Annotated in this window: 51 protein-coding genes, 1 tRNA gene and 1 pseudogene (1 of these 53 cut by a window edge); 21 read left to right on the top strand and 32 right to left on the bottom strand. The window is 71.6% G+C overall.

The window, feature by feature from the left end; all coding sequences use genetic code 11:
• The 4 genes from mshC to ACIP63_RS37080 all read right to left on the bottom strand — a co-directional run.
• Nucleotides 1–455 carry the beginning of a cysteine--1-D-myo-inosityl 2-amino-2-deoxy-alpha-D-glucopyranoside ligase gene (gene mshC, locus ACIP63_RS37095; protein ID WP_401525147.1) on the bottom strand. 775 nt of this gene lie to the left of the window's left edge, so only the first 455 of its 1230 coding nucleotides appear in the window; the start codon lies at nt 453–455; the stop codon falls past the left edge of the window.
• Nucleotides 456–599: 144 nt separating this feature from the next.
• On the bottom strand, nt 600–1460 hold the full coding sequence (locus ACIP63_RS37090; RefSeq protein WP_401525144.1) for an SCO1664 family protein: 861 nt from the start codon (nt 1458–1460) through the stop codon (nt 600–602).
• Complete coding sequence (locus ACIP63_RS37085) at nt 1424–2014, bottom strand: DUF3090 domain-containing protein (protein WP_104790241.1); 591 nt, start codon at nt 2012–2014, stop codon at nt 1424–1426. Before ACIP63_RS37085 ends, ACIP63_RS37090 begins: the two co-directional genes overlap by 37 nt.
• Nucleotides 2015–2119: 105 nt before the next feature.
• Nucleotides 2120–2830: a histidine phosphatase family protein gene (locus ACIP63_RS37080; protein ID WP_401525140.1), complete on the bottom strand. Its 711-nt coding sequence runs from the start codon at nt 2828–2830 to the stop codon at nt 2120–2122.
• Nucleotides 2831–2882: 52 nt separating this feature from the next.
• On the opposite strand from ACIP63_RS37080, the gene corA reads away from it, so the two are divergent.
• Nucleotides 2883–3869 (top strand): magnesium/cobalt transporter CorA, encoded by a 987-nt coding sequence (gene corA, locus ACIP63_RS37075; RefSeq protein ID WP_401525137.1) that lies wholly within the window; start codon nt 2883–2885, stop codon nt 3867–3869.
• Nucleotides 3870–3875: 6 nt separating this feature from the next.
• On the opposite strand, the gene ACIP63_RS37070 is transcribed toward corA, so the two are convergent.
• Together ACIP63_RS37070 and ACIP63_RS37065 are read right to left on the bottom strand one after the other, a co-directional pair.
• The gene (locus ACIP63_RS37070; protein WP_401525135.1) at nt 3876–4664 is read right to left on the bottom strand and encodes a ferritin-like domain-containing protein; all 789 of its coding nucleotides are present in this window, start codon (nt 4662–4664) and stop codon (nt 3876–3878) included.
• A gap of 240 nt (nt 4665–4904) precedes the next feature.
• The gene (locus ACIP63_RS37065; protein ID WP_401525132.1) at nt 4905–5957 is read right to left on the bottom strand and encodes an LLM class F420-dependent oxidoreductase; all 1053 of its coding nucleotides are present in this window, start codon (nt 5955–5957) and stop codon (nt 4905–4907) included.
• A 143-nt stretch (nt 5958–6100) separates the two neighbouring features.
• On the opposite strand from ACIP63_RS37065, the gene ACIP63_RS37060 reads away from it, so the two are divergent.
• Together ACIP63_RS37060 and ACIP63_RS37055 are read left to right on the top strand one after the other, a co-directional pair.
• Nucleotides 6101–7084, top strand: coding sequence for an aldo/keto reductase (locus tag ACIP63_RS37060; RefSeq protein WP_401525129.1), 984 nt, complete (start codon nt 6101–6103; stop codon nt 7082–7084).
• Nucleotides 7081–9414 (top strand): helix-hairpin-helix domain-containing protein, encoded by a 2334-nt coding sequence (locus ACIP63_RS37055; protein WP_401525126.1) that lies wholly within the window; start codon nt 7081–7083, stop codon nt 9412–9414. Before ACIP63_RS37060 ends, ACIP63_RS37055 begins: the two co-directional genes overlap by 4 nt.
• Before the next feature lie 84 nt (nt 9415–9498).
• Here the strand turns inward: ACIP63_RS37055 and ACIP63_RS37050 are convergent, their stop codons facing one another.
• Complete coding sequence (locus ACIP63_RS37050; protein WP_401525123.1) at nt 9499–10167, bottom strand: hypothetical protein; 669 nt, start codon at nt 10165–10167, stop codon at nt 9499–9501.
• 47 nt (nt 10168–10214) lie between these two features.
• Between ACIP63_RS37050 and ACIP63_RS37045 the strand changes: the two genes are divergently transcribed.
• A complete protein-coding gene (locus ACIP63_RS37045) occupies nt 10215–10403 on the top strand; it encodes a DUF5703 family protein (RefSeq protein ID WP_053930948.1) in 189 nt (62 codons plus the stop codon).
• 51 nt (nt 10404–10454) lie between these two features.
• Here ACIP63_RS37045 and ACIP63_RS37040 read toward each other — a convergent pair whose 3' ends face one another.
• From ACIP63_RS37040 to ACIP63_RS37030, 3 genes are all read right to left on the bottom strand, one after another.
• On the bottom strand, nt 10455–11207 hold the full coding sequence (locus ACIP63_RS37040; protein WP_401525119.1) for a chaplin: 753 nt from the start codon (nt 11205–11207) through the stop codon (nt 10455–10457).
• A gap of 139 nt (nt 11208–11346) precedes the next feature.
• A complete protein-coding gene (gene chpH / locus ACIP63_RS37035) occupies nt 11347–11580 on the bottom strand; it encodes a chaplin ChpH (RefSeq protein ID WP_351283273.1) in 234 nt (77 codons plus the stop codon).
• A gap of 146 nt (nt 11581–11726) precedes the next feature.
• Nucleotides 11727–13061: a M20/M25/M40 family metallo-hydrolase gene (locus ACIP63_RS37030; protein ID WP_401525115.1), complete on the bottom strand. Its 1335-nt coding sequence runs from the start codon at nt 13059–13061 to the stop codon at nt 11727–11729.
• A 184-nt stretch (nt 13062–13245) separates the two neighbouring features.
• Here ACIP63_RS37030 and ACIP63_RS37025 point away from each other — a divergent pair.
• Nucleotides 13246–13333: transfer RNA gene (locus ACIP63_RS37025), tRNA-Leu, on the top strand.
• Nucleotides 13334–13379: 46 nt separating this feature from the next.
• On the opposite strand, the gene ACIP63_RS37020 is transcribed toward ACIP63_RS37025, so the two are convergent.
• The 3 genes from ACIP63_RS37020 to ACIP63_RS37010 all read right to left on the bottom strand — a co-directional run bounded on the left by ACIP63_RS37020 (nt 13380) and on the right by ACIP63_RS37010 (nt 18187).
• On the bottom strand, nt 13380–15932 hold the full coding sequence (locus tag ACIP63_RS37020; protein WP_401525112.1) for an alpha-L-arabinofuranosidase C-terminal domain-containing protein: 2553 nt from the start codon (nt 15930–15932) through the stop codon (nt 13380–13382).
• A 116-nt stretch (nt 15933–16048) separates the two neighbouring features.
• On the bottom strand, nt 16049–17086 hold the full coding sequence (locus ACIP63_RS37015) for a family 43 glycosylhydrolase (protein WP_401525109.1): 1038 nt from the start codon (nt 17084–17086) through the stop codon (nt 16049–16051).
• A gap of 48 nt (nt 17087–17134) precedes the next feature.
• Nucleotides 17135–18187, bottom strand: coding sequence for a rhamnogalacturonan acetylesterase (locus ACIP63_RS37010; RefSeq protein ID WP_401525106.1), 1053 nt, complete (start codon nt 18185–18187; stop codon nt 17135–17137).
• Between the two features lie 300 nt (nt 18188–18487).
• On the opposite strand from ACIP63_RS37010, the pseudogene ACIP63_RS37005 reads away from it, so the two are divergent.
• Nucleotides 18488–19693: pseudogene (locus ACIP63_RS37005) on the top strand (immunoglobulin-like domain-containing protein); the annotation flags it as partial.
• 399 nt (nt 19694–20092) lie between these two features.
• Here the strand turns inward: ACIP63_RS37005 and ACIP63_RS37000 are convergent.
• From ACIP63_RS37000 to ACIP63_RS36980, 5 genes are all read right to left on the bottom strand, one after another.
• The gene (locus tag ACIP63_RS37000) at nt 20093–22552 is read right to left on the bottom strand and encodes a CBM35 domain-containing protein (RefSeq protein WP_401525182.1); all 2460 of its coding nucleotides are present in this window, start codon (nt 22550–22552) and stop codon (nt 20093–20095) included.
• A gap of 112 nt (nt 22553–22664) precedes the next feature.
• Nucleotides 22665–23495 carry a carbohydrate ABC transporter permease gene (locus ACIP63_RS36995; protein WP_401525103.1) on the bottom strand — a complete coding sequence of 277 codons (831 nt, stop codon included), beginning with the start codon at nt 23493–23495 and terminating at the stop codon, nt 22665–22667.
• Entirely contained in the window at nt 23492–24418 is a 927-nt protein-coding gene (locus ACIP63_RS36990; RefSeq protein WP_401525100.1) for a carbohydrate ABC transporter permease, read from the bottom strand. Before ACIP63_RS36990 ends, ACIP63_RS36995 begins: the two co-directional genes overlap by 4 nt.
• Before the next feature lie 34 nt (nt 24419–24452).
• Entirely contained in the window at nt 24453–25772 is a 1320-nt protein-coding gene (locus tag ACIP63_RS36985; protein ID WP_401525098.1) for an ABC transporter substrate-binding protein, read from the bottom strand.
• A gap of 62 nt (nt 25773–25834) precedes the next feature.
• Nucleotides 25835–26878, bottom strand: coding sequence for a LacI family DNA-binding transcriptional regulator (locus ACIP63_RS36980; RefSeq protein WP_401525095.1), 1044 nt, complete (start codon nt 26876–26878; stop codon nt 25835–25837).
• Between the two features lie 103 nt (nt 26879–26981).
• Here ACIP63_RS36980 and ACIP63_RS36975 point away from each other — a divergent pair, with 103 nt between their 5' ends.
• Together ACIP63_RS36975 and ACIP63_RS36970 are read left to right on the top strand one after the other, a co-directional pair.
• Entirely contained in the window at nt 26982–29060 is a 2079-nt protein-coding gene (locus tag ACIP63_RS36975) for an alpha-galactosidase (RefSeq protein ID WP_401525092.1), read from the top strand.
• A 135-nt stretch (nt 29061–29195) separates the two neighbouring features.
• Entirely contained in the window at nt 29196–30134 is a 939-nt protein-coding gene (locus ACIP63_RS36970; protein ID WP_401525090.1) for a pseudouridine synthase, read from the top strand.
• Between the two features lie 12 nt (nt 30135–30146).
• On the opposite strand, the gene ACIP63_RS36965 is transcribed toward ACIP63_RS36970, so the two are convergent.
• The 3 genes from ACIP63_RS36965 to ACIP63_RS36955 all read right to left on the bottom strand — a co-directional run bounded on the left by ACIP63_RS36965 (nt 30147) and on the right by ACIP63_RS36955 (nt 32638).
• Nucleotides 30147–30776 carry an MBL fold metallo-hydrolase gene (locus ACIP63_RS36965; protein WP_401525087.1) on the bottom strand — a complete coding sequence of 210 codons (630 nt, stop codon included), beginning with the start codon at nt 30774–30776 and terminating at the stop codon, nt 30147–30149.
• Nucleotides 30776–31861: an S-(hydroxymethyl)mycothiol dehydrogenase gene (locus ACIP63_RS36960; protein ID WP_401525084.1), complete on the bottom strand. Its 1086-nt coding sequence runs from the start codon at nt 31859–31861 to the stop codon at nt 30776–30778. The genes ACIP63_RS36965 and ACIP63_RS36960 overlap by 1 nt, the downstream gene beginning before the upstream one ends.
• Nucleotides 31862–31936: 75 nt before the next feature.
• Complete coding sequence (locus ACIP63_RS36955; protein WP_401525081.1) at nt 31937–32638, bottom strand: FadR/GntR family transcriptional regulator; 702 nt, start codon at nt 32636–32638, stop codon at nt 31937–31939.
• A gap of 144 nt (nt 32639–32782) precedes the next feature.
• On the opposite strand from ACIP63_RS36955, the gene ACIP63_RS36950 reads away from it, so the two are divergent.
• Both ACIP63_RS36950 and ACIP63_RS36945 read left to right on the top strand, forming a co-directional pair.
• Nucleotides 32783–33292 carry a gluconokinase gene (locus tag ACIP63_RS36950; RefSeq protein WP_401525078.1) on the top strand — a complete coding sequence of 170 codons (510 nt, stop codon included), beginning with the start codon at nt 32783–32785 and terminating at the stop codon, nt 33290–33292.
• A gap of 11 nt (nt 33293–33303) precedes the next feature.
• The gene (locus ACIP63_RS36945; RefSeq protein ID WP_401525075.1) at nt 33304–34701 is read left to right on the top strand and encodes a GntP family permease; all 1398 of its coding nucleotides are present in this window, start codon (nt 33304–33306) and stop codon (nt 34699–34701) included.
• Nucleotides 34702–34707: 6 nt separating this feature from the next.
• On the opposite strand, the gene ACIP63_RS36940 is transcribed toward ACIP63_RS36945, so the two are convergent.
• From ACIP63_RS36940 to ACIP63_RS36925, 4 genes are all read right to left on the bottom strand, one after another.
• Nucleotides 34708–35373: a cytochrome b/b6 domain-containing protein gene (locus tag ACIP63_RS36940; protein WP_401525072.1), complete on the bottom strand. Its 666-nt coding sequence runs from the start codon at nt 35371–35373 to the stop codon at nt 34708–34710.
• Nucleotides 35315–35980 (bottom strand): molybdopterin-dependent oxidoreductase, encoded by a 666-nt coding sequence (locus ACIP63_RS36935; protein WP_401525179.1) that lies wholly within the window; start codon nt 35978–35980, stop codon nt 35315–35317. Before ACIP63_RS36935 ends, ACIP63_RS36940 begins: the two co-directional genes overlap by 59 nt.
• Before the next feature lie 137 nt (nt 35981–36117).
• Nucleotides 36118–37677 (bottom strand): APC family permease, encoded by a 1560-nt coding sequence (locus ACIP63_RS36930; RefSeq protein ID WP_401525069.1) that lies wholly within the window; start codon nt 37675–37677, stop codon nt 36118–36120.
• 49 nt (nt 37678–37726) lie between these two features.
• On the bottom strand, nt 37727–38689 hold the full coding sequence (locus ACIP63_RS36925) for a hypothetical protein (protein WP_401525066.1): 963 nt from the start codon (nt 38687–38689) through the stop codon (nt 37727–37729).
• 240 nt (nt 38690–38929) lie between these two features.
• Here ACIP63_RS36925 and ACIP63_RS36920 point away from each other — a divergent pair, with 240 nt between their 5' ends.
• Complete coding sequence (locus ACIP63_RS36920) at nt 38930–39355, top strand: ASCH domain-containing protein (protein WP_401525063.1); 426 nt, start codon at nt 38930–38932, stop codon at nt 39353–39355.
• A gap of 48 nt (nt 39356–39403) precedes the next feature.
• Here the strand turns inward: ACIP63_RS36920 and ACIP63_RS36915 are convergent, their stop codons facing one another.
• Entirely contained in the window at nt 39404–41059 is a 1656-nt protein-coding gene (locus ACIP63_RS36915; protein ID WP_401525060.1) for an FAD-binding dehydrogenase, read from the bottom strand.
• A gap of 155 nt (nt 41060–41214) precedes the next feature.
• Between ACIP63_RS36915 and ACIP63_RS36910 the strand changes: the two genes are divergently transcribed.
• Genes ACIP63_RS36910 through ACIP63_RS36895 form a run of 4 tightly spaced genes read left to right on the top strand, consistent with a single transcriptional unit; the run spans nt 41215 to nt 43355 of the window.
• Nucleotides 41215–42132, top strand: coding sequence for a DMT family transporter (locus ACIP63_RS36910; protein WP_401525057.1), 918 nt, complete (start codon nt 41215–41217; stop codon nt 42130–42132).
• The gene (locus ACIP63_RS36905) at nt 42119–42652 is read left to right on the top strand and encodes an NUDIX hydrolase (protein WP_401525054.1); all 534 of its coding nucleotides are present in this window, start codon (nt 42119–42121) and stop codon (nt 42650–42652) included. The genes ACIP63_RS36910 and ACIP63_RS36905 overlap by 14 nt, the downstream gene beginning before the upstream one ends.
• A complete protein-coding gene (locus ACIP63_RS36900) occupies nt 42649–43044 on the top strand; it encodes a DUF202 domain-containing protein (RefSeq protein ID WP_362937658.1) in 396 nt (131 codons plus the stop codon). The genes ACIP63_RS36905 and ACIP63_RS36900 overlap by 4 nt, the downstream gene beginning before the upstream one ends.
• Nucleotides 43041–43355, top strand: a complete 315-nt coding sequence (locus ACIP63_RS36895) for a DUF202 domain-containing protein (protein WP_401525050.1) — start codon at nt 43041–43043, stop codon at nt 43353–43355. Before ACIP63_RS36900 ends, ACIP63_RS36895 begins: the two co-directional genes overlap by 4 nt.
• Before the next feature lie 13 nt (nt 43356–43368).
• Here the strand turns inward: ACIP63_RS36895 and ACIP63_RS36890 are convergent, their stop codons facing one another.
• Together ACIP63_RS36890 and ACIP63_RS36885 are read right to left on the bottom strand one after the other, a co-directional pair.
• On the bottom strand, nt 43369–44304 hold the full coding sequence (locus tag ACIP63_RS36890) for an NADP-dependent oxidoreductase (protein WP_401525047.1): 936 nt from the start codon (nt 44302–44304) through the stop codon (nt 43369–43371).
• A 36-nt stretch (nt 44305–44340) separates the two neighbouring features.
• Complete coding sequence (locus ACIP63_RS36885; protein WP_401525044.1) at nt 44341–44979, bottom strand: NADPH-dependent F420 reductase; 639 nt, start codon at nt 44977–44979, stop codon at nt 44341–44343.
• A gap of 103 nt (nt 44980–45082) precedes the next feature.
• Between ACIP63_RS36885 and ACIP63_RS36880 the strand changes: the two genes are divergently transcribed.
• The 3 genes from ACIP63_RS36880 to ACIP63_RS36870 all read left to right on the top strand — a co-directional run bounded on the left by ACIP63_RS36880 (nt 45083) and on the right by ACIP63_RS36870 (nt 47785).
• On the top strand, nt 45083–45424 hold the full coding sequence (locus ACIP63_RS36880) for a winged helix-turn-helix transcriptional regulator (RefSeq protein ID WP_401525041.1): 342 nt from the start codon (nt 45083–45085) through the stop codon (nt 45422–45424).
• 116 nt (nt 45425–45540) lie between these two features.
• Nucleotides 45541–46563 (top strand): phosphotransferase family protein, encoded by a 1023-nt coding sequence (locus ACIP63_RS36875; RefSeq protein ID WP_401525038.1) that lies wholly within the window; start codon nt 45541–45543, stop codon nt 46561–46563.
• 7 nt (nt 46564–46570) lie between these two features.
• The gene (locus ACIP63_RS36870; protein ID WP_401525035.1) at nt 46571–47785 is read left to right on the top strand and encodes an acyl-CoA dehydrogenase family protein; all 1215 of its coding nucleotides are present in this window, start codon (nt 46571–46573) and stop codon (nt 47783–47785) included.
• A gap of 42 nt (nt 47786–47827) precedes the next feature.
• Here ACIP63_RS36870 and ACIP63_RS36865 read toward each other — a convergent pair whose 3' ends face one another.
• Nucleotides 47828–49135 carry a M28 family metallopeptidase gene (locus tag ACIP63_RS36865; protein WP_401525032.1) on the bottom strand — a complete coding sequence of 436 codons (1308 nt, stop codon included), beginning with the start codon at nt 49133–49135 and terminating at the stop codon, nt 47828–47830.
• 377 nt (nt 49136–49512) lie between these two features.
• Between ACIP63_RS36865 and ACIP63_RS36860 the strand changes: the two genes are divergently transcribed.
• Together ACIP63_RS36860 and ACIP63_RS36855 are read left to right on the top strand one after the other, a co-directional pair.
• Nucleotides 49513–50166: a DUF642 domain-containing protein gene (locus ACIP63_RS36860; protein ID WP_401525029.1), complete on the top strand. Its 654-nt coding sequence runs from the start codon at nt 49513–49515 to the stop codon at nt 50164–50166.
• A 48-nt stretch (nt 50167–50214) separates the two neighbouring features.
• Nucleotides 50215–50688, top strand: coding sequence for a hypothetical protein (locus ACIP63_RS36855; protein WP_401525026.1), 474 nt, complete (start codon nt 50215–50217; stop codon nt 50686–50688).
• A gap of 42 nt (nt 50689–50730) precedes the next feature.
• Here ACIP63_RS36855 and ACIP63_RS36850 read toward each other — a convergent pair whose 3' ends face one another.
• Genes ACIP63_RS36850 through ACIP63_RS36840 form a run of 3 tightly spaced genes read right to left on the bottom strand, consistent with a single transcriptional unit; the run spans nt 50731 to nt 53791 of the window.
• Complete coding sequence (locus ACIP63_RS36850; protein WP_393758038.1) at nt 50731–51324, bottom strand: TetR/AcrR family transcriptional regulator; 594 nt, start codon at nt 51322–51324, stop codon at nt 50731–50733.
• A gap of 38 nt (nt 51325–51362) precedes the next feature.
• Complete coding sequence (locus ACIP63_RS36845; RefSeq protein WP_401525022.1) at nt 51363–53030, bottom strand: AMP-binding protein; 1668 nt, start codon at nt 53028–53030, stop codon at nt 51363–51365.
• A complete protein-coding gene (locus ACIP63_RS36840; protein WP_362937632.1) occupies nt 53027–53791 on the bottom strand; it encodes an SDR family oxidoreductase in 765 nt (254 codons plus the stop codon). Before ACIP63_RS36840 ends, ACIP63_RS36845 begins: the two co-directional genes overlap by 4 nt.
• Before the next feature lie 172 nt (nt 53792–53963).
• Here ACIP63_RS36840 and ACIP63_RS36835 point away from each other — a divergent pair, with 172 nt between their 5' ends.
• Nucleotides 53964–55232, top strand: coding sequence for an exo-beta-N-acetylmuramidase NamZ domain-containing protein (locus ACIP63_RS36835; RefSeq protein ID WP_401525019.1), 1269 nt, complete (start codon nt 53964–53966; stop codon nt 55230–55232).
• The last annotated feature ends 113 nt before the right edge of the window (nt 55233–55345 follow it).

The raw sequence follows: 55345 nt of genomic DNA, 5'->3' as shown, positions 1-55345 counted from the left end.
AGTTCGTAGGCGGCGCCCGCGTCGCGGAGGCGTTCAACGAGCGGGACGATGCCGGGTATCGCCTCGACGGCCCCGATGTAGTGCTTCGGGGGGAGCATGCGCAGGGCGGTCATGTCCTCCCGGAAGAGAGCCGTCTCGCGCTCCGCGAGCTCGGTCCAGTCCTCGCCGTCGCGCACGGCCCGCTCCAGCAGCGGATCATCCACGTCGGTCACGTTCTGGACGTAGTGAACCTGCCGCTTGGTGTCGAGCCACACGCGCTGAACGAGGTCGAACGCGTTGTAGGTCGCCGCATGACCCATATGGGTCGCGTCGTACGGCGTGATGCCGCAGACATAGATGCGGGCGACGGGACCGGGGTCAAGGGTGATCCGTCCGCCGGTCGCGGTGTCGTGGATCCGAAGGTCGCGGCCCTTGCCAGGCAGGGCGGGGACCTCAGAAGCGGGCCAGGCATGCATGTCATGAGCGTAACCGGATGATGCTTCCGGATACGAACCGGATGGCAGATCGTGGCCGAAGAGGCGGTCTTGCGGGCCTGGCGGTTCTCGCCCGGGCACCGGGGCCCGCAGCGGTCCGCCGCTCCGGGCCCCGGTGGGGCGGTCTCACACGGGCGGCCACGGGATCGGCGGCCAGTCACCGCTCGGCAGGGGGTGACGGCCGGACTTGCGGAGGCTCTCCACCCGGCCGCGCAGGGCCTCGATCTCCGCCTCGGTGATCAGTTCCCCCAACCGGGTGGCGAGCGCGGCGCCCGATTCCAGGCCGGCGGAGAGCCGGTCGAGCACCTCGGCCGCCTCCGCCGTCAGCGGCTCGCCGGCCCACCCCCAGAGGAGCGTGCGCAGCTTGTCGTCGGCGTTGAGGGTGACACCGTGGTCGATGCCGTACAGCCGCCCGCCGGGAGCGGACAGCAGGTGCCCTCCCTTGCGGTCACCGTTGTTGATCACCGCGTCCAGGACCGCGAGCCTGCGCAGCCGGGGATCGTCGGCGTGCACCAGCAGGGCCGTCTTCCCCTCCCCGACCTCGGCGAAGCCGACCGCCTTCCAGCCGTCCCCGGGTTCCTCGGCCTCGACGAGCGCGAGCAGGGGCGGCAGCCCGTGGGCGGACGCCGCGGCGTCCTCGCCGCCGGCCTCCGCCTCGATCCACAGCTGGCACATCCCCTCGCCGTAGGGGCCCTCCCGCAGCACCGTGGGCGGCACGAGTCCCCAGCCGGTGGCCTCGGAGATCTCGTACGCGGCGACCTCGCGCTGGGCGAGCGTGCCGTCGGGGAAGTCCCACAGCGGCTGCTCACCGGCGACCGGCTTGTAGACGCAGAGGCGTTCCTCGCCCTCGTGCGCGACGGTGCAGTGGAGCACCGCGTTCGACGCGCCCCTGACCCGGCCGAGGACCGTGAGCTCCCCCTCGGCGAGGAGAGTGCGCAGCCCCGCCTCCGTCAGGCCCCGCGACGGTATCCGTTCTGGCGCGGGCATACGTGTCCTTCCGGGTCGAGGGGGAGGCTGCAGAGCGGGCAGGGCGGGCGGCCCGCGTTCACGACGTCCAGCGCGCGCTTGGCGAACGCCCTTGCCTGAGCACCGCTCAGCCGGACGCGCAGCATCGGCGGGCCGTTCTCCTCGTCCTGCAGAAGCCTTTCCTCGGCCTCGGCGAGGTCGTCCTCGGAGTCGGCGTCCAGTTCGACGAGGGCCTGCGCCTCGACGATCATGCGCTGCTCCTCGCCGTCCCAGGCGAGTGCCATCGTGCCGACCCTGAACTCCTCCTCGACGGGGGCGTCGAGCGGAGCGCTGTCGGTGACGTCCATGGGTGCCACGGCGGGCACCGGTGAGTTGCCGCCGGTCCGCCGCACGACCTCGTCGAGGAGTTCGTCGATCCGTTCGGCCAACGCGGCGACCTGCGTCTTCTCCAGGGCCACGCTGGTGACCCGTCCGCGCGAGGATGCCTGCAGGAAAAACGTACGGCGGCCAGGCAGCCCGACCGTACCGGCCACGAAACGGTCCGGAGGGTCGTAGAGGAACACCTGACGGGACACGTCCTGTCTCCCTTGAGAATGTGATGGCGGATGGGGGCGGCCCCGGGGCCCTGCGAGATGTCCCGCAAGGCCTCTACGGCGCGTCCACCCTACTGCGCGGAGCGATCACGGTGCCCCAGCGCCGCCCCCGACGGCCGCGTCCGTTGCCCTCTCCCCCGCCGCGTCGGCCCCGATGGCCTGTTCACGTGGTGCCAGCGACGCGAAGTCGCCGGTGTCGCCGAGGCGGAGGAGGAACGGGCGCAGCGAGGTGTAGCGGATCGCGGTGACGGAACACGGGTCGGCGTGCAGGCGCTGGAAGAGGTCGAGGTGCATGCCGAGCGCGTCGGCGACGAGGGCCTTGATGATGTCGCCGTGCGAGCACATCAGGTACGTGGCGTCCTCACCGTGCTCCGCCTCCACACGGGAGTTCCAGTCCCGTACGGCGTCGACGGCCCGGGCCTGCATGGCCCGCATGGACTCACCGCCGGGGAAGGCGGCGGCCGAGGGGTGCTGCTGGACGACCCTCATCAGCGGTTCGTCGGAGAGCTCGGCGAGCTTGCGCCCCGACCAGTCCCCGTAGTCGCATTCGCTGATCCGGTCCTCGGTGTGCAGCGGGAGGTCCGGGCGGGCGTCGAGCAGCGGCTGGAGCGTCTCGCGGCAGCGCTGCAGCGGGCTGCTGACGGCCGCCACGAGCGTGAGGGCGGCCAGGCGGCCGGGCAGCGCGGCGGCCTGTTCCTCACCGCGTCCGTCGAGGGAGACGCCTGGGGTCCTGCCGGCGAGCACTCCGGAGGTGTTGGCGGTCGAGCGTCCGTGGCGTACAAGGATGAGCGTGGGCATACATGCCAGCGTAGAGGTGCGTGAACCCGTCGCGGCAGGGAACAATGCCCGGGTGATCGTCGACTGTGGAATTTACCGGGACGGGCGCCGGACCGAAGGTCCCGCCGACTTCTCCGATGCCCTCGACGAGGCACGCGCCACCGGGGACGCCTTCGTCTGGATCGGGCTGCACGAGCCGACGGAGAAGGAGTTCGACCTGGTGACCAGCGAGTTCTCGCTGCATCCCCTGGCCGTGGAGGACGCCCTGCGCGCCCATCAGCGGCCCAAGCTGGAGATCTACGACGACTCCCTGTTCGTCGTCATCAAGCCGGTGGTCTACGAGCCGAAGAGCGACACCGTGAGCGCCGGTGAGCTGATGCTGTTCATAGGGGACTCCTTCGTGGTGACGGTGCGCCACGGCGAGGGGGCGCCCCTCGCGGCCGTACGACGCCGGCTGGAGGCCGAGCCCGAGGTCCTGAAGCACGGGCCCACGTCGGTGCTCTACGCGGTCAGCGACGCGGTGGTGGACCACTACATCGAGGTGGCGGCGGAGCTCCAGGTCGACCTGGAGGAGCTGGAGGCCGAGGTCTTCGCCCCCACCGGGACCGGGGACTCCAAGAACACGGCGGCGAGCATCTACACCTTCAAGCGGCAGGTGCTCGAATTCCGCCGGGCGACCAATCCGCTGAGCACGCCGATGGCGCGGCTGTCGAGCGCGGGCGTGCCGTTCGTCGACGCCGGTTCGCAGCCGTTCTTCCGGGACGTGAACGACCATCTGACGCGTGCCGTCGAGCACGTGGAGGGGCTCGACCGGCTGCTCTCGGACATTCTGTCGGCGCATCTGGCGCAGGTGGGTGTCCGGCAGAACGACGACATGCGGAAGATCTCGGCGTGGGCCGCCATGGCCGCCGTACCCACCATGGTGGCCGGGATCTACGGCATGAACTTCGAGCACATGCCCGAACTCGGCTGGGTCTGGACCTACCCGGCCGTGATCGCGCTGATGGGCATCGCGGTCGTCGGGCTGTACCGCCTGTTCACGCGCCGTGGCTGGCTGTAGGACGTCTCAGGCGTACTCGTTCTCTGGCACGGCAGGGCCGCCCAGAGCGTCGCGCAGAGCGGGCTGTTCGAGGCTCACCATGCGCCGCCATCCCACCAGCCGCTCGTAGGCGTGCATCGCGTGGATGCCCGCGACGAGTGCGGCGGACTTGGCGCGGGGCCAGCCCAGCACGGCGCCCATGTGCCTCATCACCGCGATGCTGACGTCGCGGTACACGCGGATCTCGGCCTGGGCGCACTCCCGCAGGACGGACTGGATCGTCCGTCCGTGTCCGGCCCGGGCGAAGCGGAGGAGTTCCTCGTGGCAGTAGGCGAGGTGGTTGTCCTCGTCCCGGGAGATCATCTTCACGGCGCGGCCGAGGACGGGGTGTCCGGCGAAGTGCTTGAGCAGGAGCCGCATCTGCTCGGACGCCCGCTGTTCGGTGACTCTGCTGTGGGCCAGGTACACGATGATGTCCCGCTCGGTGAGCGGCTCCTCACGGCTGAGCCGGTCGTGTGCCAGGCCGATGCCGTGGCGCTCCAGCAGGAGGGTGTAGTCGGTCTCGTACGGAACCGTCACCGGCTGGAGTCCGCGCTGCTTCAGCAGGGCGTTGAAGATCCGGCCGTGCTTGTCCTCGTCGGCGCCGTGCCGGGCGACCTTGGGCGCCAGCTCGCGCAGCCCCGGGGGGACGAGCGCGGCGATGCGTCCGTTCTCCCAGCCACCCTGCGTCTCCCCGCCGGCGGCGATCGAGCAGAACAGCCGGAACGACTCGTCGTTGTCGAGGATCTCCTGGAACAGACTCTTAGCCGAGAGCATCACTGCCACCTTTCGCACCGGTGTCCGCAGAGGCACAGTCAAATTCGGTACGCGTCGGTAGGCAACACGGGGCGGGCCCGGCAGGGCCGAACGGGCGCGCGGCGGCGGCCGGACCTGCCCGGGCGTCCCGGGAGGAGTACGGGGCGTAACCCGGGAGCCCTGCGGGGCGTTGTTCCGTGTGACGGCCGTGGCGGGGAGGACCCCCGAGCCCCCACCACGGCCGTAGTGCTGCGCCGGTGCCTACGCGGCGAGGCCGGAGCGCTCCAGGGCGTCGGTTCCGGCGCGCAGGGCCGCGAGCCGCTCGTCGAGCGTGAAGCCCGCCGGGGCGAGGGTCAGCGTCGTGACGCCGGCTGCCGCGTACGCCTGCATGCGGTCGGCGATCCGGTCCACCGAGCCGAGCAGCGTGGTCTGGTCGATCAGCTGGTGCGGCACGGCGGCCGCCGCGCCGGCCTTGTCGCCGGACAGGTACTTGTCCTGGATCTCGGCGGCTTCCTTCTCGTAGCCCATGCGCTGGGCGAGCTGGTTGTAGAAGTTCTGCTTGCGGCTGCCCATGCCGCCGACGTAGAGCGCGGTGTACGGGCGGAACATGTCGGCGAGGCCGTTGACGTCGTCGCCGACGGCGAGCGGGACGGTGGGACAGACGTCGAAGCCGTCCATCGTCTTCCCGGCCTTCTCCCGCCCGGCCCGCAGGTGCTTCACCGCGGTCTCCTCGAGGTGGTCGGCGGAGGGGAAGATCAGCAGGGCCCCGTCGGCGATCTCGCCGGTCTGCTCCAGGTTCTTCGGGCCGATCGCGGCGATGTAGAGCGGGATGTGCTCGCGCTGCGGGTGGACGGTCAGCTTGATGGGCTTGCCCGGGCCGTCGGGCAGCGGCAGCGTCCAGTGCTCGCCCTCGTAGGACAGGCGTTCCCGGGACATCGCCTTACGCACGATCTCGACGTACTCGCGGGTGCGGGCCAGCGGCTTGTCGAACTTGACGCCGTACCAGCCCTCGGAGACCTGCGGTCCGGAGACGCCGAGGCCGAGACGGAAACGGCCCCCGGAGAGCGAGTCGAGGGTGGCCGCGGTCATGGCCGTCATGGCGGGCTGGCGGGCCGGGATCTGCATGATGGCGGAGCCCACGTCGATCGACTCGGTCCGGGCGGCGACCCAGGCGAGCACCGTCGGCACGTCGGAGCCGTACGCCTCGGCCGCCCAGCAGACGTCGTAGCCGAGCCGGTCGGCCTCCTGGGCGACGGCGAGGTTGTCGCCGTCCATCCCCGCACCCCAGTAACCGAGATTGATGCCGAGCCGCATACCCACGCTCCCTCTACTGATCAGTAACGTTCCTGTGTCCCGGACTCTAGCGCGGGGCGCCGGAATCCGGCAGGCTCGCCCGGGGACCACGGTTGTCCACAGGCCTCCACCCCGTGGTGCCTTGGCCAGTAATCTCAGCGCCCATGGAGCAGAGGCATCTCGGCCGTACCGGCCTTCGCGTGTCCCGGATCGGGCTGGGCACCCTCACATGGGGCCGGGACACCGACGAACACGACGCCGCGGACCAGCTCAAGGCCTTCTGGGACGCGGGCGGCACCCTCGTCGACACCGCCGACGTCTACGGCGGCGGGGAGGCCGAATACCTGCTGGGCCGCCTTCTGGACAATCTGGTGCCACGGCAGGACCTGGTCGTCGCGACCAAGGCGGGCAGCGTGCCCGATCCCTACCGCCGCTTCGACGGATCGCGGGGGCATCTCCTCGCCGCGCTCGACGCGTCCCTGCGGCGGCTCGGGACGGACTACGTCGATCTGTGGCAGATCCACGCCTTCGACCCCGTGACGCCGCTGGACGAGACCCTCCAGGCACTGGACCTGGCGGTGTCCTCGGGGCGCGTCCGGTACGCCGGAGTGTCCAACTTCAGCGGCTGGCAGCTGGCCAAGGCGGCGACCTGGCAGCTCGCCGCGCCCGGGCTGCGCACCCGGCTGGCGTGTACGCAGATGGAGTACTCCCTGCTCCAGCGGGGCGTCGAGCGGGAGGTGCTGCCCGCGGCGCTGGACCTCGGGGTGGGGCTGCTGCCGTCGTCCCCGCTGGGCCGCGGTGTGCTGACCGGCAAGTACCGCACCGGCACGCCGTCCGACTCGCGCGGGGCCTCCGAGCAGCTGGCCCCCTTCGTCGAGCCGTACCTCGACGAGGCGGCGGGCAGGATCGTGGACGCGGTGGCCACGGCCGCCGACGGCCTTGCCACGACGCCCCTCCAGGTCGCGCTCGCCTGGGTGCGCGACCGGCCGGGAGTGGTGGCTCCGGTCGTCGGCGCGCGCAACGCGCGGCAGCTGACCGAGGCGTTGTCAGTGGAGGCGCTTAGTCTTCCTGACGAGATCTGCCAGGCGCTCGACGACGTGTCGGCGCCCGTGCACCGCTATCCCGACCAGGACTGGAGCACGCTGTGACTGCGCATCCCCGGGGAGAATCCCCGGATCCCGCGGCCGAGGACCACGAGGCCGTCGAGGACGCCGTTGCCCAGGCCGCCGACACGCCCGGCACGCCCGACGAGGGCGGCGCGGGAAGCGCGGAGGGGCCGGACGACGGCGCCGGGAGCGCGGAGGGGCCGGACGACGGCGCCGGGAGCGCGGAGGGGCCGGACGACGGCGCCGGGAGCGCGGAGGGGCCGGACGACGGCGCGGAGGGCGCACAGGACCTGGAGCAGGCACCGGGGGCGCCCGCTTCCGCCGCGCCCGCCCTCTCCGAGGCCGAGGCGGAGCTGGCCGCGCAGCGGGAGTTGCGCGAGCGGATCGAGCAGCGCAAGGCCGGGAAGGAAGCGCCGATCGCTGCGGGGACGAAGCTGAGCGGGCCGGCGGCGGATCTGCTCGCCGCGGTGCGCGCGGTGGAGAGCGGCGAGAAGCCGGGCACCGCCTTCTTCGACTCGCCCGCCTCGGCGCCCGCACCCCGCCGGGCGGCCCCCGCCGCCGCGCCCGCACGTCCCTCCCCGGCCCCGGAGCAGCGGGCTCACCGGGCCGCGTCCCCCGAGGCCGCCGCCTCGGTCGCGGAGGTGCTCGCCGAGGGCGGGGCCCCCGGGGCCCTGGCAGGCCCTGCGGCCGCCAGGCTCGGTGAAGGGGCCGCGGGTGTCCTCCGGGATGACCCGTGGCAGCTGCTGTCCGTGCCCGGCGTGCGGCCCGAGCAGGCGGACGGCTTCGCGCGGGCGCTGCTGGGCGCCGGATGCGGGCCCGACGACGAGCGACGCACGGCTGCTCTCGTGGGCTGGCTGCTGGAGCGGGCGGCGCTGCGCGGCCACACGGCGATGGACGCCGACGAGGTGCGGACGGCGCTCGCCGGATTCGCGGTGACCGATCCCGGGGAGGCCGTCCAGCAGGCCGCCGCCGAGGGCGTCGTGCTGGTCTTCCAGGACGACGGGGCCGATGACGGCGCCACGGAGTTGGAGGGCGCCGAGGAGGCCGAGGAGGCCGGGGAGACGCCCGAGGACGGCACGCGGGGGGACGAGGAGCCGGTCACGGTGCTGCTGGGCCTCGACAGGTACGCCCTGGCCGAGGAGAGCCTCGCCGACGGGCTGGCACGCCTCGTCAACACCTGCGAGAAGGGCGCCGACTGGACGGAGGCCGCTGCCGCCGCTCCGTCCCCTTCGGCGGGCGAGCTGATCCGGGCCGCCGCCACCGCGGGCCTGGTCGCCCACAGCGGGGGCGAGACCGCCCGGGCCGAGCCCGCCGCCCTCGTCGCCGCCGCGCACGGCCTCGGGCTGCGGGCCCTGGGCACCACCCACAGCGAGGACGGGCGGAGCAGGCTGGCGGCCGCGGTCGGTGACCCGGGATCCGCCGTCACGCTCTCCGCCCTGCTCTCCGGCGAGGCCGGGCCCGGCAGGGACGCGGACGGCGCGTTCGCCCTCGACGTACTGGTGGTGCTGGACGCCCCGCAGCTGGACGTGGAGACGGCCGCGATGCTGGTGGAGTCCCTCGCCGACGGGACGCGGCTGATCCTGAGCGGCGACCCGGGAGTGCTCGGGTCGGCCGGTGCGGGCCGGGTCTTCGCCGACGTGATCGCGGCTCGGGCCTGTCCGCACGTGGTCTCGCGCACGCCCGACCCCGGACCGATCGGCGAGCTGGTCTCCGGCATCGGGGCCGGGGAGCTCGCCCAGGTCGAGGCGCCCGGCAAGGAAGTGGTGATCGTTCCCGTGCGGGACGCGGGCGAGGCCGTCCACCGCACGGTGCAGCTCGTGGCCGACTCGGTGCCGCGCGCCATCGGCGTACCCTCCTCCGACACCCAGGTGATCACGGTCGGACACGGTGGCTCGGCGGGCACGACGGCGCTGAACGCCGCGCTCAAGCAGCGGCTCAATCCGGGGCCGGGGCGGTTCGGCGGCTTCGACCCCGGCGACCGCGTGGTCCACGTCCCCTCGCCCGGCAGGGCCGTGCCCGGCTCGGTCGTCTCCGCCGACGCCGAGGGCCTGCACCTGGACTGCGCGGGCACACCCGTCGTCGTACCGCAGGACCGGGTGGAGACCTCCGTACGCCACGGCTGGGCGCTCAGCGCCCACCAGGCGGCCGGGATGCGCTGGCCGGCCGCTGTCGTCGTCCTGCCCGGAGACGCCGCGCAGGGGCTCAGCAGGCCCTGGGTGTACACGGCGTTCAGCCGTGGGGAGCGGCACCTGTCCGTGGTGCACGGCGTGGACCAGGCCCTGCCGCGCGCGGTGGCCGAGGTGCCCGCCCAGGAGAGGACGACCCGGCTGCGGCCCCTGCTGGAGGCGCTGCCCACTCCGGACGCCTCGTAGGCCCGTCCCCGGGCCCCGGACGCCTCGCGGGACGTCGGACGCCGGCCCCGGTGCGCTGCGCGCCGGGGCCGGCGGACGGTGGGATCAGGCGCGGTCCGGGACGATGTCGTCCAGGTCCCCGTCCAGCTCGTCCTCCTCGTCGAAGACGGAGCTGACGTCGAAGCGGCAGACCACCATCGCGGGATCCGCCTCGTCGAACGGCGCCCCGAGCCACTCCCCCGGCTCGGGAAGCTCCTCCACAGCGGAGACCCAGAGGGTGGAGTCCCCCTCCTCCAGGCCGAACTCCTTGTGCCGGGACGCGATTTCGTCCGACTCGTACTCGCCGAACACCACTCCCAGCGCGGCATGCACACCGGCCCCGGCGGCCGACACGGCGCCGGTGCCCCCGTCCTGTCCGTCCGGATCGAGGTCGGCGAGCCGCTGGGCCTGGGCGAGCAGCCGCGCGGGCTCCGCCACCGCGTAGTCGCGCCTGATCAGCACGCTGACGGCGTGCGGCTCCTCCGGGCCCGCGTAGGGCGGGAGGGAGTCCTCCGCGGCCGGGATCTCGAAGGGGGTGACCTCGTCGTAGCGGTCGTAGAGCAGTTCGTCGTAGACCTCGGCCGCAGCGGCCAGTGCGTTGAACGCGTCGGAGACGGCGGGGTCGTCGTCCCCGGTACGGCGTTCGACTGCCTGGAGGTGGCGGTCGAGCGCGGTTTTGACGGCATCGGCGGCGGCGCGTACCTCGGCAGCGGTGGGCTGCGCAGCATCAGACATAGGACAGACGCTATCCGTACCGGGGGTCTGCCCGCACAATAGATGCGATGCCGGAATACGAATTCATCGACGTGTACGTGCCGCGCGGGGTGTCCCGCAAGGAGGCGGCCCGCCTGCTGACCGACCATGCCGAGTACGGGCACTGGGAGTTGGACCGGCTGACGCTGCGCCGTGACGGCAGCCGCCGGGTGCGGCTGCGCCGCCGCATCATCCGCCAGCTCCGGCCCACCTGGTAGGACGGAGCGGGCCCCGCGTGGGCGGAACCCGCTCGTCGGACCGCTGTCGCGCTACCGCTGTGCGGCGCCGCGCGAACGCCGGTACAGGACCGTGCCCGCACCTGCCAGGAGCATGCCCGCGCTCGCCGGGATGAGCAGGTCGAGCCCGCCCCCGCCGGTGTGCGCGAGCTGCTCGCCCGTCACCAGCTGGGTCTCGGGGGCCGGAGGGGCGTCCGGCGTGACCGGCTTCTCCGGGGTGTGCGGCGTCTGCGGCACGACGGGAGGCGGGACCGTCTCCGTGTCGTTCTCGCAGTCGTTGCCGAAGACCGGGTTGAGCAGCCCGCCGACGGTGACGCTGTTGCCGCAGAGGTTCAGCGGGATCTCCACCGGTGCCTGCACCTGGTTGCCGGAGAGGATCCCGGGGGACCCCTTCGTCTCCGCCTGGGCCGAGGTGCCGGAGGCACGGTGCCTGCCCGTCCCCGCCCCGCTGCCGCCCGCCTCTTCGTGCCCGGACGCCCGGCTCCCGGAGCCGTGACCGGACGAGGCACCGCCGTCGGAGCTGTGCGCGTGGCCGGACTCAGACGTTCCGTTTCCGCAGTCGTTTCCGCTCGTGGGGTTGAGCAGACCGCCGACGTCCACGGAGTTTCCGCATACGTTGACGGGTACATCGATCGGGACCTGGATCGAGTTCCCCGAGAGCACTCCCGGTGAACCCGACGCGGCGCCGGCCGCTCCCGCGTCGGCGTGCGCGTAACCGCCGCCGAGCGCGAGCACTCCGCCCGCCGCTGCCATGGTGATCAGGCCTTTACGTGTGACCTGTCGCATAGGTTGTCTTCCTGCCTTCTGCCTACCGAAATGCCCCGGGCACAGCCGCGCCGGGGGCCGAATGCCCAGCGGCCCCGGGGTGCATGGCGCGCACCCCGAGGCCGACCGGACTCAAACCCTTACGGGTTGACGCGCATCGTCACGCGTTGACGCAGGTGTTGCCGAAGGCGGGGTTCAGCAGCCCGATCACGTTGATCGTGTTGCCGCACACGTTCACCGGAACGTGGACCGGCACCTGGACGACGTTGCCCGAGAGCACGCCGGGGCTGCCGATGGCGGCACCCTGGGCACCGGCGTCGGCGGAAGCCATGCCCGCACCAGCGAGCACGAGACCACCGGTAGCAGCCGCGATTGCGACGACCTTCTTGATCATTATTCCTCCTGATTGACAAGTGCGGTCCCAGCCGCGGACCGCATCACTTGTAACGAGGAGGGGGTGAGGGGGCTACGAGCGCGGGGCGCCTTTCACCCTTTCCGGTGAGGTGCGTACAGGCAGGCGAATTCGGTCGTCCGACGGGCTCAGGAGTGGTCGATGAACCGGTCGAGCACCCGGGCGCCGAACTTCAGGCCGTCCACCGGCACCCGCTCGTCCACCCCGTGGAACATGCCCGCGAAGTCCAGCTCCGGCGGCAGCTTCAGGGGGGCGAAGCCGAAGCAGCGGATGCCGAGGTCGTCGAAGGACTTCGCGTCGGTGCCGCCGGACAGCATGTAGGGCACGGCACGGGCGATCGGGTCCTCGGCCTTGAGGGCGAGCTGGATCGCGTCCACCAGGGACCCGTCGAAGCTCGTCTCCAGCGCCTTGTCGCCGTGCACGTCCTCACGCCTGACCCGGGGCCCGAGGATCCGGTCGAGGTCGGCCAGGAACTCCTCCTCGTACCCGGGCAGGAAGCGCCCGTCCACGTGCGCGGTGGCCTGGCCGGGGATCACGTTCACCTTGTAGCCGGCGCCGAGCATGGTGGGGGCGGCGGAGTTCTGCAGGGTGGCGCCGACCATCTTGGCGATCCCGCCGAGCTTGGCGAGCGTCGCCTCCATGTCCTCCGGGTCGAGCGGGGTGCCCAGCGCGTCGGACAGCTCGTCGAGGAAGGACCGCACGGTCTTGGTCACCCGGACCGGCCACTTGTGCCGGCCCAGCCGGCCGACGGCCTCGCAGAGCTCGGTGATGGCGTTGTCGTTGTTGGTCATGGAGCCGTGACCGGCGGTGCCGTCCACGGTGAGCCGCATCCAGTGCATGCCCTTCTGCGCCGTCTCCACCAGATAGAGGCGAAGGTTCTCGTTGACGGTGAAGGAGAAGCCGCCGACCTCACCGATCGCCTCGGTGACGCCGTCGAAGAGGTCCCGGTGGTTGTCGACGAGGTGGCGCGCCCCGTACGTGCCGCCCGCCTCCTCGTCGGCCAGGAAGGCCAGCACGATGTCGCGCGGGGGCTTGCGGCCGCTGCGCATGCGGTCGCGGACGACCGCGAGGGTCATCGCGTCCATGTCCTTCATGTCGACCGCGCCGCGTCCCCACACACAGCCGTCCGCGATCTCGCCGGAGAACGGGTCGTGCGTCCAGTCCGCCGCGTTGGCCGGCACGACGTCGGTGTGTCCGTGGATCAGCAGCGCCGGCCTGGAGGGGTCCTCGCCCTCGATCCGGGCCACGGTGGAGGCACGGCCCTTGTGGGACTCGAAGATCTTCGGCTCCAGCCCGACCTCGGCGAGCTTCTCGGCGACGTACTCGGCGGCGGCCCGTTCTCCGGGGCCGGAGTGGTCGCCGTAATTGCTGGTGTCGATCCGGATCAGGTCACGACAGAGGTCCACGACCTCATTCTCGGCGGTCTCGCCGATGCCGGCCCGGGCCGTGTTGGTCTCGCTCACGCTGCTTCCTTCCACTGTCGCGGTGGTGCTCCCCCTCATCCTCGCGCGCCCGGCCCCGCCTGCCCAAGACCGCCCGGCCCCCGTCATGCGCCTTTCACATGGCAGGGGCGTGATCGAGCACCCTCGAATGTTTGCTATGGTTTTCCACGTCGGAACGGGCCAGGGCCCGCGAGACAGACACCTTGTCCGGGTGGCGGAATGGCAGACGCGCTAGCTTGAGGTGCTAGTGCCCTTTATCGGGCGTGGGGGTTCAAGTCCCCCCTCGGACACCAGCGGAAAACCCCCAGGTCATCCTGGGGGTTTTCGCTTTTCCCGGCCCTACTCCCTGATGCGCAGGAAGGTCACGGAATGTGCCGGGAAGGTGTGGCTGAGTACGCGTCCGTCCACCCGCAGGGTCGATTTCCGTGGAGCCACCTGCCGGTCGTCGGCGGTGTTCACCGCGTCCGGGGCGGCCTGGAGCGTGGTGACCCGGGCGGTCCGTGAGGCCGGCTCCGCCCCCAGGTCGATCCGGGTCCTGGCATCCGATGCCTGGGCGTTGACCACCTTGACCACGAGCTCGCCGGTGGCGTCGTCGCGGGTGACCACCTGCCGGAAGGGTTCGGCGGGCTTGTCGTCGGTGAAGGTGCCCCACTGCTCGCCGTCGAGATAGAGGGTGACCTGCCGGCCGCGCACCTGGACGCGGATGTCGTACGCACGCCCCGTCTCGATCGTGGTGGTGTCCTCGGTCATCGTCTGTTTGGCGCCGTCGACCGCCTTCTCCACGGCGGAGCGGGTGTTGCCCCAGCCGCCGAGGTTCCACCAGTAGGTGTTCCCGGTGTCCTTGACCCCGAAGGCGACGAGGAAGCCCTCCTTGCCGGACTTCTTGGTGGCCCTGACCTTCATGTCGTAGTTCTGCCAGCCGGTGTCCCCCGCCGTGACCAGGGTGTCCTCGGCGCTCTCGTCGGACTGGACGTACGCCCCGTCCTGGACGGCCCAGGAGCCACGTCCGGCGGCCTTCGTCCACTGCGCGTCGCCGCCGGAGAAGTCGTCGCCCAGCAGCGGGGTGCCGTCCTCCGCGGTGACCTCGACGTCGTCGTACGCGGCGCTGGTGGCCCAGGTCGACAGGCCGACGGCGCCGGTGATCGGTTCCGTGGTGGCGGGTGTCGAGGAGGCGGTGCTCGGTACGACACGGTCGCCGACGTTGTTCATGAAGAGCTTCTGCACCTCGTAGTTGGCCGACCCCCATGACTTCTCGTTGTCGAACCAGATCATGTCGGGCCGCCACTGGGAGTCGTTCGTGTCGGCGAGCAGCGGGGCGTAGGAGGCGAGTTCCACGACGTCGGCGTTGCGTTCCAGGCCCGTCATGTAGGCAGCCTCGGCCAGGGCGTTGGAGAACCGGTTGTCGAGGGAGGCGTACTCACCGAGGAACACCTTCGGGCCCCGGCGGTCGTAGGCGTCGTAACGCGCGTTGTTCTCGAGGAACCACTGCGGGTTGTTGTAGTAGTGCTCGTCGACCATGGCGACGTCCGCGTCCCGGTTGAGCTGCCAGGCCCGGTCGAAGGTGGCGCCGCTGTCGTCGGGGCCGGAGTTGCTGATCACGGTGATGTCGGGGTACCTGGCCTCGATCGCCTCACGGAACTCGGTGAAGCGGGCGAAGAACTCGTCGGGGAGGTTCTCCTCGTTGCCGACCTCCAGGTGGGTGAGGCCGAACGGCGCGGGGTGGCCCATGGCGGCACGCTTGGCGCCCCAGGTGGAGCGCGCCGGGCCGTTGGCGAACTCGATCAGGTCGAGGGTGTCCTGGATGTGCCGTTCCAGCAGTTCGGGGTCGTCGGTCGCCTTGTTCTGCCCGCATCCGGTGACGAGGGCGGGCACGACGGGCAGGGCCATCGCCCCGATGTCCTCGGCGAACTGGAAGTACTCGTAGTACCCCAGGCCGTACGTCTGGTTGTAGCCCCAGAAGTTGGCGTTGACCGGACGCTGCTCGACCGGGCCGATGGTCTCCTTCCACTGGTAGGAGCGCTTGCGCTCCCAGCCGGGCGCTTCGTAGGCCTCGTGGCTGCCGGTGTTGACGAGGCAGCCTCCGGGGAAGCGCAGGAAGCCCGGGTCCAGCGCGGCGGTCTTCTCAGCGAGGTCCTTGCGCAGGCCGTTCGCCCTGCCCTTGTAGGTGGCGCGGGGGAAGAGCGAGATCATGTCGAGCCGTACGGTTCCGCTGCCGCCGGCCGTGACGGTGAGCCGGCCGTCCGCCGCGGAGGTGCGGGCGGTGAGGGTTCCGGTGTACTTGGTCCAGCGGTCGCCGCGGGCCGTGACGCGCAGGGGCGAGGCGAGGGCGGCGCCGTCCGCCGTGGCCGCCCCGACGGTCAGGGAGGTGCCCTCGGGGCGGTCGGTGCGGGCCCAGACGGAGAAGTCGTAGCGCTCGCCCTTGCGCAGGGTCAGGCCCTGGTTGTAGCCGGAGTTGGCGACTCCGAAGCCGGCCCCGCGGCCTCCCGCGCCGTCCAGGTCGAGACGGAGATAGCGCCGGTTGCGTTCGCCCAGCCGCCCGCTGTCGTCCACGGTCGTGGCGGTTCCCGTGCCGCCCGCGGCCGAGGTCTCGCTCCACGCGGTCATGGGCGAGTACGCGGCGTTGTCGGCGCGGTCGTACTCGAAGGAACGGTTCTGGACGAGTTCGGCGTAGAGACCGCCGTCCGCCGCGTGGTTGATGTCCTCGTAGAAGACTCCGTACATCGACTCGCTGATGGCCGGGCCGGTGCGGTCGGGGTGGAGGGTGAGGGAGTAGTCGGTCGCCTCCGCCCGGGACGGACCGTCGTCGGCGCGGGTGGGTGCTGCCACCAGCGTGCCGAGCAGGAGGGCGATGACCGGGACGGTGAGTCTCGGCCACAGGTGCGGGTGCGGCATGGACGCTCCAGGGATCATTGTTCGAGATATCGGACATTGACCAGAACTTCGAACGCAAGATAGGCAGGGCGCTGCGGTGGGTCAACGCCTCTGCCCGAACTGGCCGGGACGCGCCCTCACGAGCGCACGGGGACCCCGAAGTCCGGAGTGCCGTCCGCACGCCAGCCGAACGGCTGGACGCGGGTGTGACGGTTGGGGTCGTGCAGCGGATCGCCGGTGATCTCCTTGTACGGCCGGGCGTGGTAGACGAGCACGTCCGTGCGGCCGTCCTCGGCGACGGTGAAGGAGTTGTGGCCGGGGCCGTACTGCCCCGATTCCTCGCTGCTGGCGAAGACGGGTTCCGGAGACTTGACCCAGGAACCGGGGTCCATCAGGTCGCTCCGGGCGTCGGCGGTGAGCATGCCCATGCAGTAGTTGGCGTCCGTCGCGCTCGCGGAGTACGTCATGAAGACTCGGCCGTTCCGCTTGATGACCGCCGGCCCCTCGTTGACCTTGAAGCCGGCACATTCCCAGTCGTACTCGGGTGTGCTGAGCCGGATCTGAGGCCCTGTCAGCGTCCAGGGGTCGGCCATCCGTGAGAGGAAGAGCCCCGTGTTGTTGTCCAGTCCTGGCTCGTACTGGGCCCAGGCGAGGTAGCGGTCGCCGCGATGCGTGAAGGTGTGCGCATCGAGGGAGAAGGTGTCCCAGGCCGTGGTGAGCTGCCCCTTCTCGGCCCATGTGCCGCTGAACGGGTCGGGGTTCGCGTTCTCCAGCACCCAGATCCGGATCTTCCATACGTCGTCGGCCGGGGCAGCGGCGAAGTAGATGTACCACGTACCACCGATGCGGTGGAGTTCCGGGGCCCAGATGTGGGCGGCCATGTCCCCGGTGGTGTGCCTGGCCCAGATCACCGCCTCCCTGGCGGCGCTCAGGCCGCGCAGGGTGCGGGAGGAGCGCAGGATGATCCGGTCGTACTCGGGGGCGCTGGCCGTGAAGTAGTAGCGGCCGTCGGTGTGCCGCGTGATGTGCGGGTCGGCGCGCTGCTCGACCAGCGGATTGCGGTACGGGGCCCGCGCCTCCGCGGCGTGGGCGACGCCGGGTACGGCGGTGAGGGCCCCTGCGACCAGGGCTCCCCTCAGCATGGTCCTGCGGCTGGGCACTTCGGCTTCACTCATGGGTATCGCCTTTCGACAGGGGAGTTCGGCGTGGGCGTGGAGCGGGATTCACCGGACCGTGCGCGCCGGGACGAGCTTCTGCGCCCGCAGTTCACCGACGACGAGCGCGGCGTACTCGGTGGCACCGCGCGCCGAGGTGTGGGTGTTGTCGCGCTTCTCGTCGTAGAGGTAGAGCGCCTTGGACCCCTCGGGGCCGAGCTCCTCGACCCGGGACCTGGTGAGGGCGGTGAGGTCGACGAGCGGGGTGCCCTGCTCGGCGGCGAGCGAGCGCACCTCGGCGGGCAGATCGACGCCCAGGCCGTTGACCAGCAGCGCGGTGCCGTTGTCGAGGGTGCCGTCGGCGTTGAACCAGCGGCGGACGATCGGAGTGACGAGCACGGGGCGTCCGCCCTCGGCCCGTACGCCCTCGATCATCGCGGTGAGGTTGGCGCGGTAGGTCTCGCGGTCGGTCTGCTTGTCGTTGTGGGCCAGCTGGATGAGCACGAGGTCGCCGTGGCGGATGCGGGCCCGGAGGGCCGGGAAGAGTGCGGGGTTGTCCCGGAAGGTCTGGGAACTCTCGCCGGAGTCGGCGTAGTTGGCGACGGACAGCCGGTCGGTGAGGTACTGCGGGAGCTGCTGGCCCCAGCCGGAGTAGGGATCACCAGGCTGGTCGCAGACGGTGGAGTCGCCGGCGAGCAGGATCTGGGGCACCCGGGCGCGCTCCACGTGCAGCGAGGCGAGCTGCGGGGCGGCGCCGCCGAAGGTGAGGTCGAGCCCCGGGCTGCCGGTGGCGCCGGTGGGTTCGCCCTCGGGGTCGCGCACGTCCACGGTGAACGTGCGACGGACCGTCTCACCGGGGGCGTTCGGGGTCTCGGCGAGCACGGATCTGCGGGACTCCGCGGTGACCGCCGTGGAGCCGGCCTCCGCACCACCCCCGAGGACGGCCCGGACACGGTAGGTGCCGGGTGCGACGTCGAAGTGGCAGACGACGGGGGCGGCACCGGTGCAGCGGTCCCGCCCGGCCGCGGCGCGGTCCTCGGCTCCGGCGGGAGCAGCCGCCAGGGTGGTCAGGGCCGCGGCGGCGGTGCAGGCGGCCAGCAGTACGGATCCAGCTCGGCGCATGGCGGGTCTCCTGGGTTGAATGGATTCAGCGGGGCCAGACCATACGCGGTCGCGCAAGCGCTTTCTACCGTGCGAACGGCTTTCTCCGCACCCCTTGACGAGGTTCACCAGCAGCCCTAACGTCGGTCCGATTTCACGAACGCAGTCCGATATTTCGAACACGTCGTCGGGAGAGTCATGCGTCCGCACCTCACCGGAAGAGCCTTCGGCTCTCTGCTGCCCCTGCTGTCCCTCGTCGTCGGCCTGCTCGCGTTCCCCGGTGGAACGGCTCAGGCAGGGCCCGCCCCGACGGGCGGCCGGGCCGCCACCGCGCGGGCCGCCGCCTCGCTCGCGGTCCACGGGCTCGGCGACGTACGCGGCAATCTGACGCTGCCCGCCGCCGGCGCCCACGGCACCTCCGTCACCTGGAGGTCCCACAAGCCCCGCGTCATCGACGCGACGGGCCTCGTGCACCGCCCGGAGCCCGGCGCGGGGCCGGAGCGGGTGAAGCTCACCGCGGTCGTCACACGCGGGAGGGCCGCCACGCGCCGCACCTTCACCGCATCGGTGCCCGAACTGCCCCGGAAGCAGGCGTACACCGGTTACGCCATGAGCTACTTCACCGGCGAGGGCACCGCCGACGGCGAGCAGATACGCATGTCGCTCAGCCGGGGAGACGACGCGCTGCACTGGCAGGAACTGAACGGCGGCGAGCCGGTGCTCACCTCGGATCTCGGGACCGGGGGGCTCCGCGACCCGTTCATCATCCGTTCCCCGGAGGGCGACACGTTCTACCAGATCGCCACCGACCTCCGGATGTACGGCGGCAGCGGCGGCAGCTGGGACCAGGTGCAGCGCACCGGCAGCAGGTCGGTCATGGTCTGGGAGTCCAAGGACCTGGTGAACTGGACGGACCGGCGGCTGGTCGAGGTGGCGCCGGAGACCGCGGGCAACACCTGGGCACCGGAGGCCTATTACGACGAGGAGCTCGGCTCGTACGTCGTCTTCTGGGCCTCCAAGATCTACTCGGCGGACGACCCGGAACACACCGGCAGCACGTACAACAAGATGATGTACGCGACGACACGCGACTTCCGCACCTTCAGCGAACCCGCCGTATGGCACGACCCCGGGTACTCGGTGATCGACTCGACGGTGGTCCGGCACGACGGCAGCTACTACAGGTTCACCAAGGACGAGCGGAACCCCTCGTCGGACACCCCGTGCTCCAAGTTCATCACGGTGGAGAAGTCGCAGGACCTCACATCCCCCTCGTACGACTTCGTCGCCGACTGCGTCGGCAAGGGCTCGGTCGACCGCGGCGAGGGCCCGGCGGTCTTCCGGTCCGGCACCGAGGAGAAGTGGTATCTCCTCATCGACGAATTCGGCGGCCGGGGCTACGTGCCCTTCGAGACCGACGACCTCGACTCCGGGAAGTGGACGATGTCGACGGAGTACGAGCTCCCGCCGGGCGCCCGGCACGGGACGGTCCTCCCGGTCACGCAGGAGGAGTACGAGCGGCTCCTCGGCTCCTGACGGCGAGGCGGAGCGCGCCGTCAGCAGCCCGCCCACCCCGCTGGCGGCATCGCTCCCGGTCCCAGAAGGGGGGCGGGGCACGCCGGCCCGGTCCTTGGGCCCGGCTTTCCCTCGCCCGCTGCCGATACGGCCGCCCAGCCGCCGAGAACGAAGACCCCCACGGCGGAGACGGCCGTACCGGCCCGGTACAGCCGGCCCCGGGAGCGCCGCCGTCGCTCCCCGGCCGTCCCCCGCTCGACGCGTGCGAGTATCCGTGCCCGGTCGGGCCGGTGCGCGCGGGCCGCGCTCCGCAGCATCCTGCGCAGATCGTCGTCTCTCATCAGGTCCTCTCGGAGACCGGGCGCCGCCCCGCAGCACACGGTGGCGCGGCACCCGGGAGGGTGCACCGGGTCAGCCGCGGACCGGTGCGAGCTGGATACGGTCCAGGTTCGGGGCCCAGGCCGACGCGTTGCCGAAGGTGACGGTGTTGGCGCCCTTCCTCAGTTCGACCGGGACGCCCAGGGTCCAGAAGTCGTCCCAGCTCCAGGTGTTCTTGAAGGTGACCTTCTGGGTCCGGCCCCCGACGGTGACGTCCGCCGTGCGGGCCATGATGTCGGTGTTGTACGCGTGTCCGTTGTCGCGCCGGTCGTTGTGTCCGTACCGCACGACCAGGACGTAGGCGCCGGCGCGCGGCGCGTCGACGTTGAACACCGCCTTGCTCGCGTCGCTGTTCCCCAGCCACCCGATGTAACTGCCCTCGGAGGCATGCGCAGCGGCCACCAGCCGGGCCCCGCCGGACAGCTCGGCCTCCGTGCCCGCGTAGCTCAGGACGCCGGAATCCGAACCGGAGCCCGTCACGTCCAGGGAGCGCAGCGCGGCCTGCCCCGTCGCGGTGACGCGGTTGTTGCCCGCGACGAGATAGAGCTTCAGCGCCCTGCCCGGGTGTGCGGTGACCGTCTCGCCGTGCAGGGCGAGCCTCACGGGGGCCGAGGCGCGCGGGACCACCGTGTAGTAGCCGTCCCGCGGCGCGTACACGTCGAAGACGGCTTCCGCCCCCCGCCCGAGGACCAGCGCGCCCGTGCCGGTGCCGGCCGAGCTCCGGTAGTCGTACGCCACCCTGCCCGACACGTCGGCCAGGGTGGCCTCGTACGCGGTGGACGGGGTGGTGTGCGCCGTCAGGTCGATGCGGTCGAGCGTCGCCTCCCCGGTGTCGTGGGCGAGGGTGAGCGTGTGGGAGCCGGCGGTGAGCTCGACCGTGAGGTCCTTCTTCGCCCGGTACAGCCAGTTCTCGGTCGACGGGTAGGTCACCACGGCCGGTGTACCGCCGTCCACGGACAGGAGTTGGGTGGACGGGCTGCCGCTCTGGTTGCCGTACAGGACGGAGAGGTCGTAGGTGCCCGTCGCCGGGACCGAGACACGGAACTGGACCTTGCTCTGCGCCGAGTCGAGGGATCCGACGTCCTTCGTGCCCGATGCCGCGTAGCCGTTGGCGTCGGACACCGTGCCCTGGGTGCGGACCTGGCCCCCCGTGATCACGGCGTCCTCGGCCTCGTAGGAGGCGGTGAACGGCACGGTGGCCTCGGCCGGTGTGCCCGAGCCTGCCGGGGTCAGCACCACGCGGTAGGCGGACATCCTGTCCATGCCCGTGACGGGCACGGTGACGCTGCCGTCGCGGGCGACCTTCAGCTCGGTCCGTGACAGGACGCGCGGGGTGGCGTGGCCGCCCTCGTAACCGGACCAGGCGGCTTCGGCCACGGTCGCGGTGACGTGCCGGCCGCAGACGTCCGGGTGGACATGGCGCACGGCCACGTCCGCGTCACCCGACGCTCCGCCGAGCAGGACCTGCGCCTGGCGGCGGGAGCGGTCGAGGGACGCGAGGCCCTGGAGGGTGTCGACGGTGTGCGGCCGGGGCGGCGTGACCTTCACGGTCCTGCCGGAGAGACCCGCGTACCAGCGGAAGAACCACCAGCCGCCGTTGGGGATGTTGGTGTGCACCACGTTGCCGTCGAGGTTGCCCGCGGCGTCCCAGTAGGCCTGGTCGGCGTAGACCTTGTTGCGCTCGAACATCGAGACCCACTGGACCAGCTGGCCGGGGACGGAGAGGTCGCGGCGGTTGGCGTACTCGTTGATGTTGATGGCGAGCGGCTCGATGCCGAGCCGCTTCTCGGTCGCCCGGTAGGTGTCGTAGTGGTCCTGGAAGTCCCGCAGCGAACCGGAGCCGAGCTCGTGCCAGGTCATGACCTCGGGCAGGACGTTCTCCTCCTTGGCGAAGGCGAGGAAGTCCGTCAGCAGCCGGGGGTGGTACGCCGACTCGTTGGGGCCGGCGATCCGGGCGTCCGGGTCGGTGGCGCGGATGCGCTCGTACACCGTCTTCCAGTCCTTGAAGAACCGGTCGCGGTTGACCTCGTACGTCGCCTGGTCCTCGACGCCCAGCTCGTACCAGATCCAGTCGGGTTCGTTGAACGGGACGTAGACGAAGTGCTCGCTGTTCGGGGCGGCTTCGACGTCCTCGGCGATCCCGTCGACCTTGGTGAGGTAGTCGTCGATGCCCAGGTCCTCGTAGGGCCACTTGGCGTAGATGTCCTGCATCATGACGAGGACGTCGCCGCCGCCGTTGCGGAAGAAGGACTTCGAGACCGTGATCGCGTCACCGTTGGGGTGCTGCGCGCCGCTCTCGGCCTTCTGCGAGATGGTGGATATCTTCAGCGGTTCGAGGACGGCGTCACTCGGCACCCCGTCGTCGCTCAGCCCGTAGAGGGCGCCGTTGGCGCCGTGCATGACCGGCCCCTCGGAGGCGGCGAGGTCGACGGAGAGGGTCTGTGCGGCGGGCGCGGCCGCGGCGGGCGCGGCGGCGGGCGGTCCGGTGATCATGGCTGTCGCTCCCAGGAGGGCCGCCGCGGCGGCGGTGGTCACCCGGAGTCTGCTCCTGCCGGGCGTACGGGGTGTGCGGGCTGTGCTCACGTGGACCTCCGGTCGGTGGGCGTCACTTGACGGCTCCGCTGGTGATTCCGGACACGATCTTTCGCTGGGCCACCAGGAACACGGCGACCATGGGCAGGCTCATCAGCACCACGTAGGCGAAGACGAGATGCCAGTTGTCGAGGTAGAGCTGGGCGCTGGCGACCTGGTAGAGGTTGATCGGCAGGGTCGCCACGTCTCCGCCGCCGAGGACGAAGAAGGCGTAGAAGACGTCGCTCCAGGCGTAGAGCATCACCATGATCGTCGCGGTGGCGATGACGGGCCTGAGCAGCGGCAGCACGATCCGCAGGAAGACGCGCAGCGGTTTCGCGCCGTCCACCCGGGCGGCTTCCTCCAGCTCGGCCGGGATGGTGCGGATGAACCCGGTCATGAAGAAGATCGACGTGGACAGGTACATCCCGGTGTAGACGGCGATCATGCCGGGCCGGGTGTTGGCCAGCCCGAACTGCCGCAGTTCCATGACGACGGTGATGACCGCGGGCGGCAGCAGGAGGCCGCTGATGGTCAGTGCGTACGCCGCCGACACGAGCCGGGAGGTGCGCCGGGCGAAGACCCAGGCGGCTCCGGCGCCGAGGATCAGCACGAGGACCACTGACGGGACGACCACCAGCAGTGAGTTGAGCATGCCTCGGAGCATCTCCCCCTGGCCGACCGCGTCCGCGTAGTTGTCGGACGGCTGCCAGTGCCCGGGGGCCCGGAGGTTGGGGTCGGCGGCCTCACCCTGGGGCTTGGCCGAGGTGACCAGGACCAGCCACAGCGGTACGCCGACGGTGAGGGCCGCGAGGGACAGGACGAGGGCGGGGCGGCCCAGTCTCCACAGGAGGGAGGGGTTCACAGCAGCTGCTCCCTTCGGCGCAGTCCGACGATCAGGGGGATCGCGACGGCGACGACGATCAGGAAGAGGACGAGGCTCATCGCGGAGGCCTGTGCGTACAGGCCCTGTCCGAAGACCCGGAACATGTAGATGTTGAAGACCTCCGTGGACGCGGCGGGGCCTCCACCCGTGGTGGCCTGCACGATGTCGAAGGTGTTCATCGAACCGATGAGCGCGGTGGTCGCGTTGAAGGTGACGGCGGGCGCGAGCATCGGCCAGCGCACGGACCGGAAGGTCCGCCAGGGGCCGGCGCCGTCGATCTTCGCGGCCTCCAGCATCTCGCCCGGGATCCCCTTGAGCCCGGCCAGATAGATGAGCATCGACAGGCCCATCCACTTCCAGCCGTGGATGAGGGATACCAGGACGAGGGTCCAGTCGGTGGAGCCGAGCCAGGGGATGTCCGTGCCCAGTGCGGAGTTGACCGCGCCGTCCTGGTCGAGCAGCGCCTGGAACACGTAGCCGACGGCGAGGGCCGAGATGAGCACGGGCAGGAAGAAGACGGCGCGGAAGCACCGGTTGAACCGGGTGTCCGCTTCGAGGAGCAGCGCGAGGCCGAGCCCGAGGCCGTTCTGGAAGAGGGCGGCCAGCGCCGCGTAGAGGAGAGTCGTCCTGATGGCCCGCACCAGGGATCCGTCGGCGGCTATCGTCCGGAAGTTGTCGAGCCCCGCGAAGGAGATGTCCGCGTGGTACGAGGACCAGTCGGTGAACGGGTAGTAGAAGTTGAGCAGGTTCGGCACCAGGAAGAAGGCGGCGAAGACCACGACGGCCGGCAGCGCGAACCACCAGGGGTGGTGGACGGCGGCGCGCGGCACCCGTCCCGCCTTCTTGTGACTGTTACGGGCGGTTCCTGCCGCCTGTGTGCTGCGTACGGCTGTGTCGGCCACGGCTGGGGATTCCTTCGCTCTCGGCGGCGCGGGATCAGAAGCCGGGCGCGCCCTGGGCCTTGGCCACCTGCGCGAACTGGTCCTGGATCGCCTGGGCCACCTGCTGCGGGGTCTTCTTGCCGTAGATCATGTCGGCGAGGTACAGATGCGTGTCCGGCGCGACGATCGCCTTGGCCTGGAAGACGCCGTTCGCCGTGGGCAGTGCCTCTATCTGGGCCTTCGAGGTGTCCGGGAGCCCTTCGGGCGAGGGCACCGAGGGCTGCACGGAGGGAATCTTCATCGCCTTGATGTAGGAGGCGTAGTCCGTGTCGAGCCAGAAGGCCAGGAACTGCCGGGAAGCGTTCTGCCGCTTCTCGTCACCGGTCCTGAAGGCGACGACACCGTTCGTCTGGTCCGGCGAGTACATCCCTTCCCCGGTGGACCGGGAGACCGGGAACCAGCCCAGCTTCCCGTTGATCTCCTCGGTGCTGTACTTCGCCTGCAGCTGGGACTGGAAGGAGGTGACGTTGAGGACCATGCCGGTCTCGCCCTTCCACAGGGCGTCGGCGGAGCCGGTGAAGGTGCCCGTCCGGTAGTTCTTCTGGGCCAGTCCGGCGTCGAGCAGCTTCTCCTTGTACGTGGTGACCGCCTCGACGACGACGGGGTCGGTCCACTTCTCCTTGTTCCGGTTGAGGCCGGACCACCACTGGTTCCCGAGGTCGGTGAGCTGGACCTGCATCTGCCACTGCAGGGGCCACTTGTCGCCGCCGGCCTCGTAGAAGGCGGCCGCGTCCGTCCGGTCCTTGATCCGGTGGCCGAGGGCGAGCAGGTCGGCGTAGCTCTGCGGGAGCTGCTCCTCGGTGATGCCGGCCTTCCTGAAGACGTCCTTGTTGTAGTAGACGCCGAGCATGGCGGGGCTGGTGACGATCGCGGCGTAGCGCTTGCCGTCGAGGACACCGAGGGACTTCTCGGTGTCACCGAGCTTGTCCACCCAGGGTTCGCCGTCGAGGGTCAGCAGATTCTGCTGGGGCTGGACGAACGGCAGTGTGGAGACGGACGGCTGCCAGAACATCAGGTCCGGCTTGTCTCCCGAGGCGAGCTTCGTCGGCACGTTCTGTTCGTAGAGGTCGGGGACGGCCTGGGTGTCGATCTCGGCGCCGGTGGCCTTCTCGAAGGCGTCGACCACCTGGGCGGGGGCGTTGACCGTGTTCTGGGCGGTCCACATGGTCAGCTTCACCCCGTCGAGCTTCGCCGTGGGGTCGACGGCCGTGCCGGAAGCGGCGCCCGTCCCGCCGTTCACACCGGGGTCGCTGCACGCGGTCGCGGTCAGGGCGGTGGCACATATCAGCACCAGGGCCGGGAGGACTCTCTTCATGGGGGCTGTGCTCATCAGGGCTCTGCCTCACTGCGTCGAACGAGTGGGTCGTCGTGGGCGGGTCACTGCTTTCCGGTGGCCGGCGGGGGTCCCGAGCTCTCCCTGACCATCAGCTCCGGCACGGCGACCGGGCGCGGCACGACCGGAGCGGATTCCTCGACCGCCCGGTGCAGGAGTCCGAAGGCGGCACGTCCGAGACCGGTGAAGTCGAGCCGTACGGAGGTGAGTGACGGGGTCAGATAGGCGGAGTGGGGCGCGTCGTCGAATCCGGCGACGCTCACCTCGCCGGGGAGGTCCCGGCCCGCCTCGTGCAGGGCGCGGATGACCCCGGTCGCGAGGTCGTCGTTGCCGCAGAGGATCGCGGTGACCGAGGGGTCGGCGGCCAGCTTCCGGCCCGCCGCATAGCCCCCCGCCGGGCCCCAGTTGCCCTGCAGCGGCCGTGGCTGGGGTGCGCCCGCCTCGCGCAGCGCGGAACGCCAGCCGGCCGTCCGGGGCGCCGTGCGGGTGGTGCTCGACGGAATGGCGACGTAGTGCACCGTCCGGTGGCCGAGCGAGAGCAGATGGGACGTGGCTTCGTGGGCCGCGGCCCGGTCGTCGGTCCATACCCAGGGGCTCTCGGCTGCGGGCGGACGCCCCGGGGTCTCGACCACGCCGACGAACGGGAGCCCGGCGGGCACCGAGCCCAGCGCCAGCACTCCGGCCGGATCGTACGCGATGACGATGAGCCCGCCGCCGGCGTCCGCGGCCTGCTGCACCTGGGCGCGCACGGCTGCCTCGTCCGATGCCTCCAGCACGCCGATGCCCACGGCGTACGCGGCCGAGCGGGCCGCTTCCTCGACACCCTGAAGGATCTTCGCGTAACCGTATTCGGTGGTGTTCGCGGTGAGCACCGTGACGGACCTGGTCCGGCCGCTGGCCAGCGCGTGCGCGGTGGCGCTGCGCCGGAACCCCAGCTCCTCGATGGCCGCGAGCACGCGCTCCCTGGTGGCCTGCCTGACGCTCGGGTGCTCGTTGATCACGCGGGAAACGGTCTGGTACGAGACGTTCGCCGCGGCGGCGACATCCCTGATGCTCGCCGTTCTCCTTGTGTGACCGGTCACTTTCATGCCAGGATTGTGACCGGTCACACAAGGCTCGTCAAGAGACCGTAACGGCAGATTCACCCAGGGGACGCAGACCGCCGTCAGGCGGATCCGGGAGGAGTTCACGTTGACCGGTGAGGCAGCCAACAGCGCCGCGGACGAATTCACTTGGGGCCATTCGGGCCTTTCCGTCCACTTCGCCACCGCGGCCGACGGAACGCTGAGGATCACTCACCTGGCCGGCCCGGGCGACCTCGGGGCTCCGTCGGGCGCACCGCTTCCTCTCGTCGACATCACGGCGCTCGGTCACGGCAGCGGCTGGTCCGGGCCCCGGTTCGTCGACTCGGCGCTCGGCGGGCGGCTGCGCTACCGCTCGCACCGGACCGGCCGCGAGGGCGACCAGCACCGGCTCCACATCGAACTCCACGACCCGGCGAGCGGACTGACCGCCGAGGTCGGCTACTCCACCCCGGACGGGGTCCCCGTCGTACGCTCCCGCGTCCGCCTGCGCAACGACGGCCCCGCTCCCCTGGTCATCCAGTCCGTCTCGAGTCTCCTCCTCGGTGGTCTCCCTTCCCCCGACGTCCTGGACGTCCACCGGGCGCGCAACGACTGGCTGGCCGAGTGCCGCTGGTCGGTCGAGCCGCTGCGCGCGCATCTCGCCGATATCGGACGGGGTGTCCACGAGCACGAGAGCCGCGCCTGCCTGGCGGTGAGCAGCAGGGGGAGCTGGCCCACCGACGGCCACCTGGCCATGGGCGCTCTGCGGGACCGCACGGACGGCAGGACCTGGCTGTGGCAGATCGAGTCGGCCGCCGCGTGGCGCTGGGACACGGGCGAGTGGGGTGACGGCTCCTGGCTCGCGATCGGCGGGCCGACCGACGCGGACCATCAATGGCGCGAACACCTGCTGCCGGGAGGGGAGTTCAGCACCGAACCTGCGGCGCTCGCCCTCGGGGGCGGTTTCGAGGAGGCGCTGGCCGCGCTGACCGCGTACCGCCGGGCGGTCCGTCGGCCGCATCGCGACCTCACCGCCCTGCCCGTCGTGTTCAACGACTACATGAACACGCTGATGGGGGACCCGACCACCGCGAAGCTGCTGCCTCTGATCGACGCCGCCGCAGAGGTCGGAGCCGAGTACTTCTGCATCGACTCCGGCTGGTACGACGACGACGCGGAGGGCTGGTGGGACAGTGTCGGTGCCTGGCTGCCTTCGGCCCGGCGATTCCCGGACGGCGGGATACGCCGCGTCATCGACCACATCCGGGGGCGCGGCATGGTGGCGGGGCTCTGGCTGGAGCCCGAGGTCGTGGGCGTACGGAGCCCGGTCGCCGCGGCCCTGCCCGACGAAGCGTTCGTACGCCGGGACGGCATACGGGTCACCGAGCACGGCCGCCACCAGCTGGATCTGCGTCATCCGGCTGCCCGCGCGCACCTGGACGCGGCCGTGGGCCGCATCGTCGGCGAGTGGGGAGTGGGCTATCTCAAGCTCGACTACAACATCACCGTCTCCCCCGGCGGCCCCCTGCTCGGTCATGCGCGCGCGTGGCTCGGCTGGCTGCGGTCGGTGCTCGACCTGTATCCCGGCCTGGTGATCGAGAACTGCGCCTCGGGCGGGATGCGGATGGACGGCGCCTCGCTCGCCGTGGCCCAGCTCCAGTCCACCAGCGACCAGCAGGACCCGCTGCGCTATCCGCCGATCGCCGCCGCCGCGCCCACCGCCGTCCCTCCGGAGCAGGGCGCGGTCTGGGCCTACCCGCAGCCGGGCTACACGGACGACGAGATCACGTTCACCCTGGGGGGTGCGCTGCTGGGCAGGATTCACCTCTCGGGGCACCTGGACCACATGTCCGAGCGGCAGCTGACGCTCGTGCGCGAGGCGCTGGACACCTACAAGGCGCTGCGCCACGAGCTGCCCCGGGCCGTTCCGTGGTGGCCGCTGGGTCTGCCCGGCTGGACGGACGAGTGGCTGGCGCTGGGGATGCGGGGGCGGGGTGTGACGTATCTGTCGGTGTGGCGCAGGGCCGGCGGGAGGGAACGCCTGCTCCCGGTTTCTCATCTGGCCGGACTGGTCGTGACGGCGGAGATCCTGCACCCCTCGGCTCCGGCGGGCAGGGTGGAATGGCGGCCGGATGGTGCGGAACTGCTGGTGGAGGTGGACGGCGACCGTCCCGCGTGCCTGCTCGTGCGTCTCACCGCGGGCTGAGTCGGGGATGATGGTGCCCTGGGGTGGAAGGCGGACGCCGGCCCCGGGAGAGCCCGCCATCGAGAAGGATCCGGCAGTGACCATCGTGTCGATCAGCAGCCCCCTCCGCGTGCCCGCGCGCCTCCGTAGCGGCCGATGAGGGGACGCGGGAAGCCGCCCGCCGCCCCGCTCCCCCAGCGGGCCGGGATCGACCCGGTGCGGGTGAGACTGCCGGAGGACCCCGCCGGTGCCTGGGAGAGCGTCCGGGACCATCTGATGGACCGGTTCGCGCGGGCGATCGGGGCCCGGCGGGTGGACGCCATGCTCGCCGAGGGGCTGTTCGTCGGGGCCGACGGCGGTGCGGTGGGGGGTGACGAGCCGTACACGGCGGGCCGGTTCCTCTGGTTCCACCGGGATTTCGCACCTGAGGAGCCGGTGCCGTTCCCGGTCGGTGTGGTGTACCGGGACGAGCACCTCGTGATCGCGGACAAGCCGCACTTCCTCGCGACGACCCCGCGCGGCCGGCATGTCACCGAGACCCTGGTCGCACGGCTGCGCAGGGAGCTGGACCTGCCGGAGCTCCAGCCCGCACACCGGCTGGACCGCCTGACGGCGGGCCTGGTGCTCTGTGTCGTACGGGCCGGAGACCGGGGCGCGTACCAGACGCTGTTCCGGGACCGGCTGGTGCGCAAGGAGTACGAGGCGGTGGCTCCGTACGATCCGGAGCTCACGCTCCCGCGCACCGTGCGGAGCCTGATCGTGAAGGAGCGCGGGGTCATCGCCGCGCGCGAGGAGCCGGGGACCGCGAACAGCGAGAGCCGGATCGAACTCGTCGAGCACCGGGGCGCCTTCGGCCGCTACCGGCTGGTGCCGGCGACCGGCCGCACCCATCAGCTGCGGGTCCATATGAACGCGCTGGGGCTGCCGTTGGTGAACGATCCGGTCTATCCGGTGGTGGAGCCCGAGCCGGAGCACACGGACTACGGGCGGCCGTTGCAACTGCTCGCGAGGGTCCTGGAGTTCACCGACCCGGTCACGGGTGAGCCGCACCGCTTCGAGAGCGGGCTGCGGCTCTCCGCGTGGCCGGACCGGTGAGCCCCGCCACGCTCAGTGGCCGCGGTTGATCCAGTCCTCCAGCTGCGGGGCCTCCGCGCCGATGGTCGTGGAGTCCCCGTGCCCCGTGCGGACCTCGGTCTCCGGGGGGAGGGCGAGAAGCCGGTCCCGGATCGAGTCGATGATCGTCGGGAAGTGCGAGAAGGACCGCCCCGTGGCGCCGGGACCGCCCTGGAAGAGGGTGTCGCCGGTGAAGACGGTGCCCAGCTCCGGGGCGTACAGGCAGACCGCTCCCGGGGCGTGGCCCGGGGTGTGCAGGACCGTCAGCCGCACTCCGGCGACCTCCAGCTCCTGGCCGTCGGCCAGTTCGGCGTCGGGGGCCCGGTGGGGGTGGGTCTGATTCCAGAGCGGCAGGTCGTCGGGGTGCAACAGGACCGGCGCGCCGGTCGCGTCGGCGAGGGCGGGGGCCGCGTCGACGTGGTCGTTGTGCGCGTGGGTGCAGATGATCGCGCGCAGCGTACGGCCGCCGAGTGCCGCCTCGATCGCGGCGGCGTCGTGCGCCGCGTCGATGACGACGGCCTCGGTGTCGTCGCCGACGATCCAGACGTTGTTGTCGACGTCCCACTCGCCGCCGTCGAGGGCGAAGGTGCCGGAGGTGACCAGATGGTCGATGCGTGCGGCCATCAGAGGACCACCACCGAGCGCAGGACGTCACCGTCGTGCATCCGGGCGAAGGCCTGCTCGATCTCGCCGAGCTGGATGGTCTCGGTGACGAAGGCGCCCAGGTCCAGGCGTCCCTGCTGGTGCAGGTCGATGAGCATCGGGAAGTCACGTGAGGGCAGGCAGTCGCCGTACCAGGAGGACTTGAGCGAACCGCCGCGGCCGAACACGTCGAGGAGCGGGAGTTCGAGCTGCATCTCGGGCGTGGGCACTCCGACGAGGACGACGGTGCCCGCGAGGTCACGGGCGTAGAAGGCCTGCTTGTACGTCTCCGGGCGGCCGACCGCCTCGATGACGACGTCGGCGCCGTTGCCGCCGGTCAGTGCGCGGATGGCCTCGACGGGGTCGTCGGAGCGGGAGTTGACGGTGTGGGTGGCGCCCATCTTCTTCGCCGTCTCCAGCTTGCGGTCGTCGATGTCGACCGCGATGATCCTGGCCGCTCCCGCGAGGCGGGCACCGGCGATCGCGGCGTCGCCGACGCCGCCGCAGCCGATGACGGCGACGGAGTCGCCGCGGCCGACCTGGCCGGTGTTGATGGCGGCGCCGATGCCCGCCATGACTCCGCAGCCCAGCAGACCGGCGACCGCCGGGGAGACCTCGGGGTCGACCTTGGTGCACTGGCCGGCGGCGACGAGGGTCTTCTCCGCGAAGGCGCCGATGCCGAGAGCCGGGGAGAGCTCGGTGCCGTCCAGGAGGGTCATCTTCTGCTTGGCGTTGTGGGTGTCGAAGCAGTACCAGGGGCGGCCGCGCAGACAGGCACGGCACTGGCCGCACACCGCGCGCCAGTTGAGGACGACGAAGTCACCCGGTTCGACGTCCGTGACGCCGTCACCGACGGACTCCACGACACCCGCGGCCTCGTGGCCGAGCAGGAAGGGGAAGTCGTCGTTGATGCCGCCCTGCTTGTAGTGCAGGTCGGTGTGGCAGACACCGCATGCCTGGATCTTGACCACGGCCTCGCCGGGGCCGGGGTCCGGGACCAGGATCGTCTCGACGCGCACCGGCTCGTTCTTCCCCGGTGCGATGACCCCTTGTACCTGCTGCGCCATGCCGTGGTCTCCCATCCCGACTGCCCCGTCATTCCGAAGATCGAACCCGCTCACCGTACCCGGGCGGGGGGCCGCTCATGGGGCGAGTACGTCCAGTTCGTGGAGCGCGCCGACCGCGATCTCCTTGGTCAGCCGTTCGGCCCCCTCGGCGTCGCCCTCGCGTACGGCTTCGGCGAGCCGGACGTGGAGCGTGACGGCGGCGGGGTCCGGGTCCTCGAACATGACCTGGTGGTGGGTCCGGCCGGCCAGGACCTCGGCGACGACGTCGCCGAGCCGCGCGAACATCTCGTTGCCGGAGGCGTTGAGGACGATGCGGTGGAAGGCCGTGTCGTGCCGGAGGTACCCCTCCAGCTGCTGGCCCCGCGAGGTCGCGACCATGCCGAGGGCGCACTCCGTGAGTGCGGCGCACTGCTCGGCGGTGGCGTTGAGAGCCGCCAGGCCCGCGGCGACGGGTTCGACGGCGGACCGCAGCACGGTGAGGGAGCGCAGCTGCCGGGGCCGGTCGGAGCCGGCGAGCCGCCAGCGGATGACCTGGGGGTCGTAGACGTTCCACTCCTCGGTGGGCCGCACGGTCACCCCGACCCGGCGCCGGGACTCGACCAGGTGCATGGATTCCAGGACGCGGACCACTTCGCGCACGACGGTGCGTGACACGTCGAAGCGCTGGGCGAGCTCGTCGGTGCGCAGGACCTGGCCGGGCGGACAGTCCCCCGCCGCGATCTCCAGGCCCAGGGTGTCCAGCACATGCGTATGGAGCCCCTGGGCAGGTGTGGTCATGCCCACAACCCTACGGGGCGGCCCGGGGGAACAAAAAGTACGACGTTTATGTCACAGCCACTTGAATAAGTCGTATGTAATGGGTTTCAGTAGCGCGACGGACCGATGTCGCGGACCGATGTCGAAGAAGACAGCGAGGCACCAATGAGCACCCCCCACGTCGTCGTGGTGATGGGCGTAGCAGGGACCGGCAAGACCACGATCGGCCCCCTGCTCGCCGACGCACTGGGCGTCCCCTACGCAGAGGGCGACGATTTCCACCCGCCGGCCAACATCGCCAAGATGTCCGCCGGCACGCCGTTGGACGACAACGACCGCTGGCCGTGGCTGGACGCCATCGGGCAGTGGGCGCACGGCCGGGCGGAGCTCGGTGGCGTCGTCAGCAGCTCCGCGCTCAAGCGCTCCTACCGCGACCGGCTGCGGGCCGAGGCTCCCGGTGCCGTCTTCCTGCACCTGACCGGCGACCGGTCCCTCATCGAACACCGCATGGCGGACCGCAAGGGCCACTTCATGCCGACCGCGCTGCTCGACTCCCAGTTCGCCACCCTGCAGCCGTTGCAGGAGGACGAGGCGGGCGTCGCCGTCGACGTGTCCGGCACCCCCGAGGAAATCACCGAACGGGCCGTCGCCGCGCTGCGCCGGCTCGCGAACTAAGGATCACCACCGTGACCAGTCTCAGCGTCGAGATGCTGGCAGCGGATGCCGTCGAACCGATCACTTCGGCCGGTAACGCACAGCTGGGCATCGCCGTCCTGGCGGGCATCGCCGTCATCGTCCTGCTCATCACCAAGTTCAAGATGCACGCGTTCCTCGCGTTGACCATCGGCTCACTCGCGCTCGGATCCTTCGCGGGGGCCAACCCGGCGAAGACCATCGCCAGCTTCACCGCGGGCCTCGGTTCGACCGTCGCGGGTGTCGGCGTCCTGATCGCCCTCGGTGCCATCCTGGGCAAGCTGCTCGCCGATTCCGGCGGCGCCGACCAGATCGTCGACACGATCCTCGCGAAGGCGAGCGGGCGTGCGATGCCGTGGGCGATGGTGCTGATCGCCTCGATCATCGGGCTCCCCCTCTTCTTCGAGGTCGGGATCGTGCTGATGATTCCGGTGGTGCTGCTGGTCGCCAAGCGCGGCAACTACTCGCTGATGCGGATCGGCATCCCCGCGCTCGCCGGTCTCTCCGTGATGCACGGGCTGATCCCGCCGCACCCCGGCCCGCTGGTCGCGATCGACGCGCTGGGCGCCAACCTGGGTGTCACTCTGGCCCTCGGTGTGCTGGTGGCCATCCCCACCGTGATCATCGCGGGCCCGGTCTTCTCCCGCTACGCCGCCCGCTGGGTGGACATCGAGGCGCCGGAGAAGATGATCCCGCAGCGTCCGTCCGAGGACCTGGACCGCCGGCCCAGCTTCGGCGCGACCCTGACGACGATTCTCCTGCCCGTCGTGCTGATGCTGATCAAGGCACTCGTCGACATCGTGGTGGACGACCCGGAGAACCACGTCCAGCGGGTCACCGACGTCATCGGCTCGCCGCTGATCGCGCTGCTCGCCGCCGTGATCGTCGGCATGTTCACCCTGGGCCGTGCGGCCGGGTTCACCAAGGGCCGCCTGTCCAGCACGGTCGAGAAGTCGCTCGCCCCGATCGCGGGCATCCTCCTGATCGTGGGCGCCGGTGGTGGGTTCAAGCAGACCCTGATCGACGCCGGTGTCGGCCAGATGATCCTGGAGTTCTCCGAGAACTGGTCGATCCCCGCCCTGCTCCTCGGCTGGCTGATCGCCGTCGCGATCCGGCTGGCGACGGGCTCCGCGACCGTGGCCACGATCTCCGCGGCCGGTCTGGTCGCCCCCCTCGCCGCGGACCTGTCGACCTCGCACGTCGCGCTGCTCGTCCTCGCGGTCGGCGCGGGCTCGCTCTTCTTCAGCCACGTCAACGACGCGGGTTTCTGGCTGGTGAAGGAGTACTTCGGCATGGACGTCCCGCAGACGATCAAGACCTGGTCGGTGATGGAGACGATCATCTCCGTCGTCTCGCTGGGCTTCATCCTGCTGCTGTCGCTGGTGTTGTAGCCGGTCCTACTCCTCCGGCTCCCGCCACAGCGGGTGCTCGGAACGGGCCCAGAGGCGCTCGACCGATCCGGTGCGCATGCCACGGCGTGCCTCCGGGTCGGCGAGCGCCTTCGCCATGTGTCCGGCGAGGACGATACCGATGGCGAGGGCCAGCCAGTCGTGCACGAAGGTCGCGCCCGTGCGCCACACCAGCGGGGCGAGGCCGGTGAACCACATCAGCAGCCCGGTGCCCAGCATCACGAGCACGGCGCCCGCGATCCACCCGGCGTAGATCTTCTGGCCCGCGTTGAACTTCCCCGCCGGCCGGGAGCCGGGCGTGCGGTCGCGGCGCAGTGCGGCCCGCAGCCACTGCCGGTCGTGCGGCCCGAACCGGTTGAGCCGGGAGAGGTCGGCGCGCAGGGCCCGGGAGACGAGCCCGGCCAGCAGCGGTACGGGGACGAGCAGCCCGGACCACTCGTGCACGGTGACCACGAGGTGCCGGCGGCCGACGAGCTCGGCGAGCTGGGGGACGTACAGACAGGCGGCCGTGGCGACGCACACCAGTGTCAGCCAGGCCGTGGTGCGGTGCACCCAGCGCTCGGCGGTGGTGAAGCGCCGGATCCTCGGGGAGGACTCAGACGGTGGGGGCGTCGTCGCGGCCGTTGGACCGGCCGACCCAGGCGTCGACGTCATAGCCGAGCTCCTCCCAGTATCCGGGGCGTACGGAGTCGGTGACGGTGATCCCGGAGAGCCATTTCGCCGACTTGTAGAAGTACATCGGGGCCACGTAGAGCCGGACCGGACCGCCGTGGGAGTGGGCCAGCGGCTTGTCCTGCATGCGCGTGGCGACCAGGACGTCGGGGCGGCGGGCCTGTTCGAGCGTGAGGCTCTCGCTGTAGGCGCCGTCGAAGCAGGTGAAGCGGATCGCCTTCGCCCCGGGCCGTACCCCTGCCGCGTCCAGCAGCGCCGAGAGCCTGACGCCCTCGAACGGGGTCTCGGGCACCCGCCAGCCGGTGACGCACTGGACGTCGCGCACCATGCGGGTCTGCGGCAGCTCCGCGAGGGTGTCGAGCGTGTACGTCGCCGGGCTGTCGACCATGCCGTCCACGGTGAGGCGGTAGTCGGCGGCGGTCTTCTCGGGCACGGACGTGGCGACCGAGTAGTAGCGGAAGCCTCCGCCGTTGGGCAGCAGGCCGGTGAGGCCGGTGGGGTCCTTGTCGGCGACGGCGCCCAGCCCGCTCTCCAGCGTGCGCTGCAGAACGGGTGCGGCCGCCACCCCGGCGGCGCCGAGGCCGAGCATCGTCAGGACGAGACGGCGGCCGACGGGCGTGCCGCCGTCGTCGGGAGGGGGACTGTTCACCCGCCCATTCGAACACCCGCGGCCGCCTGTCACCAGGGGCCGCGGGTGTGCGTCACTCTTCCGTAAGGAGCGCGGGGTCAGCGCGGGTCCGTGCCGCCCTCCGCCGCCTTCTCCAGCTGGAACGCCTCGTTGCCGAGGCCGATCCTGGCGTGCACCTCGGGCTTGGTGCGGCGCAGCACCGCGCCGTAGACCAGGCCCCCGGCGAGGGCCAGGACGATGACGCCGGGCAGCAGCCAGTTCAGCGCCGAGCCGGGGCCGGAGCCGACCAGGACGTCGAAGTCGCGGACGGTGAAGACGGCGATGGCGAGCAGGGCGAGGCCCGCGAGCCCGGAGGCGACGAGCCGGGGCGCCTGGGCCCGGCCCGCACCGCGCCGTACGAAGAACGCGATGACGGCGAAGGAGGCCGCGGCCATCAGCACGATGACGCCGAGCGCCCCGACGTTGCCCATCCAGGTGAACAGGTGCAGGACGGGCGCGGTGGGGTCGCCCACCGGGTTGTCGTCGGTGAGGGCGAAGGCGAGCACGATCACGACGGAGAGCGCGGACTGGAGCATGGAGCCGGTGGCGGGCGCTCCGCTCGTCTTGCTGGTGCGGCCGAAGCCCGCCGGCAGCAGCCCCTCACGGCCCATGGCGAACGCGTAGCGGGCCACCACGTTGTGGAAGCTGAGCAGCGCGGCGAACATGCCGGTGACGAACAGGACGTGCAGCACGTCGGTGAAGGTGGCGCCGAGCCGCTCCTCGGTGAGGCCGAAGAGCATCCCCGGCCCCTGCTCGACGGAGATGCCGGCGATGGACGAAGGGCCCGCGGCAACGGTCAGCGCCCAGGAGCTGACGGCGAGGAACAGGGCGGCGTAGCCGACGGCGAGGAACATCACGCGGGACACGACGATCTGCGGGCGGCTGGTCTCCTCGGCGTACACCGGGGCCTGCTCGAAGCCGACGAACGCGGCGATGCAGAAGCAGAGCGCGGTGCCCAGGCCGGCGCCGGTGAGCGTCTCGGGGTTGAACGCGTGCAGGGACAGCCCCTCGGGGCCCGGCTCGGCGACGGCGGCGATGTCGAAGATCACGACGAGGGCGCACTCGATGACGAGCAGCACCCCGAGCACCTTGGCGTTGAGGTCGATCTTCAGCCAGCCCAGCACGCCGACGACGGCCACGGCCACCAGGGCGGGGACCCACCACTGGAGGTCGATGCCGAGGTAGGTGGCGAAGAGGCCCGAGACCTCGAAGCCGAGGATGCCGTAGATGCCGACCTGCATGGCGCTGTAGGCGACCAGCGCGACGAGCGAGGCACCCGCGCCGGCCGTCGGGCCGAGGCCGCGGGCGATGTACGCGTAGAAGGCGCCGGCGTTGTGGACGTGCCGGCTCATCTCCGCGTAACCCACGCCGAACAGCATCAGGACGATGCCGAGGATGACGTAGAGCAGGGGCTGTCCGACGATGCCCATCACCCCGAAGACGGTGGGCATCACCCCGGCGACGACCATCAGGGGGGCGCTGGCGGCGAGGACGGACAGGAGCAGCCCGGGGGTGCCGAGCCGGTCGGCGCGCAGCGCGCGTTCCTCGCCCTTGTAGGTGTTGATCCCGCCGGTGCCGGCGTTCCCGGTCCGGCTCGTATCTGTTCTGCCCGTCGACATGGCGGGGGTGGTCCCTTCCTCGATAGCGGACGTGCATGGCGAACGTGCGTCAGGGGGCACCGAGCGCGAGGGTGCGCGCGGCGACGAATTCGGGGTACGGGTCGCGGCCCGCGTACGACCACGGGGCCTCGGTCGCGTGGAGGCCGATGCGGTGGAAGATCGCGGCGGCCTCGGCGGGGCGGCCCTCGCAGAGCTTCGCGTGGGCGAGGAAGTTGAGGTCGGCGGTGTGCCGGGGGTGGTCCTCGCGTTCCCATTCGAGCCACCAGTCGAAGGCGGCCTTCATCACCTGTCCGGCCCGGCGCCCCGACCAGTGGCCCGAGGCCGCCGGGTCGTCGGACACGGCGCCGGCCGCGGCCAGGACGCGGTAGCGCTCGGCGTGGGCGACGACGGGGAGAACGGCGAGCGGCGAGTCGGCGGGGGCCTGTTCGGCGGCCCAGGCGGCGAAGTCGTACACCTCGTGGAGCGGGTCGCTCTCCGGGTGCGCCTCGGCGAGGCCTGCCGTCATGAGGTGATGGGCGTGGTGGTGTTCGGGATGCCGGGCGCGGATCTCCTCGAAGTGCCTGGCGGCCGCCTCGCCGGTGCCGTGGGTGCGCTCCAGCGTCATCAGGCCGAGCCAGGGGGTGGGGTCGGCGGGATCCAGCGCGGCCGCGGCCAGACACGCCTCGCGCGCCCGGGCCGCCTCACCGGTGCCGGCCTTGGGACGCTGGGCACGGGCGACGGTGGCGCAGGCGAGGAGTGTCGTGGCGTCGCGGCTGTCCGGCTCGGCGAGCAGCCAGTCGCGCGCCCATCCGGCGGCGGACGGGACGGCGGCGAGGGCGAGGAGCCGGTGGCCGCGGCGGTCCCAGTCGGTGCCGGTCGCGATGAGCAGCGAGCGGGCACGGGTCCAGCGGCCCTGGGCGAACTGTCCCCTTACGTCGATGAGTTCGCCGTCGTCGAGCGCCAGGTCGAAGGCGTGGTCCGGGCGTCCGCCCTTGCGGCGGGAGCGGCCCAGGGGCGGCGGAGGCGGAGACATCCGCAGGCTTCCTTTTCCACTTCGACATGACGCGAGCACATATCGATGCTGTGTGCGAGCAAACGATCGCGGACAGCAAAGCGGTAGGCAATGCTTCGAGTCAAGGCCGGTCCGCCTCAACTGCACGTATTTCACATGCAGTTGACCGTGCCGGGCGGGTGGACCGAACCATTCACGCAGTTCGCGAGCACGTACGGAAGTGACGGCTGGGACAGAGGTGACGCGTGCCACACTGCCGCCATGGAGAACCGTGAACCGCTCAAGCCCTTCCTTCTCGCATTCCCCGGGCCTCTGCGCGACCAGCTGGTCGCCGCCGTCCTCTCGGGCGAGAAGGTCTCCACCTCCGGACTGCTCGCGGAGTACGAGGCGGAGCGGGAGGAGCTGCCGCCCGTGGGCGAGCGGTCCGCGCTCATCGACTCCGCGGGACGGGAGGTCGCCGTGGTCGAGCTGACGGGGGTGGAGGTGCTGCCACTGGGGTCGGTAGGACTGCGGCACGCGCTGGACGAGGGCGAGGGGTACACCTCGGTCGCCGGGTGGCGGGCGGGGCACGAGGCGTTCTGGCACAGCGAGGAGATGCGGGAGGCGCTCGGGGACCCGGAGTTCACCGTGGACGACGACACGATGATCGTGGCGGAGCGCTTCCGGGTGGTGGAGCTGCTGGAGTGACCGGCCGGCCCCTGGACTCCGGCTGGAGCCCAGGGGCGGGCAGGGGCCTCAGCCGGTCGCCTCCGCCGCCGCACGGCCCGCCGTCCGGCCCGAGAAGATGCAGCCGCCGAGGAAGGTGCCCTCCAGGGAGCGGTAGCCGTGGACCCCGCCGCCGCCGAAGCCCGCCGCCTCCCCCGCCGCGTACACCCCGGGCAGCGGGGTGCCGTCCTCGGTCAGGACGCGGGAGGACAGGTCCGTCTCCAGCCCCCCGAGGGACTTGCGGGTCAGGATGTTCAGCCGTACGGCGATGAGCGGGCCCGCGGCAGGGTCGAGGATGCGGTGCGGCTTCGCCGTGCGGATCAGTTTGTCGCCCAGGTAGGAGCGGGCGCCGTTGATCGCCGTGATCTGGAGGTCCTTGGTGAAGGGGTTGGCGATCTCACGGTCCCGGGCGGTGATCTCGCGGCGCAGGGCGTCCTCGTCGATGAGGGCTTCGCCGGTGAGCGCGTTCATCCCGCGTACGAGCGCGCCGAGGTCCTTCTCGACGACGAAGTCCACGCCCTTGTCCATGAACGCCTTGACGGGCCCGGGGACGTCGGCACGCGCCCTGCCGATCACGTCACGGACGGACTTCCCGGTCAGGTCCGGGTTCTGCTCGGAGCCGGAGAGCGCGAACTCCTTGCCGATGATCTTCTGGTCGAGGACGAACCAGGTGTAGCCGTGGCCGGACCGCATGATGTGTTCGAGGGTGCCCAGGGTGTCGAAGCCCGGGAAGAGCGGCACCGGCAGCCGCTTGCCGCGGGCGTCCAGCCAGAGGGAGGACGGGCCGGGCAGGATCCGGATGCCGTGCTTGTCCCAGATGGGGTTCCAGTTCTCGATGCCCTCGGTGTAGTGCCACATCCGGTCGCGGTTGATGTGGTGGGCGCCCGCCTTCTCGGCGATGCCGAGCATCAGTCCGTCCACATGGGCCGGGACGCCGGAGAGCATCTTCTCCGGCGGGGTGCCCAGCCGTTCGGGCCACTGGGCGCGCACCAGGTCGTGGTTGCCCCCGATGCCGCCGGAGGTGACGATCACGGCCTGGGCCCTGAGCTCGAAGCTGCCCGTGGCCTCGCGGCTGCTCGCGGTGCCCCGCCCGGCGGCGCTCTCCTCCAGGATCTCGCCGGTGACCGTGTCGACGGCTCCGGCCGAGCGCCCGAGGCCGGTCACCCGGTGGCGGAAGCGCAGCTGGACGAGGCCCTTCGCGACGCCCTCGCGGACGCGGCGCTCGAAGGGGGCGACGACGCCGGGACCGGTGCCCCAGGTGATGTGGAAGCGGGGGACGGAGTTGCCGTGGCCGTTCGCGTCGTAGCCGCCGCGTTCGGCCCAGCCGACGACGGGGAAGAACCGCACCCCCTGGGCGTGCAGCCAGGACCTCTTCTCCCCGGCCGCGAAGTCGACGTACGCCTCCGCCCACTTCCGCGGCCAGTGGTCCTCGTCGCGGTCGAAGCCGGCGGTGCCGTACCAGTCCTGGAGGGCCAGGTCGTGGCTGTCCTTGATCCGCATCCTGCGCTGCTCGGGCGAGTCGACGAGGAACAGCCCGCCGAAGGACCAGTGCGCCTGGCCGCCGACGGACTGCTCGGCTTCCTGGTCGAGCAGGATCACCGTGCGGCCCGCGTCGACGAGCTCGGCGGTGGCCGCCAGCCCCGCGAGTCCTGCCCCGATCACGATCACATCAGCGTCGTACGCCATGGGTTCCATCCTTCGGGGCGGTGCGGGGGCAGGGGCGGGCGGGGGCGGGGGAAGTTACTTGTGGGTCAGATCTTCGGTACGGGCCGCTCCCACGTCAACCGTCCGGCGGCGGCCGCCTCACGTCTCCGGAACGTCCGCGGGGCTATCGTCGGACCGTGTCCTTGCTGGTACTCCTGCTCTCCGTGGGCGCCGCGTGCTGTACGGGCTTCGGTTTCGTCCTGCAGCAGGACGCGGCCCGCCGCGCACCGCCGGGCGACTTCCTGTCGCCCCGACTCCTGCTCGACCTGATGAGGGTGCCGAGCTGGCTGGCCGGCATCGGCCTGATGATCTGTGGCATGGCCCTCGGGGCGCTGGCGCTCGGGCAGGGTGAGGTGTCGGTCGTCGAACCGCTGCTCGCCACCAATCTGCTCTTCGCGCTGGCCCTGTCGCGCTACTTCACAGGGCAGCGTCTCGGCCGTCAGGGGTGGGGTGGCCTCTGTCTGCTGGCCGGAGGCGTCACCGCGTTCCTGCTGGGCGGCCAGCCACGCGGCGGCGAGGCGGTGACGGAACCCTTGCGTCACTGGCTGGTGATCGGCCTGGTGGCGGGACTCGCGCTGGCGCTGACCGCCTTCGCCAGACATCCGCGTGCCCCGTGGACCCCCACGTTGCTGGGGGTGGCGGGGGGCCTGCTGAACGGACTGCAGGACGCCCTCACCCGGGTCAGCGGACTGCGGCTCGGCGAGGGCGGGTGGGGTGCGCTGTTCACAGGCTGGCAGCCGTACGCGCTCGTCGTCATGGGCGTGACCAGCCTCATCATCGTCCAGAGCGCGTTCGAGGCGGGGCCGCTGCGGATGTCCCTGCCGGGGCTGACCGCCGCGCAGCCGCTGGCGGGGATCGTCTGCGGGATCGGCTTCCTCGGCGACCAGGTGCGCACGGACACCGGCGCCCTGGCCTGGCAGGCCACGGGGCTGGCCGCGATCGTGGCCGGGATCGTGCTGCTGGGGCTGCACCCGGCGATGCCCGAGGGCAGGGAGAAGCACGGTGCCACGGCCGCCGACCGGTTGATGTTGGATGGACCCCATGACACCGGCTGACGAAATCCTGGACATCGTCGACGAGAACGACGAGGTCGTCGGACAGGCGCCACGCGGCGAGGCCACCGCGCGCGGCCTGCGCCACCGCTGCGTCTTCATCGAGGCACGGGATCCGGCGGGCCGGCTGTTCGTGCACCGCAGGACGGCCACGAAGCTGGTCTTCCCCTCGCACTACGACATGTTCGTCGGCGGGGTCGTGGGCGCGGGTGAGTCGTACGACGAGGCCGCGCTCCGGGAGGCCGGGGAGGAGCTGGGGGTCCCGGGTCTCCCCCGGCCCACCCCGCTCTTCAAGTACCTCTACGGGAGTCCCCGGCACAGCTGGTGGTCGTACGTGTACGAGGTGCGCTGCGAGCTGCCCGTGCGGCCCCAGGCGGAGGAGGTCGCCTGGCACACCTTCCTGACCGACGCGGAGCTGGCGGCGCGGCTCGGCGACTGGACGTGGGTGCCGGACGGGCTGGAGACCTACCACCGGCTGCGGGACTTCCGGGCGGCGGGCGGCCGGGCGGGGACCTCCGCGTGAGCGATTTCGTGCGCGGGCTGCGGCTGTGGTTCGCCCCGGAGCGCATCCGCGAGGAGGGCGACACGCCGGACTACCGCTTCTCGCTCGCCAACGAGCGCACCTTCCTCGCCTGGATCCGGACCGCTCTCGCACTCATCGGCGGCGGTTTCGCGGTCGACCAGTTCCTCCCGGAACTGGCGTGGGGTGTCCGTGCCGGTCTGGCCCTCGGGCTGCTGGCGGCCGGGGTGCTCTGCGCGCTGCGCGCCGTCAACCACTGGGTGCGGTGCGAGCGTGCGATGCGGCGCGGGGAGGACCTGCCGGTGTCGCGCTTCCCCGCGATGCTCAGCCTCGTGGTCGCCGTGGTGGCGGTCGCGATGGTGGTGGTGGTCCTGTTCGGCTGGGAGGGCCGGTGACCGCCACCGGGCGCGATCCCGGCCTCCAGCCCGAGCGGACGCGGCTGGCCTGGCGCCGCACCACCCTGGCGTGCACGGTGGTGGCCCTGCTCGCGTTCCGGCAGGCGCTGCACCACGGGGCGACCGGGGCCGGGGTGCTCGCGGTGGCCCTGAGCCTGCTGGCCTGGCTGGGGTTCCTCGTGGTGGCGCACCGCCGGGTGACGTGCGTGGCGTCCGCCGGGCCGCCCGCCGCGCTGTCACCGCGCCATGCGCTGACGGCGGCCGCGTGCACGGTCGCGCTCGCGGTGTTCGCCGCCGCGACGCTGTTCTGAGGGCCGTGCGGCCTCAGTCCTCCCAGGCCACGGCGACGACGATCTTGCCCCGGGTGCGCCCCTCCTGGTTGAGCCGGTAGGCCTCGGCGGCCTGCTCCAGGGGGAAGACCCGGTCGACGTGGACGGAGACGATGCCCTGCTCGGCGAGTCCGGCGAGATGGGCGAGGTCGGCGGCGTCGGGCCGTACGAAGGCGTAGCGCCCGCCGTAGGAGAAGACCTCGGCGTCGGCGATGGACGCGAGCCGGCCGTCGGGCGCCAGGGTCTCGGCGGAGATCCGGAGGGCTTCCCCGCCGACCGTGTCGAACGCCGCGTCGAAGCCGTCGGGGACCAGGTCGCGGAGACGGGCGGCCAGCCCGTCGCCGTACTCCACGGGTTCGCCGCCCAGCCTCCGTACGTAGTCGTGGTTGTGGGGCCCGGCCGTGCCGACGACCCGGCAGCCCGCGTGCCGGGCGAGCTGGACGGCGAGCGAACCGACCCCTCCGGCGGCCGCGTGGACGAGGACGGTCTCGCCCTCCTGGACCTCGAGGGTGCGGTGCAGCACCTGGTGTGCGGTGAGGCCGCACAACGGCAGGCCGGCCGCCTCCTCGAAGCCGACGCTCAGGGGCTTGCGGGCGAGGGTGCGCACGGGTGCGGCGACGTACTCGGCGAAGGTGCCGCGCGAGAGGAAGTCCTCGCGCACGTAGCCGATGACCTCGTCCCCCACCGCGAACTCGTCCACGGCGGCACCGGGCTGGACCACGACACCGGAGACGTCCCAGCCGGGGATGACGGGGAAAACGGCCTCCAGCCCCGCCTGGAGGTAGCCCTCGCGGGCCTTCCAGTCGACGGGGTTGACGGCCGCGGCCCGCACCTTCACCAGGACCGAGTCGGGCCCGACCTTCGGATCGGGCCGCTCGCCGTACTCCAGTACGTCGGCCGGGCCGTACCTGCTGTAGCTGATCGCCTTCATGCTCCGACGATCGGCGTGGTCCCGAGTGCCCGCAACTCAGGCCGTGACCGCCTCGAAGGGCGGCAGCAGCGTCCGGGGGTCGTGTCCGGAGTGCCAGAGCCCGATGAGGAACGCCGTGGTCGCCTCCAGATACGCGGCCCGGTCGAGGCCGCCCGCCGGCAGGGGGACGCAGCCGAGGTCCCGGACCAGGGTCCCGACCGTCTCCAGGGCCGCCGCGTCGTCGCCGCAGAGCGGGACCGCGAGCGGGCCCTCGGCGAAGGCGGGCGGGGGCAGCCGCCACACCGAGTCGGGCAGGTGGTTGAAGGCCTTGACGACCCGTGCGCCGGTGGCGTCGGCGATCGTACGGGCTGCCCCCGGCCCCGTACCGGTGGTGAGCCGGAAGCCGGCCCCGACGGCGTTCGTGCAGTCGACGACCACCCGGCCGCGCAGCGGTCCGTCCGCCGCGCCGAGTGCCGCGAGGACGCCCGCCACGGCGTCGTACGGCAGGGCGAGCAGCACCGCGTCGCCGAACGCTGCCGCCTCCCCGGGCGTGCCGGCGCTCTGGCCGGTGCGGTCCGCGAGGGCCCTGGCCCGTGCCGTGGAGCGGCCTCCGAAGAGCACGCGATGGCCCGCTGCCGCCCACCGGCCGCCCAGTGCCTCCGCCATGTTGCCGGTCCCGATGATGCCGATGCGCATGTACCTCTCCCCTGAACGCCCGTCACGTAACGTCGTGCCGCAGGGGACGTTAGGGGTTCCGTTGCGCACCGTTCGGTGCCCGACGGGCGGGGAAGGGGCACTCATGGACCGGCTGCTCGCCGACTGCCGGGCGCGGCTCGGCTTCGATCTGCTGGGGAACACCTGGAACCCGGTCGTCCTGTACGCCCTGGGGGCGGGCCCGCGCCGTCCCCGTGAGCTCCGTACGGAGATCGGCGGCATCAGCACCAAGGTGCTGACCGAGACGCTGCGCAGGCTGGAGGCGTACGCGCTGGTGGAACGCCGGGCGTACGCCGAGGCGCCACCGCGGGTGGAGTACGCCCTGACCGCGCTCGGCAGGACGCTGCTGGAGCCGATCGAGGCGCTGGGCCGCTGGTCCGCGACGTACGGGGACGCCTTCGTGGAGGCGCAGGGCTGGGACGACTGACCCGGACCGGGGCAGGGAGCCGGAGATCACTTCTCGGATTCCGGGAGGACACTGGACGACATACCGACTGGTCGGCATCATGGTCCCGACCGTTCAACGTCCCGGAGGTGCGCCCCATGAGCCCAGTCCACCCGCCAGGTCTCGATCTCGACCTGCTGCGCGGCCATCTCGACCGTGAGCGGCCGGGGCTGGTGAACGGACCGCTCGACGCCCGGGTCATCGAAGGCGGCCGCTCGAACCTCACCTACATCGTCACCGACGGCACCGGGCAGTGGGTCGTGCGCAGACCTCCCCTGGGCCATGTGCTCGCCACCGCGCACGACATGAAGCGCGAGCACCGGGTGATCAGCGCCCTGCACTCCACGGCGGTCCCGGTGCCGGAGACTCTCCTGCTGTGCGAGGACGACGCGGTGATCGGCTCGCCGTTCTACGTCATGGAGTACGTCGAGGGGACCCCCTACCGCACCGCGGAGCAGCTGTCCCCGCTGGGCGCGGAGCGCACCAGGGCCGTCGTCCTGGGCCTCGTGGACACCCTGGTGGACCTGCACGCAGTGGACCCGGCGGCCGTCGGCCTCGGTGACTTCGGGCGCCCTGACGGCTTCCTGGACCGGCAGCTGCGGCGCTGGGGCAAGCAGCTGGACGCGTCCCGCAACCGTGAGCTCACCGGCATCGACGAGCTGCACGCCGCACTGGGCCGGGAGCTGCCCGTCTCCCCCGCGCCCACCGTCGTGCACGGTGACTACCGCCTGGACAACGTCCTCATCGGTCAGGACGACCGGATCAAGGCGGTCCTGGACTGGGAGATGTCCACGCTCGGCGACCCGCTCACGGACCTCGGCCTGCTCGTGATGTACAGCTCGGACCTGGGCCTGCCCGAGTCCCCCGTCTCGACCACCAGCGGCGCGCCGGGGCACCCCGGCCCCGCCGAGCTCATCGAGCGCTACGCCGCCCGGTCCGGCCGCGACACCTCCGCCATCTCCTGGTACACGGCCTTCGCGTGGTTCAAGCTCGCCGTGATCCTCGAGGGCATCCACTACCGCTACACCCTGGGCCAGACGGTCGGCGCCGGCTTCGACCGCATCGGCGACCTGGTCCCGGTCTTCATCTCGCACGGCCTCACCACCCTCCAGGAAGGCTGATCACCCCGTGGACTTCGCATTCGACGCCCGTACCGAAGAGCTGCGCACCAGGCTGCTCACGTTCATGGACGAGCACGTCCACCCCGCCGAGGAGGTCGCCGAGGAGCAGCGCGCGCGGCTGGCGTCACCGTGGGACACCCCGCAGGTCGTGGAGGACCTGAAGGCGGAGGCGCGCAGGCAGGGCCTGTGGAACCTCTTCCTCCCCGACGCGGAGTACGGCGCCGGGCTGACGAACCTCCAGTACGCCCCGCTGGCCGAGATCACCGGCCGCAGCCCCCACCTGGCACCGACCGCGCTGAACTGCGCGGCGCCGGACACCGGGAACATGGAGGTGCTCTTCCAGTTCGGCTCGGAGGCGCAGAAGAAGCAGTGGCTGGAGCCGCTGCTCGCCGGGGAGATCCGTTCCGCGTTCGCGATGACGGAGCCCGACGTGGCGTCGTCGGACGCGACGAACATCGAGACCCGGATCGCCCGTGACGGCGACGAGTACGTCATCAACGGGCGCAAGTGGTACATCTCCGGGGCGATGAACCCGGACTGCGCGGTCTTCATCGTGATGGGGAAGACCGACCCGGACAACGAGGACATCCGCCGTCAGCAGTCGATGATCCTGGTCCCGCGTGACACCCCGGGCCTGGAGGTGCGCCGTGCGATGCAGGTGTACGGCTACGAGGACCACTCCCACGGCGGCCACGCCGAGGTCGTCTTCACCGACGTACGCGTGCCCGCCGCGAACCTGATCGGCGAGGAGGGCGGCGGCTTCGCCATCGCCCAGGCGCGGCTGGGGCCGGGCCGGATCCACCACTGCATGCGGCTGATCGGGATGGCCGAGCGCGCGATCGAGCTGATGTGCCGGCGGGCCGTGGCCCGTACGGCCTTCGGCAAGCCGCTGGCGCAGCAGGGCGTCGTCCAGAACTGGATCGCGGACGCCCGGGTGACGGTGGAGCAGCTGCGGCTGCTGGTGCTGAAGACGGCCTGGCTGATGGACACGGTGGGCAACCGCGGCGCGCACACCGAGATCCAGGCGATCAAGATCGCGACCCCGCGCGCGGTGTGCGACATCCTCGACCGGGCGGTGCAGCTGTACGGCGCCGGCGGCGTCAGCCAGGACTTCCCGCTGGCCGAACTCTGGTCGTCGGCACGGACCCTGCGCCTGGCGGACGGGCCGGACGAGGTGCACCAGCGGTCGCTGGCGCGGCGTGAGATCAAGAAGTACCTCTGAGCCCGGTGCGGGGAGGCGCCCCCGTGACGCCTCCCCGGCCGGTCAGAAGGTGAGTCCCCAGCTGTCGACGTAGCCGGTGTCCTGAGCGGCGACGTCCCGGACCTGGAGCTTCCAGGCCCCGTTGGCCGCCTCGGCGGACGCGTTGACCGTGTACGTCGCGATCACGTTGTCGGCCGAGTCGCTGCCGCTGGAGTTCTTCAGCCGGTAGGCGGTCCCGTCGGGCGCGAGCAGGTCGACGACGAGGTCACCGCGGTAGGTGTGCTTGATGTCGACGGCCACCTTGAGGGCCGAAGGGGCGTTGCCCGTACGGCCGGTGACGGAGACCGGCGAGGTCACGGCGGCCCCGTTGTCGGGGACGGCGACATCGGCGGCGTTGGTGAACACCGTGCCGGTCGGCGGGGTGACCGTGCCCGCCGACAGGGTCCAGACGGCGTGGGCGACCGCGTCGCTGTTGCGGTCCAGGGCCGTGTCGTTGATGTTGGCCGTCGTGTCGCACGAGGAGTGGTAGCAGCGGTCGAAGGACTGGCCCGCCGTGCCGCCCCACTTCTGGGCCTGGGCGCTCGTCTTCGTGTAGTCCGCGCCGGAGAAGAGCCCGCCCACGGGGACGCCCGCGTTCTTGAACGGGGCGTGGTCGGAACGGCCGTCGCCCTCGGTCTCTATCTCGGTGGGTATCGACAGACCCGCGTAGTAGTCCTTGAAGGTCTGCTCGATGACCGGGTCGTCGTCGTAGACGAAGTAGCCGGGGTTGGGCGAGCCGATCATGTCGAAGTTGAGGTACCCGGCGAGCTTGGAACGCTCGGCGGTGGCCAGGTTGTTGACGTAGTACTTCGAGCCGACGAGCCCCAGCTCCTCGGCGCCCCACCAGGCGAAGCGCAGGTGCTTGTCCGGCGCGAGCTGAGCCCGGGAGACCGCGAGGGCGGTCTCCAGCACGGCGGCCGAGCCCGATCCGTTGTCGTTGATGCCGGCGCCGGAGGTCACCGAGTCGAGGTGGGACCCGGCCATGAGGACCTGGTTCGGGTCGCCGCCCGGCCAGTCGGCGATCAGGTTGTACCCGGTGGCCCCGCCGGAGGTGAACTGCTGGAGCGCCGTGGTGTATCCGGCGGCGTCCAGCTTGGCCTTGACGTAGTCGACGGACGCCTTGTAACCGGCCCTCCCGTGGGCCCGGTTGCCGCCGTTGGCGGTGGCGATCGACTGGAACTGGGTGAGGTGCGCCTTGACGTTGGCGAGCGGGATGTCGGGGGCCGCGGCGGCGGTTCGGGGCGCGGCCTGGGAGGCGGGGGCGGCGGTCGCCAGCAGGGCGGCGACGGCGACCGCGGCGGCGGGCAGGAGTGTGCGTCTGGCAGGTCTCATCTGGGGCTCCGGATTCCGTTCGGGGACTGACGGAACGTGCGGGGGGTCCCAGGGCCGTGCACGGCCCTGGACCTGGAGCGGTGGGACTGGAAGCGCGCCCCCGATGCTCGGACAGATGACCGAGCACCGTCAAGAGTGGATTCCGGACAGGCGCGTTCGCTGACCGGACACCGCTCCCTGGAGCCGACTTACGCGTGTGCCGGCGCGACCGGCGGCGGGCCACGCGCCGGGGGCGCTCGTCTGTGGTGTTCTGCCTGTTCGCACGCCTCGCGCGCCGTGGCCCGGTCTCTTGGCGGGGTGTGCCGGTGCCCGCACACTCCGAATGGGCTCCCGGTCGGGAGCCCCGCCATGGCGTCGCGTGAAACGAGAGGCCCTCCATGCTCCCGCTCCGTCTGTCCGCCGCAGCCCTGTCCGCCGCCCTCCTGCTGGCCGCCGCCTCCACCACCGCGTCGGCTCACCCGCACGACACGAACACGCACGACACGAACACGCACGACGCGAAGACGCACACCACCGTGCCGGACATCGCGGGCGGAGGCTTCGAGACGCCCGTCGTCCCGGCTCCGTCCCCCTTCACCACCTATCTCGGCGGGCAGGCCGTGGGCCCCTGGACGGGCGGCGGCGACAGCGTCGACCTGACCTCCGACCGTCTGTGGGACGCCGCCGAGGGCAGCCAGTCGCTGGACCTCAACGGCAGTGCGTCCGGCAGCGTCTCGCAGGAGATATCGACGCACCCTCTGACCTCGTACGTCGTCAGCTTCGAACTGGCCGGAAATCCGGCCTGGGCTCCCGCCCTGAAGACGGGTGAACTCAGAGTCGACGGCGTCCCCGTGAAGACGTTCGGTTTCGACGTCACGGGCCACGGTTTCCGGAACATGGGCTACACCCGGCAGACCGCCGTCTTCACCAACCTGCTGAAGAGCTCCGTCACCCTCACCTTCGCCAGCACCAGCCCCGGACTCGGCGGCCCGGTCATCGACGACGTCCGGGTCCGGAGCTGCCTGCTGGTGCTCTGTCCGCCCGTCTCCTGATGCCGGATTCGCCGGGGCTTGTCAGTGCCGTCCAGTAGCTTCCGGGGCATGGGAAATTCTGGCGGGTCGCTGACGACCCGGTCCGCGCCCGGCCTGCGCGGCCTGATGGAATCGGCCGGCTTCACCGAGGTCGAGGACGGGGAGTCACCGGCGGACGGCTGGCAGGTGGCCGACTTCGCGGAGTACGGCCGGCGCAGCGTGGCGGATCTCGTACGGGAGACCGGCGCCCCGGTTCTCCTGGTGTCCTTCCTGGACAGCGATGTGGCGTTCGTCGAAGGGGTCACCCCGGGGGGCGGGACGTGGGAGGCCCTGCTCAACCGCGACATGGCCGATGACTACGGCATACCGCTCGACCGGTTCCCGGTCGAAGCCGCCGCGCGAGAGGCACTGGCCTGGGCGGCCGCCGCAGGACTGACGCCCGATGAGGAACTTCTGGGTCAGGCCCTCACAGGGGCGGCGGCGTTCGCGGAGGAGCTGTCGTCGCTGCTGTTCGTCGCTCTGGGCCTGTCGGACCGGAGCTGAACGTCCAGGGGCGGCGCAGCGCCCGGAGGGCCCGCCCCGCCGTCAGGGGCGCAGCGCCCTCAGCAGCAGGTCGGCCAGGTGGTCCGCGACCTCCTGCTGGCTGAGCGGGCCGTCCGGGCTGTACCACGTGGACAGGTGGTGGACCGAGCCGAAGTGGTAGTCGACGACCAGGTCGGCCGGGGTCGCGGCGGAGAAGACTCCGGCGTTCTGGCCCTCTTCGATCAGGGCGCGGAAGCGCTCGTGGTAGCGCCGCCGCTCCATCCGGACCTGCTTGTTCTTCTCCGGGCTCAGATGGTGCATGGAGCGGAAGAAGATCGAGGCGTCGTCGAGGTTGTCGATGGTGGTGACCACCACGTCCGCCGCCGCGTCACGCAGCCGCTGCTCGATCGGCGCCTCGGCGTTCGCGTAGGCGTCGAGCCGCTCCTGCTGGAGCCGCAGCACCCGGGCGTAGACCTCCTGGAGGAGGTCCTCCTTGGAGCCGAAGTAGTGGTAGAGCGCCCCTTTGGTGACGCCCGCCGCCTCGACGATCTCCTGGACGGAGGTGCGGTCGTACCCCTGTTCCGCGAAGAGCCGGGTGGCGGCGGCCAGCAGCCTCTGGGGGACGGGCGTACCGTTCCCGTCCGTCGCCTTGGCCATTGCCGCCACCTGTCCTCTCGTACCGTGCGTGAACTGTTCTAACGGGGGGAACGCAGTTCCCGCCTGAGGATCTTCCCACTCGCCGTCTTCGGGAGCTCGGTCAGGATCTCCACTTCGCGCGGGTACTTGTAGGCGGCCAGCCGTTCCTTGCAGTACGCGCTGAGCTCGCCCGGCTCCGTCGCGGCGCCCGGCCGCAGGCTGACGTAGGCCCGGACGGTCTCCCCGCGGTAGGCGTCGGGGACCCCCACGACGGCCGCCTCGCGGACCGCCGGGTGGGTGTAGAGGACGTCCTCGACCTCCCGGGGCCAGACCTTGAAGCCGGAGGCGTTGATCATGTCCTTCTTGCGGTCCACGACGTAGAGCCAGCCCGCCGTGTCCATGAAGCCGATGTCCCCGGTGCGCAGCTCCCCGTCCGGGAAGGCGGCCTCGGTGGCCTCGGGCAGGTTCCAGTAGCCGGAGACGACCTGCGGTCCGCGTACGGCGATCTCCCCCTGTTCGCCGAAGGGGACGTCGTCGCCCTTCTCGTCGATGATCCTGACCACGGTGTCGGGCCCGGGGACACCCACGGACAGGGTCCCGGACACGGGGTCGACGGGCGCCTCGTGCTCCGGCGGCACGGAGGCGCAGGGAGCGGTGCACTCGGTGAGTCCGTAGCCGTTGCGGATGTACGGGCCGAAGCCCTCGCGGAACTTCTCGACCAGGGCGGGAGGCAGCGGCGCGCCGCCCGAGGAGATCACCTTGAAGGAGGCGAAGTGCTCCCGGGTGACGTCCGGGTGCGCGGCGAGCGCCATGAAGGCGGTGGACGGCCCCACCGTGTAGGCGGGCCGGTGCTCGGCGAAGGCCTCCAGGACGACGCTCGCCTCGAAGCGGTACGCGAGGACCAGGGTGCCCGCGTTGGCGACACAGGCGGCGAGCTGGCAGACCATGCCGGTGATGTGGAAGAGCGGGGCGAGCGCGAAGTAGGACGAGCCCTCCTCGATGGGGTGGCCGGCCCGCTGACGCTCCGCGTTGATCATGATGTTGCCCTGGGAGTTCATGGCCCCCTTGGGGGTGCCACTCGTCCCGGAGGTGTAGCTGATCAGGGCGGTGTCCGAAGCGGTGAGCTCGCGGCCCTCGGGGGCGGCGAGGCCGCGACGGGCCACCTCCACCAGATCGGAGGCCCGGTCGCCGGGACCGGGCGCGGGGAGCCGCTCGAAGCCGAGCACGCGCGGGTCGTCGGCCGACTGGAGGTCGAGCTCGCAGGCCGTGAGGGCGATCGTCACGCTCGGTGCGGCCTCCGCGGTGGCCCGCAGATAGGACTCCCAGGCCCGGTCGGAGCAGATGAGCGCGGTCACCTCCGCGTCCTTCAGCACATGCCCGACCTCGCCGGACTTGTACATCGGGTTGAGCGGGACGACGGTCGCGCCGGCCTTCCAGGCCCCGAGCAGCGCGAGCACGAAGTGCGGGGTGTTCTGGAGCATGATCGCGACCCGGTCGCCCCGCCGCAGCCCCTCGGCCGCGAGGTGCCCCGCCACGGAGTCGGACAGCTCGTCCGTCTCGCGGTAGCTGAGCCGCCCGTCGAAGTAGGCGAGCGCGGTGTGGTCCGGGGCCCGCCCGACGGCCGCGCGGAAGGCGTGCACCATGGTCTCGGCGGGGTGGACGGGGGCGAGCTGGGCCTCGCTGAGCAGGGCCCTCCAGGGCTTCGCCGCGTAGATCGAGTCGGTCATGCGCCCGCCTCCTCCCACTTCTGCTGCAGGTGGTTCATGTTGCCGATCCAGTGGTCGGGGTCCTTGGCGCGGGCGCGGTAGTAGCCGGCCACCTCGGGGTGCGGCAGGACGAGGAAGCGGTCCTGCTCCATCGCGTCGAACAGGGCGTCGGCGACGGCCTCCGGCTCGATCGCGGTGGGCGCGAGCACGAGGTCGCCCGCGGAGCCGGCGGCCGTGAGCATGTCCGTACGCACACCCTGGGGGCAGATCGTGTGGACCTTGATCCCGCGGTGCCGGTAGGTCAGTGAGAGCCACTCGGCGAAGGCGACGGCGCCGTGCTTCGTCACGCTGTACGGGGCGGCGCCGATCATGGTGAGCAGGCCGGCCGCCGACGCGGTGGAGACGAAGCGGCCGCTGCCGCGCTCGAGCCACTCCGGCAGCAGTGCCTTGGCCGCGCGGACGTGCGCCATGACGTTGACGTCCCAGGCCCGGGCCCAGACGTCCTCCTCGGCGAAGGCGTCGCCGCCCGAGGCGAGGCCGGCGTTGGCGCAGTAGACGTCCACGGTGCCGCCGAGCGCCTCGCGCGCGGCGTCCACGATGCCGGACGCGTCGCCGGCCACGACCGTGCCGCCGATCTCCTCGGCGAGCGCCTTGACCCGGTCGCCGTCGAGGTCGTTGACGACGACCCGTGCGCCCTCCGCGGCGAATCTGCGGGCAAGAGCGGCCCCGATGCCGCCTCCGGCCCCCGTCACCACTACGCCAGCGCCCTGCACCGTACTCATCGGTCCCGCCTCTCTCAGCCGTCTTCCCTGGCAGACTAACCAGTCGGTATGTGATCGGGGAAGGGGTTCGGGGCAGGACTGGGAATCTGCCCAGTCGTGGGCGTTCCGTGCGGCCCGCCCCCGCGCTAGCGTGCGTGACCATGACAGTCGACGCGATCATGGAGGTAGCGGAATGACCCTGTCCAGACGTGGTTTGCTGGCTGTCGGCGGTGCGATGGGAGCCCTCGCGACGACCGCCGCGGGGCCGGGGGCGGCCGTCGCGGCCGGCCGGGAGCACGGCGCCGGGGGTGCCGCGGTCCGTACCGGCTTCGAGCGGCTCGCCGCCGACGGTTACCGGCTGCTGGCCGGGCAGAAGGTGGGTGTCGTCACCAACCCGACCGGGATCACCGCCGACGTGCGCCACATCGTCGACGTGATGCACCCCGACGACCGGGTGAACCTGACCGCGGTCTTCGGCCCCGAGCACGGCTTCCGGGGGACGGCGCAGGCGGGCGGCTCGGAGGGGCGGTACGACGACCCGGCTACCGGGCTGCCGGTCTACGACACGTATCTGAAGAGCGGGCAGGCGCTGGCCGACGTCTTCACCGCGTCGGGCGTCGACACGGTGGTCTTCGACATCCAGGACGCGGGCGCCCGCTTCTACACGTACATCTGGACCCTGTACGACTGCATGGAGGCGGCGGCGCTCGCGGGCAAGCGGTTCGTCGTCCTGGACCGGCCCAATCCGGTGACCGGCCGGGCGGCTCTGGGGCCCGTCCTCGACCCGGCCTTCGCCACCTTCGTGGGCCGCCGGGAGATCTCCCAGGCGCACGGGATGACGGTGGCGGAGCTCGCGCTGCTCTTCAACGCGGAGTTCCTGGCGGGCCGTCCGGTGGAACTGGACGTGGTGAAGATGTCCGGATGGCGCCGCAAGGACTTCTTCGACACGACGGGCCTGCCGTGGGTGCCTCCGAGCCCCAACATGCCGACGCCGGAGACCGCGGTGGTCTACTCCGGGACGTGTCTGTTCGAGGGGACGAACCTCTCCGAGGGCCGGGGGACGACACGGCCGTTCGAGCTGCTCGGAGCGGAGGGCATCGACCACCGCTGGGCGGCGGCCGCGAACGGCCTGGAGCTGCCCGGGGTCGCCTTCCGTGAGGCGTACTTCGCGCCGACGTTCTCCAAGTTCCAGGGGAAGACGGTGGGCGGGGTCCAGGTGCATGTCCAGGACCGGGACGCCTTCGACCCCGTACGCACGGGAATCGCCCTGCTGGTCACGGCGAAGCGGACCTGGAGCGGGTTCGCGTGGCGGGCGGACAACTGGATCGACAAGCTCACGGGCAACACCCGGGTCCGCACCATGATCGACGCGGGGGCGGACACCGACGAGGTGGTGGGCGCCTGGGCGGCGGACCTGGCCGCGTTCCGGAGGGTGCGGCGGGAACACCTGCTGTACCGGTGAACGCGGGGGCGGGGGGGGGGGGGGGGGCCCCCCCCCCCCCCCCCCCCCCCCCCCCCCCCACACCCCCCCCCCACCGGGGGGGTAGGGACACACACCACCCACCCCCCCCCCGG

The organism is Streptomyces sp. NPDC088746, from assembly GCF_044751065.1.
In the GTDB taxonomy this organism is placed as follows: Bacteria; Actinomycetota; Actinomycetes; order Streptomycetales; family Streptomycetaceae; genus Streptomyces.
Note: the sequence above shows the minus strand (reverse complement) of the source record. Positions and strands in the feature narration are given on the sequence as shown.

Excerpts from the sequence above, each read along its gene's own strand:
- ACIP63_RS36970 (WP_401525090.1), top strand. The coding sequence starts at position 29,196 with ATGAGGGGACGCGGGAAGCCGCCCGCCGCCCCGCTCCCCCAGCGGGCC.
- ACIP63_RS36860 (WP_401525029.1), top strand. The coding sequence starts at position 49,513 with ATGCTCCCGCTCCGTCTGTCCGCCGCAGCCCTGTCCGCCGCCCTCCTG.
- ACIP63_RS37065 (WP_401525132.1), bottom strand. The coding sequence starts at position 5,957 with ATGCGGCTCGGCATCAATCTCGGTTACTGGGGTGCGGGGATGGACGGC.
- ACIP63_RS36865 (WP_401525032.1), bottom strand. The coding sequence starts at position 49,135 with ATGAGACCTGCCAGACGCACACTCCTGCCCGCCGCCGCGGTCGCCGTC.
- ACIP63_RS36840 (WP_362937632.1), bottom strand. The coding sequence starts at position 53,791 with ATGAGTACGGTGCAGGGCGCTGGCGTAGTGGTGACGGGGGCCGGAGGC.
- ACIP63_RS37090 (WP_401525144.1), bottom strand. The coding sequence starts at position 1,460 with ATGCCCGCGCCAGAACGGATACCGTCGCGGGGCCTGACGGAGGCGGGG.
- ACIP63_RS36930 (WP_401525069.1), bottom strand. The coding sequence starts at position 37,677 with ATGTCGACGGGCAGAACAGATACGAGCCGGACCGGGAACGCCGGCACC.
- ACIP63_RS36935 (WP_401525179.1), bottom strand. The coding sequence starts at position 35,980 with ATGCTCGGCCTCGGCGCCGCCGGGGTGGCGGCCGCACCCGTTCTGCAG.
- ACIP63_RS37045 (WP_053930948.1), top strand. The coding sequence starts at position 10,215 with ATGCCGGAATACGAATTCATCGACGTGTACGTGCCGCGCGGGGTGTCC.
- ACIP63_RS36980 (WP_401525095.1), bottom strand. The coding sequence starts at position 26,878 with ATGAAAGTGACCGGTCACACAAGGAGAACGGCGAGCATCAGGGATGTC.
- ACIP63_RS36855 (WP_401525026.1), top strand. The coding sequence starts at position 50,215 with ATGGGAAATTCTGGCGGGTCGCTGACGACCCGGTCCGCGCCCGGCCTG.
- ACIP63_RS37060 (WP_401525129.1), top strand. The coding sequence starts at position 6,101 with ATGGAGCAGAGGCATCTCGGCCGTACCGGCCTTCGCGTGTCCCGGATC.
- ACIP63_RS36890 (WP_401525047.1), bottom strand. The coding sequence starts at position 44,304 with ATGAAGGCGATCAGCTACAGCAGGTACGGCCCGGCCGACGTACTGGAG.
- ACIP63_RS37070 (WP_401525135.1), bottom strand. The coding sequence starts at position 4,664 with ATGCTCTCGGCTAAGAGTCTGTTCCAGGAGATCCTCGACAACGACGAG.
- ACIP63_RS36985 (WP_401525098.1), bottom strand. The coding sequence starts at position 25,772 with ATGAAGAGAGTCCTCCCGGCCCTGGTGCTGATATGTGCCACCGCCCTG.
- ACIP63_RS37040 (WP_401525119.1), bottom strand. The coding sequence starts at position 11,207 with ATGCGACAGGTCACACGTAAAGGCCTGATCACCATGGCAGCGGCGGGC.
- ACIP63_RS36920 (WP_401525063.1), top strand. The coding sequence starts at position 38,930 with ATGGAGAACCGTGAACCGCTCAAGCCCTTCCTTCTCGCATTCCCCGGG.
- ACIP63_RS36850 (WP_393758038.1), bottom strand. The coding sequence starts at position 51,324 with ATGGCCAAGGCGACGGACGGGAACGGTACGCCCGTCCCCCAGAGGCTG.
- ACIP63_RS37015 (WP_401525109.1), bottom strand. The coding sequence starts at position 17,086 with ATGAGTGAAGCCGAAGTGCCCAGCCGCAGGACCATGCTGAGGGGAGCC.
- ACIP63_RS36845 (WP_401525022.1), bottom strand. The coding sequence starts at position 53,030 with ATGACCGACTCGATCTACGCGGCGAAGCCCTGGAGGGCCCTGCTCAGC.
- ACIP63_RS36915 (WP_401525060.1), bottom strand. The coding sequence starts at position 41,059 with ATGGCGTACGACGCTGATGTGATCGTGATCGGGGCAGGACTCGCGGGG.
- ACIP63_RS37000 (WP_401525182.1), bottom strand. The coding sequence starts at position 22,552 with ATGATCACCGGACCGCCCGCCGCCGCGCCCGCCGCGGCCGCGCCCGCC.
- ACIP63_RS36940 (WP_401525072.1), bottom strand. The coding sequence starts at position 35,373 with ATGACGTCGACGCCTGGGTCGGCCGGTCCAACGGCCGCGACGACGCCC.
- ACIP63_RS36950 (WP_401525078.1), top strand. The coding sequence starts at position 32,783 with ATGAGCACCCCCCACGTCGTCGTGGTGATGGGCGTAGCAGGGACCGGC.
- ACIP63_RS36875 (WP_401525038.1), top strand. The coding sequence starts at position 45,541 with ATGAGCCCAGTCCACCCGCCAGGTCTCGATCTCGACCTGCTGCGCGGC.
- ACIP63_RS37020 (WP_401525112.1), bottom strand. The coding sequence starts at position 15,932 with ATGCCGCACCCGCACCTGTGGCCGAGACTCACCGTCCCGGTCATCGCC.
- ACIP63_RS36965 (WP_401525087.1), bottom strand. The coding sequence starts at position 30,776 with ATGGCCGCACGCATCGACCATCTGGTCACCTCCGGCACCTTCGCCCTC.
- ACIP63_RS37010 (WP_401525106.1), bottom strand. The coding sequence starts at position 18,187 with ATGCGCCGAGCTGGATCCGTACTGCTGGCCGCCTGCACCGCCGCCGCG.
- ACIP63_RS37080 (WP_401525140.1), bottom strand. The coding sequence starts at position 2,830 with ATGCCCACGCTCATCCTTGTACGCCACGGACGCTCGACCGCCAACACC.
- ACIP63_RS36880 (WP_401525041.1), top strand. The coding sequence starts at position 45,083 with ATGGACCGGCTGCTCGCCGACTGCCGGGCGCGGCTCGGCTTCGATCTG.
- ACIP63_RS36885 (WP_401525044.1), bottom strand. The coding sequence starts at position 44,979 with ATGCGCATCGGCATCATCGGGACCGGCAACATGGCGGAGGCACTGGGC.
- chpH (WP_351283273.1), bottom strand. The coding sequence starts at position 11,580 with ATGATCAAGAAGGTCGTCGCAATCGCGGCTGCTACCGGTGGTCTCGTG.
- ACIP63_RS36905 (WP_401525054.1), top strand. The coding sequence starts at position 42,119 with ATGACACCGGCTGACGAAATCCTGGACATCGTCGACGAGAACGACGAG.
- ACIP63_RS36960 (WP_401525084.1), bottom strand. The coding sequence starts at position 31,861 with ATGGCGCAGCAGGTACAAGGGGTCATCGCACCGGGGAAGAACGAGCCG.
- ACIP63_RS36835 (WP_401525019.1), top strand. The coding sequence starts at position 53,964 with ATGACCCTGTCCAGACGTGGTTTGCTGGCTGTCGGCGGTGCGATGGGA.
- ACIP63_RS37050 (WP_401525123.1), bottom strand. The coding sequence starts at position 10,167 with ATGTCTGATGCTGCGCAGCCCACCGCTGCCGAGGTACGCGCCGCCGCC.
- ACIP63_RS36955 (WP_401525081.1), bottom strand. The coding sequence starts at position 32,638 with ATGACCACACCTGCCCAGGGGCTCCATACGCATGTGCTGGACACCCTG.
- ACIP63_RS36925 (WP_401525066.1), bottom strand. The coding sequence starts at position 38,689 with ATGTCTCCGCCTCCGCCGCCCCTGGGCCGCTCCCGCCGCAAGGGCGGA.